At 40.1% G+C, this 57671-nt stretch carries 51 protein-coding genes, 2 rRNA genes and 1 riboswitch (2 of these 54 cut by a window edge); of the genes, 50 read left to right on the plus strand and 3 right to left on the minus strand.

Annotated elements, in window-relative coordinates:
* The 9 genes from VRHSUH09_RS03430 to VRHSUH09_RS03470 all read left to right on the plus strand — a co-directional run.
* Window positions 1-266: ribosomal RNA gene (locus tag VRHSUH09_RS03430) — 23S ribosomal RNA — on the plus strand (it extends 2669 nt beyond the left edge of the window).
* A gap of 76 nt (window positions 267-342) precedes the next feature.
* A 5S ribosomal RNA gene (rrf, locus tag VRHSUH09_RS03435) occupies window positions 343-459 on the plus strand.
* Between the two features lie 497 nt (window positions 460-956).
* Window positions 957-1817 (plus strand): polysaccharide deacetylase family protein, encoded by an 861-nt coding sequence (locus tag VRHSUH09_RS03440; protein WP_054747740.1) that lies wholly within the window; start codon window positions 957-959, stop codon window positions 1815-1817.
* 8 nt (window positions 1818-1825) lie between these two features.
* Window positions 1826-2320 (plus strand): MogA/MoaB family molybdenum cofactor biosynthesis protein, encoded by a 495-nt coding sequence (locus tag VRHSUH09_RS03445; protein WP_009352619.1) that lies wholly within the window; start codon window positions 1826-1828, stop codon window positions 2318-2320.
* A gap of 215 nt (window positions 2321-2535) precedes the next feature.
* Complete coding sequence (locus VRHSUH09_RS03450) at window positions 2536-2988, plus strand: RrF2 family transcriptional regulator (protein ID WP_105081386.1); 453 nt, start codon at window positions 2536-2538, stop codon at window positions 2986-2988.
* A gap of 63 nt (window positions 2989-3051) precedes the next feature.
* Complete coding sequence (locus VRHSUH09_RS03455; protein WP_105081387.1) at window positions 3052-4440, plus strand: cytochrome ubiquinol oxidase subunit I; 1389 nt, start codon at window positions 3052-3054, stop codon at window positions 4438-4440.
* A complete protein-coding gene (gene cydB, locus VRHSUH09_RS03460) occupies window positions 4431-5450 on the plus strand; it encodes a cytochrome d ubiquinol oxidase subunit II (protein WP_105081388.1) in 1020 nt (339 codons plus the stop codon). Before VRHSUH09_RS03455 ends, cydB begins: the two co-directional genes overlap by 10 nt.
* A gap of 224 nt (window positions 5451-5674) precedes the next feature.
* A complete protein-coding gene (cydD, locus tag VRHSUH09_RS03465) occupies window positions 5675-9289 on the plus strand; it encodes a thiol reductant ABC exporter subunit CydD (protein ID WP_105081389.1) in 3615 nt (1204 codons plus the stop codon).
* 210 nt (window positions 9290-9499) lie between these two features.
* The gene (locus VRHSUH09_RS03470) at window positions 9500-10669 is read left to right on the plus strand and encodes a hypothetical protein (protein WP_105081390.1); all 1170 of its coding nucleotides are present in this window, start codon (window positions 9500-9502) and stop codon (window positions 10667-10669) included.
* Between the two features lie 111 nt (window positions 10670-10780).
* Here the strand turns inward: VRHSUH09_RS03470 and VRHSUH09_RS03475 are convergent, their stop codons facing one another.
* Window positions 10781-11365 (minus strand): DUF805 domain-containing protein, encoded by a 585-nt coding sequence (locus tag VRHSUH09_RS03475; RefSeq protein ID WP_105081391.1) that lies wholly within the window; start codon window positions 11363-11365, stop codon window positions 10781-10783.
* 21 nt (window positions 11366-11386) lie between these two features.
* Window positions 11387-12220, minus strand: coding sequence for a pyridoxamine kinase (locus tag VRHSUH09_RS03480; RefSeq protein ID WP_009352736.1), 834 nt, complete (start codon window positions 12218-12220; stop codon window positions 11387-11389).
* A 134-nt stretch (window positions 12221-12354) separates the two neighbouring features.
* Here VRHSUH09_RS03480 and VRHSUH09_RS03485 point away from each other — a divergent pair, with 134 nt between their 5' ends.
* The 21 genes from VRHSUH09_RS03485 (at window position 12355) to ftsH (ending at window position 32355) form a co-directional block, all read left to right on the plus strand.
* Window positions 12355-13287 (plus strand): ABC transporter permease, encoded by a 933-nt coding sequence (locus tag VRHSUH09_RS03485; protein ID WP_105081392.1) that lies wholly within the window; start codon window positions 12355-12357, stop codon window positions 13285-13287.
* A complete protein-coding gene (locus tag VRHSUH09_RS03490; RefSeq protein WP_105081393.1) occupies window positions 13280-14179 on the plus strand; it encodes an ABC transporter permease in 900 nt (299 codons plus the stop codon). The genes VRHSUH09_RS03485 and VRHSUH09_RS03490 overlap by 8 nt, the downstream gene beginning before the upstream one ends.
* On the plus strand, window positions 14179-15159 hold the full coding sequence (locus tag VRHSUH09_RS03495; RefSeq protein WP_009352667.1) for an ABC transporter ATP-binding protein: 981 nt from the start codon (window positions 14179-14181) through the stop codon (window positions 15157-15159). The genes VRHSUH09_RS03490 and VRHSUH09_RS03495 overlap by 1 nt, the downstream gene beginning before the upstream one ends.
* On the plus strand, window positions 15159-16106 hold the full coding sequence (locus VRHSUH09_RS03500) for an ABC transporter ATP-binding protein (RefSeq protein WP_105081394.1): 948 nt from the start codon (window positions 15159-15161) through the stop codon (window positions 16104-16106). Before VRHSUH09_RS03495 ends, VRHSUH09_RS03500 begins: the two co-directional genes overlap by 1 nt.
* Before the next feature lie 12 nt (window positions 16107-16118).
* On the plus strand, window positions 16119-16937 hold the full coding sequence (locus VRHSUH09_RS03505) for a serine hydrolase (RefSeq protein ID WP_105081395.1): 819 nt from the start codon (window positions 16119-16121) through the stop codon (window positions 16935-16937).
* Window positions 16934-18535, plus strand: coding sequence for a peptide ABC transporter substrate-binding protein (locus VRHSUH09_RS03510; RefSeq protein WP_105081396.1), 1602 nt, complete (start codon window positions 16934-16936; stop codon window positions 18533-18535). Before VRHSUH09_RS03505 ends, VRHSUH09_RS03510 begins: the two co-directional genes overlap by 4 nt.
* A 56-nt stretch (window positions 18536-18591) precedes the next feature.
* Entirely contained in the window at window positions 18592-19530 is a 939-nt protein-coding gene (locus tag VRHSUH09_RS03515) for a S66 peptidase family protein (protein WP_105081397.1), read from the plus strand.
* Window positions 19531-19573: 43 nt separating this feature from the next.
* Window positions 19574-20713 carry an amidohydrolase gene (locus tag VRHSUH09_RS03520; protein ID WP_105081398.1) on the plus strand — a complete coding sequence of 380 codons (1140 nt, stop codon included), beginning with the start codon at window positions 19574-19576 and terminating at the stop codon, window positions 20711-20713.
* Between the two features lie 111 nt (window positions 20714-20824).
* Window positions 20825-22381 carry an ABC-F family ATP-binding cassette domain-containing protein gene (locus tag VRHSUH09_RS03525; RefSeq protein WP_105081399.1) on the plus strand — a complete coding sequence of 519 codons (1557 nt, stop codon included), beginning with the start codon at window positions 20825-20827 and terminating at the stop codon, window positions 22379-22381.
* An 8-nt stretch (window positions 22382-22389) separates the two neighbouring features.
* Window positions 22390-22959 carry a GTP cyclohydrolase I gene (gene folE, locus VRHSUH09_RS03530; RefSeq protein WP_009352693.1) on the plus strand — a complete coding sequence of 190 codons (570 nt, stop codon included), beginning with the start codon at window positions 22390-22392 and terminating at the stop codon, window positions 22957-22959.
* The gene (folP, locus tag VRHSUH09_RS03535) at window positions 22952-23785 is read left to right on the plus strand and encodes a dihydropteroate synthase (protein ID WP_105081400.1); all 834 of its coding nucleotides are present in this window, start codon (window positions 22952-22954) and stop codon (window positions 23783-23785) included. Before folE ends, folP begins: the two co-directional genes overlap by 8 nt.
* Window positions 23785-24147 carry a dihydroneopterin aldolase gene (gene folB, locus VRHSUH09_RS03540; RefSeq protein ID WP_054747750.1) on the plus strand — a complete coding sequence of 121 codons (363 nt, stop codon included), beginning with the start codon at window positions 23785-23787 and terminating at the stop codon, window positions 24145-24147. The genes folP and folB overlap by 1 nt, the downstream gene beginning before the upstream one ends.
* Window positions 24147-24617: a 2-amino-4-hydroxy-6-hydroxymethyldihydropteridine diphosphokinase gene (gene folK, locus VRHSUH09_RS03545; RefSeq protein ID WP_105081401.1), complete on the plus strand. Its 471-nt coding sequence runs from the start codon at window positions 24147-24149 to the stop codon at window positions 24615-24617. The genes folB and folK overlap by 1 nt, the downstream gene beginning before the upstream one ends.
* Window positions 24618-24762: 145 nt before the next feature.
* Window positions 24763-25569: a hypothetical protein gene (locus tag VRHSUH09_RS03550; RefSeq protein ID WP_105081402.1), complete on the plus strand. Its 807-nt coding sequence runs from the start codon at window positions 24763-24765 to the stop codon at window positions 25567-25569.
* A 321-nt stretch (window positions 25570-25890) separates the two neighbouring features.
* Window positions 25891-26838, plus strand: a complete 948-nt coding sequence (locus VRHSUH09_RS03555) for an L-lactate dehydrogenase (RefSeq protein WP_105081403.1) — start codon at window positions 25891-25893, stop codon at window positions 26836-26838.
* Window positions 26839-27007: 169 nt separating this feature from the next.
* A complete protein-coding gene (locus VRHSUH09_RS03560) occupies window positions 27008-27340 on the plus strand; it encodes an FtsB family cell division protein (protein ID WP_043006286.1) in 333 nt (110 codons plus the stop codon).
* Between the two features lie 67 nt (window positions 27341-27407).
* Window positions 27408-27809, plus strand: coding sequence for a S1 RNA-binding domain-containing protein (locus VRHSUH09_RS03565; protein ID WP_054747754.1), 402 nt, complete (start codon window positions 27408-27410; stop codon window positions 27807-27809).
* A gap of 96 nt (window positions 27810-27905) precedes the next feature.
* On the plus strand, window positions 27906-28802 hold the full coding sequence (locus tag VRHSUH09_RS03570; protein WP_105081439.1) for a Ppx/GppA phosphatase family protein: 897 nt from the start codon (window positions 27906-27908) through the stop codon (window positions 28800-28802).
* Window positions 28771-29769 carry a tRNA lysidine(34) synthetase TilS gene (tilS, locus tag VRHSUH09_RS03575; RefSeq protein ID WP_105081404.1) on the plus strand — a complete coding sequence of 333 codons (999 nt, stop codon included), beginning with the start codon at window positions 28771-28773 and terminating at the stop codon, window positions 29767-29769. The genes VRHSUH09_RS03570 and tilS overlap by 32 nt, the downstream gene beginning before the upstream one ends.
* 23 nt (window positions 29770-29792) lie before the next feature.
* Complete coding sequence (gene hpt / locus VRHSUH09_RS03580) at window positions 29793-30338, plus strand: hypoxanthine phosphoribosyltransferase (RefSeq protein WP_105081405.1); 546 nt, start codon at window positions 29793-29795, stop codon at window positions 30336-30338.
* An 88-nt stretch (window positions 30339-30426) separates the two neighbouring features.
* Window positions 30427-32355 (plus strand): ATP-dependent zinc metalloprotease FtsH, encoded by a 1929-nt coding sequence (ftsH, locus tag VRHSUH09_RS03585; RefSeq protein ID WP_105081406.1) that lies wholly within the window; start codon window positions 30427-30429, stop codon window positions 32353-32355.
* Between the two features lie 145 nt (window positions 32356-32500).
* Here the strand turns inward: ftsH and VRHSUH09_RS03590 are convergent, their stop codons facing one another.
* On the minus strand, window positions 32501-33844 hold the full coding sequence (locus tag VRHSUH09_RS03590) for a threonine/serine exporter family protein (protein WP_105081407.1): 1344 nt from the start codon (window positions 33842-33844) through the stop codon (window positions 32501-32503).
* Between the two features lie 171 nt (window positions 33845-34015).
* Between VRHSUH09_RS03590 and VRHSUH09_RS03595 the strand changes: the two genes are divergently transcribed.
* The 20 genes from VRHSUH09_RS03595 to VRHSUH09_RS03690 all read left to right on the plus strand — a co-directional run.
* The gene (locus VRHSUH09_RS03595; protein WP_105081408.1) at window positions 34016-34990 is read left to right on the plus strand and encodes a biotin--[acetyl-CoA-carboxylase] ligase; all 975 of its coding nucleotides are present in this window, start codon (window positions 34016-34018) and stop codon (window positions 34988-34990) included.
* A 9-nt stretch (window positions 34991-34999) separates the two neighbouring features.
* On the plus strand, window positions 35000-35767 hold the full coding sequence (locus tag VRHSUH09_RS03600; RefSeq protein ID WP_105081409.1) for a type III pantothenate kinase: 768 nt from the start codon (window positions 35000-35002) through the stop codon (window positions 35765-35767).
* Between the two features lie 94 nt (window positions 35768-35861).
* Window positions 35862-36848: a tRNA dihydrouridine synthase DusB gene (gene dusB, locus VRHSUH09_RS03605; protein WP_105081410.1), complete on the plus strand. Its 987-nt coding sequence runs from the start codon at window positions 35862-35864 to the stop codon at window positions 36846-36848.
* A gap of 123 nt (window positions 36849-36971) precedes the next feature.
* A complete protein-coding gene (gene greA, locus VRHSUH09_RS03610; protein ID WP_054747760.1) occupies window positions 36972-37445 on the plus strand; it encodes a transcription elongation factor GreA in 474 nt (157 codons plus the stop codon).
* Between the two features lie 29 nt (window positions 37446-37474).
* Complete coding sequence (lysS, locus tag VRHSUH09_RS03615) at window positions 37475-38998, plus strand: lysine--tRNA ligase (RefSeq protein ID WP_105081411.1); 1524 nt, start codon at window positions 37475-37477, stop codon at window positions 38996-38998.
* A gap of 115 nt (window positions 38999-39113) precedes the next feature.
* On the plus strand, window positions 39114-41288 hold the full coding sequence (gene speC / locus VRHSUH09_RS03620) for an ornithine decarboxylase (protein ID WP_105081412.1): 2175 nt from the start codon (window positions 39114-39116) through the stop codon (window positions 41286-41288).
* A 148-nt stretch (window positions 41289-41436) separates the two neighbouring features.
* Window positions 41437-41535, plus strand: a riboswitch (purine riboswitch).
* 64 nt (window positions 41536-41599) lie between these two features.
* A complete protein-coding gene (locus tag VRHSUH09_RS03625; RefSeq protein ID WP_054747764.1) occupies window positions 41600-42943 on the plus strand; it encodes an NCS2 family permease in 1344 nt (447 codons plus the stop codon).
* Window positions 42944-43048: 105 nt separating this feature from the next.
* Entirely contained in the window at window positions 43049-44329 is a 1281-nt protein-coding gene (gene guaD / locus VRHSUH09_RS03630) for a guanine deaminase (RefSeq protein WP_105081413.1), read from the plus strand.
* A gap of 169 nt (window positions 44330-44498) precedes the next feature.
* Window positions 44499-45452, plus strand: a complete 954-nt coding sequence (locus VRHSUH09_RS03635) for a cation diffusion facilitator family transporter (RefSeq protein WP_009352649.1) — start codon at window positions 44499-44501, stop codon at window positions 45450-45452.
* A gap of 125 nt (window positions 45453-45577) precedes the next feature.
* Entirely contained in the window at window positions 45578-46858 is a 1281-nt protein-coding gene (gene serS / locus VRHSUH09_RS03640; RefSeq protein WP_105081414.1) for a serine--tRNA ligase, read from the plus strand.
* A 13-nt stretch (window positions 46859-46871) separates the two neighbouring features.
* Window positions 46872-47516 carry a fructose-6-phosphate aldolase gene (gene fsa / locus VRHSUH09_RS03645; protein ID WP_054747772.1) on the plus strand — a complete coding sequence of 215 codons (645 nt, stop codon included), beginning with the start codon at window positions 46872-46874 and terminating at the stop codon, window positions 47514-47516.
* A gap of 63 nt (window positions 47517-47579) precedes the next feature.
* Window positions 47580-48542: a class II fructose-bisphosphatase gene (gene glpX, locus VRHSUH09_RS03650; protein ID WP_054747774.1), complete on the plus strand. Its 963-nt coding sequence runs from the start codon at window positions 47580-47582 to the stop codon at window positions 48540-48542.
* Window positions 48543-48757: 215 nt separating this feature from the next.
* Window positions 48758-50023, plus strand: a complete 1266-nt coding sequence (gene murA / locus VRHSUH09_RS03655; RefSeq protein ID WP_105081415.1) for a UDP-N-acetylglucosamine 1-carboxyvinyltransferase — start codon at window positions 48758-48760, stop codon at window positions 50021-50023.
* Window positions 50004-51389, plus strand: a complete 1386-nt coding sequence (gene mreB, locus VRHSUH09_RS03660; RefSeq protein ID WP_105081416.1) for a rod shape-determining protein — start codon at window positions 50004-50006, stop codon at window positions 51387-51389. The genes murA and mreB overlap by 20 nt, the downstream gene beginning before the upstream one ends.
* Window positions 51390-51602: 213 nt before the next feature.
* On the plus strand, window positions 51603-52946 hold the full coding sequence (locus tag VRHSUH09_RS03665; RefSeq protein ID WP_105081417.1) for a phosphodiester glycosidase family protein: 1344 nt from the start codon (window positions 51603-51605) through the stop codon (window positions 52944-52946).
* An 88-nt stretch (window positions 52947-53034) separates the two neighbouring features.
* Window positions 53035-53319 carry a biotin/lipoyl-containing protein gene (locus tag VRHSUH09_RS03670; RefSeq protein ID WP_009352733.1) on the plus strand — a complete coding sequence of 95 codons (285 nt, stop codon included), beginning with the start codon at window positions 53035-53037 and terminating at the stop codon, window positions 53317-53319.
* A gap of 12 nt (window positions 53320-53331) precedes the next feature.
* Window positions 53332-55338 carry a SpoIVB peptidase S55 domain-containing protein gene (locus tag VRHSUH09_RS03675; protein ID WP_105081418.1) on the plus strand — a complete coding sequence of 669 codons (2007 nt, stop codon included), beginning with the start codon at window positions 53332-53334 and terminating at the stop codon, window positions 55336-55338.
* A gap of 31 nt (window positions 55339-55369) precedes the next feature.
* Window positions 55370-56131 carry an MlaE family ABC transporter permease gene (locus tag VRHSUH09_RS03680; protein WP_071587059.1) on the plus strand — a complete coding sequence of 254 codons (762 nt, stop codon included), beginning with the start codon at window positions 55370-55372 and terminating at the stop codon, window positions 56129-56131.
* Between the two features lie 20 nt (window positions 56132-56151).
* A complete protein-coding gene (locus VRHSUH09_RS03685) occupies window positions 56152-56910 on the plus strand; it encodes an ABC transporter ATP-binding protein (RefSeq protein WP_105081419.1) in 759 nt (252 codons plus the stop codon).
* Window positions 56910-57671: the 5' portion of an MlaD family protein gene (locus VRHSUH09_RS03690; protein ID WP_105081420.1), read on the plus strand. 498 nt of this gene lie beyond the right edge of the window; only the first 762 of its 1260 coding nucleotides appear in the window; the start codon lies at window positions 56910-56912; its stop codon lies beyond the right edge, outside the window. The genes VRHSUH09_RS03685 and VRHSUH09_RS03690 overlap by 1 nt, the downstream gene beginning before the upstream one ends.

Below are 57671 nucleotides of genomic sequence, written 5' to 3' on the forward strand. Positions count from 1 at the left end.
ACTTGAAGGGGGCTGCTCCTAGTACGAGAGGACCGGAGTGGACGAACCGCTGGTGTACCAATTATCCTGCCAAGGGTACAGTTGGGTAGCTACGTTCGGGACGGATAAACGCTGAAAGCATCTAAGCGTGAAACCAGCCTTGAGATGAGGTTTCTCATAGCATAAGCTAGTAAGATCCCATGTAGACGACATGGTTGATAGGCCAGGTGTGGAAGAGCCGTGAGGTTTGGAGCTGACTGGTACTAATAGATCGAGGGCTTTACTTAAACAAAACATTAAGCTGAAATGTGCAACAAATATATATAACTTCTATGTGGTTTTCAGAGTACAAATTCTGACAGATTCAGTGGCGATGGCTATGAGGATCCACCTGTTCCCATCTCGAACACAGTAGTTAAGCTCATAAACGCCGAAAGTACTTGGCTGGAGACGGCCTGGGAGGATAGGAAGCCGCTGATTAAGCATAAAATAGAGGGTCAACCCTAAAGGGTTGGCCCTCTATTTTTGTGCTCTAACGAGCACAGCTTTCATACCTGCTAGAGCCGTCTCCAGCCAAGGTTGTACAAGTACTATCTATGGATAGTAATTTATAGGACGGCGTGGGAAACCTAGGGCAATAGGGCGTAAAGGAGCACAGCGACGCATACGTCCATTGCATCAGGTTCGACGAAGCCCTATAGTTAAGTCTGTACATTGGCATAATGTATTATATATTGCCATGGGCGAGTGTGATAGGAAGCCGCGGCTAGTGGTAGGAAGCAAACTAAATTTATACGGTAACAGGGCACATCGTGCTAATATTACCGAACCTTAAATCATGTGATTAACTCTAAATTTATGCAAATAAGATATTTCATAGACTTCTATGATAATCTTGTGAGGGATTTTGTTGATAATACTGATATACTTGTGGTATTCTCATTATGTATGAAAGTAGATGGGAGTGATTATTTTATATGTATAAATATGGCAAGTGCTGTATTAAAAAGTTTTTATATTTCGTTGTTGCATGTATTGCAATATTAGCTGTTTCCATTGGGATTATGTGGGGACTGTCTGCTCATTATAAATTATATGGTGTGCCGGTACTCAATTATCACCAGATAAATGATGAAAAGCACTCTGCTTTAACACTGCATGTAGATCAATTTAAGGAGCAGATGGAATATCTCCATAATCATGGATACAACACGATTACATTAAATCAGCTATACGATTATTTGCAAAATGGTACAGAATTACCAGATAAGCCAATTGTTATTACCTTCGATGATGGTTATGTAGATAATTATAAACATGCTTTGCCTATATTAAAGGAATACAATATGAAGGCTACATTGTTTATGATTAGCGATGCAGCGAATACGCCTGGTTTCGTTAGTACGGAGCAAATGCGAGAAATGGAGGCAGCAGGCTTTGATATTCAAGGTCATACAAATCATCACAAGATACTAACCCATATGGACCCAACGGAGTTGCCAGATGCAATCTTAGGTGGTAAAACCTCTATGGAAGGTATTCTAGGGGAGCCTATCATTTATTTAGCCTATCCAGGTGGTTTTAATGATATGCTCGTTCAGTATGTTACGAAGCAATCTGGTTATAAGATGGCTTTCACCGTTCAACCAGGTACAGTTAAGCCAGGGGATAATCTCTATGCCTTAGATCGATTAGCTATATTCCAAGGTGATACACCGTATTTATCTTTCTGGTTGCGCCTACATTGCGCACCATTTATTAAGTATTCTTGGGCATTGCGTGATACATTACGCGATAATGGATGGACAACCTTAGCATCTATTATGCCTTTATTCTAGGAGGAATTATGTCTTACGAAGTTGTAGCAAGACCATTACGTGTTGCGGTGTTAACTGTTTCTGATACTCGCACATTGGAAACTGATAAAGGGGGCAACAAGGTTCAAGAGTTTTTAGAGCAAGCGAATCATATTGTGGCAGAACGCAAAATTGTTATTGATGATTATGATTCTATTAGAAACGCTATGATTCCGTGGTGCAATGATGAATCTATCGATGTAATCATCTCTACTGGTGGCACCGGTATTGCCATGCGCGATGTGACAATTGAGGCTGTAAATAGCTTGTATGAAAAGCATATTCCTGGCTTTGGTGAAATCTTTAGATATCTTTCCTACACAGAAGATATCGGCACAAAAGCGATGGCTTCTCGTGCGGAGGCTGGAGTGAACAATAATACATTGATGTTCTCTGTCCCTGGTTCTGTAGGTGCTGTGACATTGGCTATGAGTAAACTCATCATTCCTGAAATGGCGCACCTCGTTCGGGAAATTACAAAATAATATGTTAAGACTGCTCATAATGAGCAGTCTTTTTTGTTAGGTATGAAATATTATCATTATAGACTCTAAATTTGCCATGTAAGACATAAACTAGAGGCATAAAAACTGGTTTGTTTAATTCTCAATATATAAACAATACCATTGCAGTATTGTTTTATTTCGATTATACTAGATTTAGTAATACGTTTGTCCGAGTGCACGAGAAAGGAGACCTTATGAAGTTAAATCAGGCCACGGATTATGCATTTCGCATGGTCTTACATATGGCGATGTTACCTTCGGGTACGAAGATAACAGGTGCTGTATTGGCTGAGCAAGAATTGATTCCAGAACGATTTTTGCTCAAGATTATGCGTAGTCTCATTGCAGCAGGGATTATGAAATCCTTCCGCGGTGTAGATGGTGGGTTTGCCCTCAATCGAGACCCTCAAGAGATTTCATTGCTCGATGTAATTAGAGCGGTAGAAGGGGATGCGTATTTACAACGGTGTTTATATGATGTAGGTTCTTGCTCTAAATCTTGTAAGGGGCATTGTGCTATAAATGAAGCAATGGGGACGATTCAGCATCAATTAATTGGTCAGTTGAAAGAGGTTAACTTTAAAATCCTCGCGCAACGTGAACAAACTATTGTAGCGGGGTCCTTACCTTTTTTACAAGCACAATGATTCAAGGTTTTTAGTAAAAGCTCATCAAGTGATGTAAGTTTTTTATTCTAAGGAGGAAAACACATGTTTGAAGCTGTAGATTTAGCTCGATTACAATTTGCGCTAACATCTATCTATCACTGGTTGTTTGTGCCGTTCACACTAGGCATGACAGTGATTGTCGCTATCTTAGAGTGGACATATGTGTCTACAGGTAAAGAAGTGTACAAAAAAATGGCAAAATTCTGGGGCAAATTGTTCCTAATCAACTTTGCCATGGGTGTGGTAACTGGTATCGTTCAGGAATTCCATTTCGGTATGAACTGGGCAGAATATTCTCGTTTTATGGGTGACATTTTCGGCGCTCCATTGGCCCTTGAAGCATTAATGGCATTTTTCTTGGAATCTACATTCATGGGTGTTTGGATCTTCGGTTGGGACCGCTTAAATAAAAGCGTTCACGCCCTTGTAGCTACGTTGGTAGCATTAGGTACAAACCTATCTGCGTTCTGGATTCTCGTAGCGAACTCCTTCATGCAACATCCTGTAGGCTTTGTATTGCGCAATGGCCGTGCAGAGATGGAAAACTTCCTGACAATTGTTCAAAATGGCTATGTACCTGGCCAATTCTTCCATATCGTGTTGAATGGTCTATTAACAGCAGGCGTAATCATTATGGCAATCAGTGCATGGCACTTATTGCGTAATAATGCGACAGAATTCTACCGTCGTTCTGCTAAATGGGGCATGGTTATTGCCCTTGTATTCGGTACTTTAGGCGCAATGGCAGGTCATCACCAAGGTCAATACATTACAAAAGTACAACCTATGAAAATGGCTGCTATGGAAGCTTTGTGGGAAACACAAGATCCAGCTCCATTCTCTTTAGTTGCTAACATCGATACTAAAGCTCAAAAGAACACAAGCGCTCTTGAAATTCCTGGTGGCTTGTCCTTCTTGACTCAAAACTCCTTCACTTCTGGTAAAGTAGAAGGTATCAAAGATCTTCAAGCTAAAGCTGAAGCTCAATACGGTCCTGGTAACTATATTCCAGACGTTCCAGCAATCTTCTGGACATTCCGTGTCATGGTTGCAGCTGGTTCCCTTATGTTACTTGTTGCATTCGTAGGTCTTATCCTTAATGCAAAAGACAAACTTGTTGAAAATCGCACATTCTTGAAAATTATGTTCTGGATGTTGCCATTGCCATTCATCGCTCACTCCACTGGTTGGTTTGTAGCTGAAGCGGGCCGTCAACCATGGCTTGTATATGGCTTACAATTGACTGCAGACGGTGCTTCTAAATCCGTTACAGCTCCAGAAATTATGACTACAATCATCGGCTTTACACTTGTGTATATCGTAGCAGCTATTGCGGCTATCTACCTTGCTGTAGAACACATCAAAAAAGGTCCAGATGGCAACCCATCTCACGATGTAGTTGAAAAAGAGGAGGCGAGATTATGGAATTAATTTTTAATAACCTTGAAGTGGTATGGTTTATCTTAATTACTGTACTATTCGCTGGCTTCTTCTTATTAGAAGGTTTTGACTATGGTACTGGTATTTTGTTACCATTCATCGGTAAAACTGACGTTGAACGTCGTCAAATGATCAATGCCTTAGGTCCTGTATGGGACGGTAATGAGGTATGGATGATTACTGCAGGTGGTGCATTATTCGCATCCTTCCCTCATGTATATGCTACATTGTTCAGTGGTTTCTACTTGGCGTTATTCTTGATGCTTGCAGCGCTTATCATGCGTGGTGTAGCATTCGAGTTCCGGTCTAAAAGCCCTAACTTGTTATGGCGTAAAACTTTCGACTACTGCATCTTCTTTGGTTCCTTGATTCCTGCATTATTGTGGGGTGTTACGGTTGGTAACTTGATCCAAGGTACGCCAATCGATGCAAGCATGACGTATGTAGGTACATTCTTTGATTTGTTAAGCCCATACACAGTGCTTTGTGGCATCGCTTTCATCTTGGTATTCACATACCACGGTGGTTTGTTCACTTCTATCAAAACTGCTGGTGCTATTTCTGAACGCGCTCGTGCAGCTTCCTTGGTAGTAGGTGTTCCTACAGCTATCGGTGCATTAGCATTGGTAGGTGCAACTTATGTATTTACAGATTTGTTCAACTCTGTATTAGCAATTGTTTGCTTTGCGTTGGCAATCGTGTTCTTCCTTATTTCTTGGGGCGCAACACGTACTCGTAATACAAAATGGGGCTTTGTATTCAGCTCCTTATCCGTTATCTCTGTAACGGCTGCTTACTTTGCTGGTTTGTTCCCTCGCATCATGGTTTCTTCTTTGAATCCTGAGTGGAGCTTAACTATTACAAATGCAAGTAACTCTACTTACACATTGACATTGATGACTTGTGTAGCTTTCGTATTTGTGCCAATTATCTTGGTGTACCAAAGCTGGGTATACTGGACATTCCGTCATCGTGTAACAGAAAAAGACTTACACTATTAATAGAATAGCTTTATAACTTTGGTGAGTTGTAAAATTTAGGTCTCAATGTGAGGCGTGCCGTAGCGGCACGCCTCTTTTTTGTGGTAAGATGAATAATATTGATAAATTTAGATTCATTTGGACTCAATTAGATTATAGTTTAGCTTAATCTGAGTACGACTTAGATAGAGGAAATTTAATCAATTTGAGTTTATATTTTTAGTAGTTTTACCGTAGAGGATAATATGATACAGCGTACCGCTTTTAAAGCGCTGCTAGAACATAAAGGGCAGCTTTTACTACTGGGATTAACTTGCTTAGTAGAAAGTCTGTCCATTGTTGGGCAAGCTTGGTTCTTTGGAACCTTAATTAATAATTTTATATTTTTAGAGAATACCTTAGCTGATGAGATGAATACAATCTCGTATTTGGCTATTGCCATTATTGTGCGATTGTTAGCTCATTATATACAAGAGGCTGTGGCAAATCGTTTGGGCACTGCTGTGAAAGCATCTTTTAGAGAGCATGCCTTAGAGCATATGTTTAAGCTTGGTGTACAGCATAAAGAGCGTCACGGTGATGTAATTCATTTGCTTACGGATGGTTTGGAACAGGTTGATGCTTATGTAGCTCGCTATATTCCTCAAATCTTATACGCTATTATGATTCCGCTCATCATGGGGATTGCTATCGTAGATGCATTACCGATTATTGGTATTATCTTGGTTGTTACGGTGCCATTGATTCCATTCTTTATGATTCTGATCGGTAAGCAAGCTGATCGATTGAATAAAGAGCAATGGGAGCGCATGAGCTTTTTGTCAGGGCATTTCTTAGATGTATTGCAAGGGATTACTACGCTTAAATTATTTGGTCGTGCAAAAGATCAAATTAAAGTTATTGGTCGCTTGTCTGAGGAGTTTAAAGATTCTACTTTAAAAGTTTTGCGCGTAGCATTCTTATCAGCATTGGTGCTAGAACTAGTAAGCACCATTAGTACGGCCTTAATTGCAGTATATTTAGGCTTAACCTTGCTAGATGGTGAGATTGCCTTCTTCCCAGCATTCTTTATTTTGCTATTGGCACCAGAGTTTTATACACCGTTTAGACAATTGGGTGCTGCTTTCCACACGGGAATGGCAGGTAAAACTTCAATTTTAAAATACGAAGACTTTATGAATCGTGAACCATCCTTACCTGTTGGTGGAACCACAAGATTAGATGGTTCTGTAGAACATATTGAGATTAAGGATTTAACTTTTACCTATAAGAATAGTGATAATGGAGTTCGCCAAATAACGCTTGAGGCTAAACGCAATGCACCTATTATGCTCGTTGGTGAAAGTGGGGCGGGCAAGTCCACTATTGCACATATTGTAGGCGGGTTCTTGCAAGCGCCGCTTGGTACAGTGACAGTAGATGGTCATGATATATGTGATTTAAATATCGACTGGTGGCGTCAACAAATTACCTATGTATCTCAACATCCACACATTATGAAAGGCACCTTGCGTGAGGTTCTATCCTTTGGCATGGATGTAAGTGATAAAGAAATTCTTGATGCTTGTAAAGAGGTTCAACTCTTAGATGTCATCAGTCGTCATGCTGACGGTCTTGATGCGGTCATCGTAGAAGGTGGTTTAGGTTTAAGTGGTGGTGAGCGTCAACGGGTTGCCTTAGCACGTGCATTCTTACGGAAGGGGCAGGTGCTGATTCTCGATGAAGTAACGGCCCACTTAGATGTAAAAACGGAATCTATCATTAGTACAGCTATTCAACGATTGATGAAGGATAAGCTTGTCATCATTATCGGGCATCGCTTACAAACGATGCACTGGGCTTCTAAACTATATGTTTTAAAACAAGGCATCATTATTCAACAAGGCTCTTATGAAGAGCTAGTTGCTGTGGATGGTTATTTTAAAGACCTCGTAGCATCTGGCTTGGGACAATTCTCTTCTGCCATAGAAGAAGAATTAAAAGCAGGTAAACATTCAACTGCGCAACATATAGCTGCTATGGAGGAAACTCTGAAACAGGCGTGTATTGCTGATGCTAAGAAACAGGAAGTTATTACTGATGCGGTGACTAAATCATCTACACTTGATAAACATGATGTGAAGATACAGAAAATGGGCTTACAAGGGTGGAAGCTATTATTCGCAGTTCTAAGTCCTGCTAAGTGGTCCTTAGTATTAGCCTTGATATTTACATTCCTCACGGTCTTCATGAATGTAGGTTTGTTAACTGTTTCATCTTGGTTATTAGCGTCGGCTGCGTTACAACCAGGTCTTACCTATTTAAGTCTTGCCATCGTAGGGGTTCGTTTCTTTGGTGTTAGTCGTGCAGTATGTCGTTATTTTGAACGTTACACATCGCATCGTATGGCATTCCAAGGTCTTTATGGTCTGCGCCTGTGGTTCTATGCACATTTGGAGCCATTAGCACCGGCTATTTTAAAACGCTTTGGTGCTGGTGATATGCTCGGTCGCATTATGGGGGATATAGAGGTATTACAATTTTTCTACTTGCGAACTCTGATTCCACCTGTAGCAGCCATTGCTATGACTGCATTAGTTGCTTATGGAGTATCTACGATTGATGATAGCTTGGTTATGCCAATTTTAATGGCAGCTCTTGTTTTAGGGGTAGTAGTACCGTTAGTTGTTTACGCCCATAATAAACAATCTCTACGCGCCATTGGGCCTCAACAAGGAGACTATAAAGCACTGTTAAGTGATACTATGGATAGTCTCGAAGACGTTATTAGCTATGGCAATGAAAATCTTGTATATAAACGAATTCAACAGATGATGAGACATGTTGATGGTCATAAAGGAACTATTGATCGGGGTATGAACTTAGGCAACACATTATTCCTAGGCGGCGTTCAGTTAACTGTTGTTGTGGTAGCGATTATGGCTGCTAATGCATTAACTGGGGCGTGGGCTAGCGTAATGGTGGCGGTAGCCGCTATTGGTACGCAAGCTTGGTTTGAAGCGTTACAACCGATGATTGCAGCGGTCCATCACGGTGCTGAAAGTAAAGTAGCCACAAGCCGTCTTATAGCACTTGCAAATGAGCCGTTACCGGTTGTAGAGCCATTAGAGCCTAAGCCTTTTAATCCAAATCGAGATATTACTTTTACAAATGTATCCTTTGGCTATGATCATGCGCATACTATCTACGAGAACCTTAGATTGGATATTAAACAAGGTCAGTCGATTGCCATCGTGGGAGCCAGTGGTTCCGGTAAGACTACATTATTTAATATGCTAGAGCGTTTATATGATTACAATGGCTCTATCCATGTGGGGGATGTAGAATTAAAGGATATTTCTATGGATACCTGGCGTAATACATTAGGTACGATTACTCAGGATACCTATATTTTCCATGCGTCCTTTGGTGATAATATTCGCCTTGCCAGACCGGAAGCAACAGCTGATGAGTTAGAGCAAGCCATACACCGTGCATCCTTGCAAAATGTTGTAGATAAGCTGTCCGATGGTATACATACAATCGTTGGCAGTGGTGGACATGGACTAAGTGGCGGTGAACGTCAACGTGTGGCATTAGCGAGATTATTTTTGCGAAACCCTCAAATTGTTTTATTAGATGAACCACTAGAAGGCTTAGATCAAGTAACTCGAAAAGCTTTACATCGCGATTTGATGCACTACGTAGAAGGTAAAATATGCTTATATATTACGCATCAATTAGAAGGTTTAGAGCAAATGGACCGCATATTATTTATGGATAAAGGTGAAATTGTAGAAGATGGCACCTATGAAGAGCTCATAGCGTTGCGTGGTCATTTCTACGAATATTGCTATCTATCTATGGCAAGTATTCAATAAAAATTAATATCAGTAAAAGTATCTATTATAATTATTAACTTATAATAGGTAGTATATTAAAGTACAGTAATAAAGCCCCTTGCGCTATGCGAAAGGGGCTTTATGTATACCGATATTTAATAGTAGATATAGGAGTCTTTTATCGATAAATCATGCAGTATATGGTATAATTTTTATGTCGAAAGCTAATTTCTCACCCTTGGAGGGGTTATGACTAAAATTTTCACCAAATTAAGAGCTTTGGTGGATGAAGCATTATCTGATCGTGATACGGCGGTAAATAAGGAGCCTATTATAGAAAATACTCCTTTAGAAGAAGATTTGTTTGACCATCGGTTGCTATATATAGAAGAAGACACTATCAATCGTATGTTGCGTGCCGCTCTTCGCAATCACTGGTTCTTTTATGCTGTAACATTTGAATTTGAACCAAATAACCAAATATTCCTATCCATTATTACTAAATGGGGGAATGTGATTAATGTGGAATTCACCTTAGAGGATCTATGGTTTGATGATTACTCATCATCCTTTGCGATTCGCCTTGATACAAATAATATAGATACAGGTGGGTTTATTTTAAACTCCCTTTTACATTTAGTAGGTAACTGGTGCCTCAGCCTATTTGGCGTATTCTTTAATCCTATCGCATTAGGTGAAAAGGGTTCTACTGTACGCTTTGAGAAAAAAGGCATTATTCAATTTGACCTATTACCAAATACACAAGTAAAGAAATTTATACCGTTACCAGAACGCCATATTGGTAGTAATGGTCCCGTTCTTTTGGGGAATCCTCGTACTAGTCAATCTGTATTGCAGCTTGATTACTATGCATTCCATGATCCAGTAGATACCTTTACGGTACCAGATGTACCAACTCGTACTAGTTGGCTACGTTCTATCGATATTGCGGCGGTTCTTTTATTGCCGATTGGTGTATGGATTACCTTTGTTATCTTGCATCATTACTTGCCAACTGAAACGTTGGAGTTCTCATTCTCCACGTACTTCTTAATTTCTTTAGGGATTTTCATCATTTCCTTCTTGGTTATGAATATTCCGCGGTATTTGTACATGTATTTTGACTCTCGTAAACAGTGGCAAAGTGCGTTTGTACATAATAATATTAAGATTCAAATGCGCAAGCTCCATCGTCGCATCTTCATGCAGCAGGCTACGCTGACCTCTGACTGTGATGAGTGTACTGCTAATGAAAGCCAAGAGCGAATTAAACATTTGTTGTTACAAATTCGCGACAAGCGATTCCTCGCTAATCGACTTAAGATTGCCGATGATGATAGAGCCCGTAAACAAAAGGTTAAGTTTATCATCGCCTATATTGGTTGTACATTAATTGAGTTAATGTTGATCATGAACTAAATTGAGTTAATGGTGATTATGAACTAAATGGTTTTAACAACATAAGAAAGAAAAAACGTATCTCTTTAGAGATACGTTTTTTCTATTTCATGATTAAATTTTCTTATCGTTTTACCGTTTTTTACGACGTTTACGGACTGCTTTTCTAATTTCTCGCTCTGTTTCTGTTTTAGGTTGTTGCATCGACTCATAAGTTGGTCGATTTACAGGCATAAATGGTGGGTTACCATATTGGTTCGGTTCTGGCTGACCAGGCAATACCCAGAATAGGAAACCGATGAGCCATATGAAGAGCTCAAGCAAGTAATTGAATGGAGATACAGCAGAGTAGGTATTGATGAAGATCATAATGACCGACCAGAGAATCCCTGCCCATGCATTAAAGCCGATGTCGTGAATACGACGACCAAATAAAATGCAAGATAATGGGAAGAGGGCTGCTAGTAAAATCCAAATAATAACTCTTGTAAACCAGTATGCAGGTAAAGAGACAACAAAATCCAAGAATAGATCATCGATATAGTGAACGATGTGGAATAGAATCATCAGAGCGATAAAGCATATGATGAATTGTAGTCGATTTAACCGTCCCGTCAGGTTAAAAATCGATAAGCCCATGCGACGCCCTTGGAATGCAATGAGTAAACCGATGGCACATATGAGCAATGTTCGTAATACAACATAGAGTAAATCCATAAGTTCCCCTTTATGTATAGCTTATAGTTGAGTTAATTCTGGCAAGACTAGCTCAAATGCTACACCATGTTTCATTGATTTTACAGTATCTACTGTAGCTTGAATTGCTTTAGTAGTAAAATTCATTGCCAGTTCTGCTGCATCATAAGGTGAATATCCCCTCATTACTGCACCTGATAATACAGCGGTGAAAATATCTCCGGTTCCTGTTGCTTTTACAGGGACAAGAGGTATAGAGTAGGTTTTTAAAAAGTCTGTAGGCCCATCATAGACGGCGATGACCGCATGTGTTTCAGATGGAACGCTTGTCATGATAACCATGTCAGGCCCCATGTGATGTAATTGTTTACAACGGTCACGCAATTCATCATCATTAATAGGATCTGTAGAAAATGGAATATCTAATAAGAAGCAAGCCTCTGTATAATTGGGCTTTACAATATGAGCCTTGGAAACAAGTTGGCGCATAGCGACTACCATATCAGGCGTGTAGATTGAGTAGAGGCGACCATCGTCCGCCATAGCTGGATCGACGATGACCATTTGTCCATTATTGCCAAAACGGTCGATTGCTTCCTCCACAAGGTGGATTTGTTCTGGCGATGCCAAGAAACCACTTACAATAGCGTGAAAGTCGATTTCGTTTTTATCCCAACAGTCCATGAAATCCCTCATGTGAGCCGATAAATCTACAAACTCATAATGGGGGTACTCCAAGTGATTGCTCAAAACGGCTGTAGCCAAAGGTACTGCCTGGCAGCGCATAGCACTGATGATGGGAATCATAACGGTTAGGGCACAGCGGCCGATTGAGCTCATATCTTGAATTGTTAATACTCTAGGTACTGCTGTCATAGACACCTCCAAATAATTATATATTTTATTGTACGTTATGTACGGCTTTCTGTAAATGTAATGATGCTATTCATGAAATTAACTTCATAATGTAGTATAATAAAACGGATAGACTTTTAATGGAGGATAGTGAAATGACAAGGTATGTATTTCGACGCCTAGGTGGCGCAATCATAATCTTATGGGTCATCATTACCGTAACATTTGCGTTAATGCACGCAATTCCGGGGGGACCTTTTACAACAGAAAAGAAATTGCCACCTCAGGTGAAAGCAAGTATCGAAGCAAAGTATCATCTTGATGATCCCGTGTGGAAACAGTATGGAGATTATTTAGGTGGTGTTATTACCGGCGATTTGGGGCCATCATTTAAGTATGAAGGTCGTAGTGTGAACGACATTATCAGCGATGCATTCCCAATTTCTGCTCAGCTAGGCTTGTTATCTTTAATGGTAGCTGTAGTGGGTGGTATTACAGCGGGGGCGATTAGTGCCATGCGACCGAATAGTATTGTAGACTATGCTGTGACCGTGTTATCGACATTGGGAATCTCAGTGCCTACATTTATTATCGGTGCTGTCCTTGTATATGTAGTGGGCTTTGAGCTTGGGTGGTTTCCAGTAGCTTTATGGCGCGGTCCATCGTATATGGTATTACCAGTTTTAACACTGGCTGCACAACCGATGGCATTCATTGCTCGTTTAACGCGCAGTGGATTATTAGATGTGTATCAACAAGAATATATTCGTACTGCTCGTGCGAAAGGCTTAGGGTCTTGGACTATTTTGATGCGTCATGCACTAGGGAATGCGATTTTACCAGTTATTACATATTTAGGCCCATTGGCGGCGAGCCTCTTAACAGGTAGCTTTATTGTAGAAACGATTTTTGCTATTCCTGGTCTTGGACAGTATTTCGTAACATCTATTTATAACCGTGATTACACTGTTATTTTGGGCATTACGATTTTCTATAGTGCGTTAGTAGTATTTCTTAATATTTTAGTGGACATGATTTATCCATTAATCGATCCACGCGTTACGACAGAGGAGGGGACAGATGAATAAGGAAGATTTTTTACCTATTGAACGGGCCCCTCAAGAAGAACTGATTAGTTTTATTAAGCGCCCTAGTAAATGGGAGCGGTTCAAGGTGAATCGTTTGGCTGTAGTAGGGGCAAGCATCATTCTCGTGATGATTGTATTGGCTATTTTAGGCCCCCTAATTTCACCTTATACTTATGCGGATCAATCCTTAATCGATGCCAACCAAAGTCCAAGTTTTAGTCATTGGTTTGGTACGGATACATTAGGCCGCGATATTTACACTCGCGTTATGTACGGTGCTCGCATTTCCTTGACCATTGGTTTTGTAGCTGCCTTTATCAATCTTGTAATTGGCGTTGCTTACGGCGGTATTGCAGGTTACTTAGGTGGTAAGGTTGACCGTATCATGATGGGTATCGTAGATGTTTTGTACGGTATCCCTCTCTTGTTATACGTGATTTTGTTAATGGTTGTACTAGGCCCTGGTCTTACATCTATTTTTGTAGCATTGGGCATCGCGTACTGGCTTAATATGGCCCGTATCGTACGTAGCCAAATTTTGAAAGTTAAAAACGAAGAATACATCATCGCTGCAGAAGCTATGGGTATTCCAAAGCATCGCATTTTGTTGCGTCATATTTTGCCGAACTGTGTTGGTCCGATCATCATTACCTTAACATTGGCCATTCCAGAGGCTATTTTTACAGAAGCATTCCTTAGTTTTATCGGTTTAGGTGTAAATGCACCGATGGCGAGCTGGGGTGTATTAGCTTCTGAAGGGATTAGTAGCATGCGCTCTTATCCATTCCAATTGATTTTCCCTGCTGTTGCCATTAGCGTTACCATGCTTGGTTTCGCATTCCTTGGCGATGGCTTACGCAATGTATTAGACCCTAAGGAAGGAGATAGATAATGAATAACGCAATTGTTGATGTGCGCAATGTGTCCATTACCATCGAAACCTTTCAAGGTCCATTACGAGTGATTCGCAACCAAGATATTTCGTTACAGCCTGGTGAGATTTTAGGGATTGTAGGTGAATCTGGTTGTGGTAAATCTGTTATGGTGAATTCCTTAATGGGGTTGTTGCCATATGGTAAGACTAAAATTAAAGCGGATAAATTCATGATTGATGGTCATGATTGTTTAGAATTTACTGAAGATGACTGGAATGAACTTCGTGGTACTACAGTTGCCATGGTATTCCAAGATCCTATGACCTCTTTAAACCCAATTATGACGATTGGTGAGCAAATGTATGAGGTTATTCATCGTACTAATGCCTATGGTGAAGATTACGATGAAAGAGCCATAGCCATCGATTTATTGAAGAAGATGGGCCTTTCTACGCCGGAAAGACGTCTATCTCAATATCCGCACGAGTTGAGTGGTGGTATGCGCCAACGGGTATGTATCGCCATGGCTGTAGCAGGTCGTCCAAAGATTTTGATTTGCGATGAGCCTACAACAGCACTTGATATCACTACAGAGGCACAAATTTTACGCCTTATGCAAACATTAGCCGTAGAGGCTGGTATTGGTATTATCTTTATTTCTCACAACTTACGCGTTATCGCTCAAATTTGTGACCGCGTTATGGTTATGTATGCAGGTAAATGCGTTGAGTCTGCTACGGTAGAAGGTATCTTTAATGAACCTCGTCATCCCTATACCTTGGGCTTATTACTCGCATTGCCGCAAGGTAAATGGCATGGCGAGTTGAAAGCCGTTGAAGGTCAACCACCAGATCTATTTGATTTGCCGAGAGGGTGTGCGTTTAACCCACGTTGTAAATGGGCTATGCGCATTTGTGGTAATCGGATTCCTACGGTTACAAATGTTGGTGAGAATCATCAATTTACATGTTGGTTAGCTAAGTTGGAGGGACTTTAATGAGTTACGTATGGGAGACTGACAATCTCGTTAAAGAGTTCACCCTGTCAGGCGGCTTGTTTAAGCCAAAACACACGGTACATGCTGTACAAGGCGTGAGCCTATATCAATCACCTGGGGAAACCCTTGGTATCGTAGGTGAGTCTGGATGTGGTAAATCCACATTTGGCTACACTTTGATGGGTTTACATCAAGCTACATCTGGTTCCATCTATATGAATGGTCGTCACATTGATCCTTATGTGGAGAGACAAGCTGTTCATCCTGTGATGCAAATGGTATTCCAAAACCCTTATGCATCCCTTAATCCGCGACTTACGGTGAATGCTATTTTAGAAGAGCCTTTAGAGCTAGATCCAAAGTATACACCTCGTGATCGCGTTATTCGCGTAAAAGAGGTACTCGACCAAGTTGGATTAAATATGTCCTTTGGTGAGCGTTACGCTCATGAATTATCTGGCGGGCAACGCCAACGTATCGGTATTGCACGGGCTCTAATTATGCAGCCACAATGTATCATCTGTGATGAACCAATTTCTGCACTAGATGTATCGATTCAAGTGCAGATTATGACATTGCTTGAACGTTTGCAAGCAGAGCATGGCATTTCGTACCTCTTTATTTCTCATGATTTAAACATGGTGCGCTACATTAGTCATCGCATGGTTGTTATGTACTTGGGTGCTGTTATGGAAGAAGGTCCTGCATTGGACTTGTATGAGTTTCCACAACATCCATACACCCGTGCCTTGACGGCCTTAAATGGCCCAGTTATGCCACATGCACCAATTGGGGCTCCTCTAAAAGGAGACCCACCAAATCCACTAGATCCGCCAAAAGGCTGTTTGTTTAGTGGTCGATGTCCAGAAGCGGAAGGTCGTTGCTTTACAGAGCGTCCACCGCTTCGCGATTGGGCTGATCGCCGCATTGCATGCTGGCACATATAATGGGAGAATAGTATGGAAAAACTAATTGTTGGTAAGTCCTTAGAAAATCAACTTGATACGGTTATTAAAGAATTGGCACCTACAGGGAATATATCCTATGTAGTATTGCAATTTGATGATGAAGAAGAACCGACACTTATCGCATCTAAAAATGAACATACAGTTCATTCTAGTGCAAGTTTGATTAAGGTGCTCATCATGGAATATGTCTTTCATTTAGCTCGCGCTGAGCAGTTGGACCTTAATGATACGGTGTCTTTATCTAAAACTCCACGCGTTGAAGGTGGTGGGGCACTGCAAGAGCTTGTAGGTAAACATAGCTTTACGTATCTTGAGTTATGCCGTCTCATGATGGTGCTCAGCGATAATATAGCAACGAATTTGCTCATCACTGTACTTGGTATGGAAAATATTAATGCTCGTGCTGAGAAACTCGGTGTTGATGAGATCGAATTAAATCGTATGATGATGGACTTTGATGCGTTAGCTGAGGGTCGAGATAACCATATGACTGCTATGGCCTTAGCTCGTCTTTATAAACACATTTTTGAATATCGTGATAGAGATGCGTACGGCTGTGAAATGTGGAATATTTTAGGCCGCCAACAATTCCGTGATATCTTGCCATTTTACTGGGGCGAAGGCATACGCTTTCACCATAAAACGGGTTCCCTTGATCGCGTAGAGCATGATGGGGGCGTGTTAGAAACGTTAAGAGGTCATTTTTGCTTTATTTTGTTGATGAGCGATATTGATAATGACCGCGGTAAAGAGTTAGGCGCTCAAGTTGGGCGCATCATGAAAGTATTTGTAGAGGAAGCATTGCCATGATGGATAAACGAAATTTGTTAAAACTCATGGTCCTTGCTCTTGGGGTGAGTGTGCTCTTGTTTGTATTTGGTTACCCTCGTGGGGCCCAACCAATCGATGAGCATACAATCCGTTATGTTATTGAGCAGGAACCATCCACATTGGATCCCGCAAAGTCTACTACCTCTCCGGAGGCTACGGTTCAACTTCAACTATTTGATGGTCTAGTTCGTCTTAATGATGAAAGTGAACCAGAAGCAGCACTTGCAAAAAAATGGGAAATCTCCGATGATGGTCGTGAGTATACCTTCCATTTACGACCTGATTTAAAATGGTCCAATGGAGAGCCTTTGACGGCTCATGATTTTGAATACGCTTGGAAACGCGTATTAGACCCTGAAGTCCATGCGGATAATGCATATATGTTATATGTATTAAAAAATGGCGAAGCCTTTAATAGTGGCGACGCTAAAGCAGAAGATGTTGGTGTTAAGGCCATCGATGACGATACATTGGTAGTTACCTTAGAAAATCCAACAGCGTATTTCTTAAAATTACTAGCAGCTCATAGTTTCTATCCAGTGAGCAAAAAAGCTGTAGATGCTCATGAAAATTGGGCTGCTAATGCTGAAACTATTGTATCTAATGGTCCATACCGCTTGTTGTCTTGGAAGCATAATGGGGAAATGGATTTTATTAAGAATCCTAACTATTGGGATGCAGAATCTGTGAAAACAGAGAAGATGAACTGGCCTATTAGTGAGTCTCAAAGTACGCGTCTCACCTTAGTTGAAGGTGGCGAAGCTGATATGACTGTTGAGCCTCCAGTAGCGGATCAAAAACGCTTAGAAGAGGCTGGTCTATTACATATCGGTCCTATGCTTGGTAACTATTACTACGTATTTAATGTAAAGGCTGATCCTTTCACAAATCCAGATGTACGTAAAGCATTCTCCATGGTTATCAACCGCGCGAACATTGTTAACAACATCGTTCGCGGTGGTAAAGAAGCGGCTTATGCCTTCGTACCGTATGGCATGCTGGAAAGTAATGGCCGTGAAGACTTCCGTGAAGCTGGTAGTTATTTGGTTTACGAAGACGTAGAACAAGCTAAAGAAATTTTGAAAAAAGCAGGTTACGATAAGAACCATCCATTACCTCAAATTACGATTTTGTATAATACAAGTGAGTTGCATAAATCTATTGCCGAAGCGATTCAAGATGCATGGGTAAATGCTTTTGATGCTGATGTACGCTTACAAAATCAAGAGACAAAGGTATTCTTAGCAGACCGTGAAGCTGGCAAGTACCAAGTAGCTCGTGCTTCTTGGGTTGCTGACTATAGTGATCCGCAAAACTTCTTAGAAGTATTCTCTGCAGAAGACAATGATGGTCAGTACCACAGTGATGAGTACAATGAATTGATTGCACGCATTCGTATAACGCCAAATGGTGCGGCTCGAGATGCATTGATGCATGAAGCAGAAAAGATGATTTTTGATGAATCTCTTGTAATGCCGTTGTACTTCACAACACAACCTTATGTAACGAACGGAACGATTCAAAATTATTTCTGGACTACATTAGGCCTTGTTGACTTTAAAAAAGCATACAAATAAGATACACTTAAGACGTACACTATGTGTACGTCTTTTGTTGTATTTTATGAGGATATATGAACTGGATTGAACCAAAACGTTTAGCATCGGGCATGACCATAGGTATTATGGCACCTGCCAGTGCAAGTGATGAAGATTTACATAAAATAGAAGAAATTTGTGCCTCAAAAGGCTATAAGGTATTCTGGGGTGATAGTGTACATCGTAAGGGCCTCTATGGTGGTACTCCTGAGGAGCAAGCTACAGAGTTTCAATATATGATGACTACAGCCCCTTGTGATGCGGTGCTGGCCTTGCGTGGTGGGTATGGTACGATGCGGTATTTAGAACAATTAGACTATAATGCGATTCGTAAGTATCGTAAGGCTTTTATTGGCTATAGTGATTGTACAGCACTTCATATGGCTATCAACCGATATAGCCAGCTTATTACGTATCATGGTCCTATGGGCGTAGATTTTAAGCCTGAACGAAAAGCAGATATTGATGCCTTATTTAATACCTTAGAAGGTAAATTACAAGTTATTGAACCATTACCTGAACCACCTCGAGGTGCCATTGGCACTGACCTTGGTGATGGGGTTTTACGCGGTGGCAATATGACAATGCTATCTATGATATTGGGAACACCTTATTTTTTAGAGGACGAGTCTTGGGAGGATACCTTACTATTCATTGAAGATGTAGGGGAGGCTCCTTATAAGCTAGATCGCATGTTGCAACAATTTCGTCTCAGCGGTTTATTGAGCCGCATTAAAGGTTTAGTCATCGGTACTTTTACAAATTGTGAAGGCGACGAAGATGAAGTTGATTATGATTTGGGCTATGAAGCGTTGCGGTACATGGAGGAAAATCGAAATTCTGAATTACCAGAACCTTTTGTGTGCTATGTGCCAACAGGCCATGGCTCGCCGCATCAAACCTTGCCATTAGGAGCAACGATTAGCTTTAGATATATTTCTAACACTATTATCGTTCATCCTTATACGAAATAGGCGACAAATGTTAGCTTACAGATATTAAATAATAAGGGGAGTTATGACATTACAAGAACGAGAGGCCCGTGCCTGTGCCATCATAGATAGTATGGCTGAGGAATTGTGCGATGTCTCTTTATATTTACACGATAACCCAGAATTGGGCTTAGACGAGCATAAAGCGGTTAAGGTAATTAACCAATTCTTAGAAACACATAATTTTACATCTCAAGTGGGGCTAACTGATCTTCCAGAGTTACAAACGGCGTTACGGGGTGACTATAACGGTTCTGCACAGCATAAAATAGCCTTTTTAGGTGAATATGATGCATTACCAGAACTCGGTCATGGTTGTGGACATAATCTCATTGCTATGATGAGTTTAGGGGCGGCTATTGCCTTTAGTCAAAGTGCACCGGAAGCGTGGGGAACGACCTTCTTTGGTTGTCCTGCGGAGGAAACTATTGGTGGTAAAGTATACATGGCTGAGGCTGATTTATTTAAGGGCTATGAGGCGGCACTAATCATTCATCCGGGCAGTGAAAATGAGGTGGGGGGCACATCATTAGCGACACATCCCCTAGAGGTTACCTTCCATGGGCGTTCCTGTCATATAGCATCACTTACTGATTCTGGTATCAATGCCTTAGATTGTGCTGTAGATCTTTATCAAAGAGTTAAAGAGTTAAAGAAAACCTTTCCTAAAGGTGCTATTGTAGGTGCTATCTTTACCGAAGCTGGTACGGCACCAAATGTAGTAACACCTAAGGCTACGCTTCGCATGACTGTACGGGGGCGTACGGTGGATGATTTAGAAGGTATTATTTTGCCGGCTATTAAAGCGGCTGCTCAAGAGATTGCAGCATCCTATGGCGCTCAAGTTGAAATGCATCATTATGAGCCACTCTTTAAGGATATGCGTCAAGATAAAAAGTTGTTAGATCTCTTCAAAGATGTGATGACTGAGTTTGGTGAAACACCTCGTATATTGCCTGATGATGAAGCGGATGGTAGCACTGATGTAGGTAATGTATCCTATGAGGTACCTACGGCACAGCCCACATTGCAGATTGGATTAGGCTTAGAAGCACATACTCCAGAGTTCACTTGTGCAGCTGGTTCTGATTATGGATTGGCACAAGCTATTAAGGGGGCTAAGATTATGGCTGTTGTAGCCTTGCGTTATGTCCTGTGTAAGTGATGTTCAATTTTTGACATATAGAGGTCAAAAAGGTACAATAGATATAATATTTAAGTAAGTATGAAACAAGCCGTCTTCAACAAGACGGCTTTTATTCCGATGGAGATAGATATGAGTGTTTTAACCGTTTCAAATGTAACCCATGGTTTTGGAGCGCGACAAATTTTAGATGATGCATCATTCCGTTTGTTAAAAGGCGAACACGTAGGCCTTATTGGGGCTAATGGTGAAGGTAAGTCTACGTTCCTAAATATCATTACAGGTAAAATACCGCCTGACGAAGGTAAAATTGAATGGTCCAACCAAGTAACAGTAGGTTATTTGGATCAACATGCAGTGCTCGAAAAGGGCATGACTATTCGCGATGTATTACAACGGGCTTTTGATGATTTGTTCGTTATGGAGCAAAATATTAACGATGCCTACAATCGCATGGGCGATGTGTCCGAAGATGAAATGAATAAGCTCCTCGAGCAAGTTGGGGAATGGCAAGAAATTCTTGAACAACGTGGGTTCTATGAAATTGACGCGGTTATTGAGCGTACAGCTTCTGGTTTGGGCCTTACAGATATCGGCTTAGATCGAGATGTTACAGAGCTCAGCGGTGGTCAACGTACTAAAGTTTTACTTACTAAACTATTACTAGAGAAACCAACAATTTTATTGTTGGACGAACCGACAAACTATCTTGATGTAGAGCATATTCAATGGTTGCAAAACTATTTGCAGAACTACGAAAATGCGTTCATCTTGATTTCTCATGATATGGAGTTCTTAAATTCCGTAGTCAATGTTATTTATCATATTGAGCAAGCAGTACTTACTCGATATACTGGTGACTATCATCAGTTCCAAGCTGCTTACGAAGTGAAAAAGGCACAAGCTGCCAAGGCTTATGAGCGTCAACAACAAGAGATTGAGCGTATGGAGGACTTTATTCAACGTAATAAAGCTCGTGTAGCGACGCGTGGTATGGCAAACTCTAGAGCAAAACGCTTAGAGAAGATGGAAATTTTGGAAAAACCAAAAGAGTATATCAAGCCTACCTTTGGCTTTAAAGAAGGTCGTACACCAAGCCGCTTCATTGTAGAGGCTTTTGGATTACAATTAGGTTATGATGAACCGTTAACTAGACCAGTAGACTTTCAAATTGAAAGAAATAAAAAAATCGCCATTCGCGGCGTCAATGGTTTAGGTAAAACAACGTTGTTAAAAACTATTCTAGGTTTATTAAAACCTGTGAGTGGTGAGTTGGTAAAAGGTGAGTTCTTACAAGTTGGCTATTTTGCTCAAGAAGATACACCGTCTAACTCTGAAACAGCGCTAGATTATATTTGGAATGAATATCCGGCTATGACCAATGCAGAGGTGCGTGCAGCCCTTGCTCGTTGTGGCCTTACGAATGAACATATTACATCTCAAATGCGTGTATTATCTGGTGGTGAGAATGCTAAGGTTCGCCTATGCAAACTCATGCAGAATAAGTACAATGTGTTGGTTTTAGACGAACCGACTAACCATTTAGACGTATATGCGAAGGAAGAGTTGAGCCGTGCATTACGTGATTTCAAAGGTACTATTGTACTAGTAAGTCATGAGCCTGAATTCTATCAAGGTTGGGTTACGGATATTTGGAATATTGAGGATTGGACGACAAAAATCGTTTAGGAGGACCGATGAATCAACGTGCAAAGGACGGGATAAAGCAATTCTTAGAGGCTTTATCTGTTGATACAGAGGCACCAGAGTTAGAGAAGACACCAAGTCGTGTAACAGAATTATATAGTGAATTATTCAGCGGTGTAGGATTAGATACAAAATCTGCATGGGGAGAAACCTTTAGCACAGACTATAAAGGTCTTGTGGCAGTTACAGGGATTCCGTTTTATTCCATGTGCGAGCACCATTTATTACCTTTCTTTGGTACTGTAGATATTGTGTACCAACCTAAGGATGGGTGTGTTGCAGGGCTTAGCAAGTTCCAAGATATTGTTAATATTCTTAGCCGTAGACCGCAATTACAAGAGCGGTTGGCATCTGAATTGGCAGATGCGATTATGAATGATTTATCCGCTCATGGCGTATTTGTACGCATTACATCGACTCAGTTGTGTATGCTCATCAAAGGTACCATGCAGCAAGATTCAAAGGTTATTACATTAGAAAGCCGAGGCGTATTGGCCGAAAAAGGCACATTAAGAGATGAAGCGTTGGCAATGTTAGGTGGAGGACAGGCAAATGTTTAAACGTAGAAATTATACATGGAATGATGGCAAAAGTTTATCTTTGTGCGATCGTACCCTTATTATGGGCATACTCAATGGTACACCTGACTCCTTCTCTGATGGCGGTTTATTTAACACACCAGAGTCAGCAGCAGCGCATGTAAAACAAATGATTGAAGATGGTGCGGACATTATTGATCTCGGCGTTGAATCTACACGCCCAGGTTCTACACCATTGACGGCAGACGAAGAAATTGAGCGTTTGTCTCTATTAATAGATCCTGTATTAAATGCATCTACAGTTCCCGTATCTATCGATACATATCACGCTAAAACAGCTGAATATGCCTTCTCTAAAGGGGCGCATATTTTAAATGACGTATGGGGACTACATTATGATCCTGATATGGCGGCAGTAGCAGCTAACTTCAAGGTGCCTGTTATTATCATGCACAATAGTAATGATACAAACTATGGCGATATTATTGAGGATATGAAAGCATTCTTCTTCTGCGCTATCGATAAAGCGTTAAAAGAGGGGGTTACACCTCAACAAATCTGGCTCGATCCAGGTATTGGCTTCGGTAAAACAGAAGAACAAAATATTGAAGTTATGCAGCGATTAGGTGAGTTAACAGCTCATGAATATCCAATTTTGTTGGCACCTAGCCGTAAGCGTTTTATCGGGTCTATGTTGGGCGGTTTGCCACCAGAAGAACGCGATGAAGGCACTGTAGCCGCTTGTATTACAGGTGTATTCCAAGGCGTTGATATGGTGCGTGTTCACAACGTGAAGATGCATAAGCGTGCTTTAGCAGTCGCAGATGGCCTATTACGAGGTGAATAATGGATAAAATCGTTTTGAAAAATATGGCCTTCTATGGATACCATGGGAACTTGGAATCTGAACAAGCACAAGGTCAACGATTTTTTGTAGATGTGGAAATCACAACGGATCTTACCAAGGCGGGTCAAAGTGATCAGCTAGAGGACTCTATCAATTATGTAGAGGTATATGAAATTGTAGAATCTGTTATGACTGGTGAGAAACGCAATCTATTGGAGCGCTTGGGGGCGCTTATTGCGGATTCCTTGTATCAACATTACCAAGGTATCGTAGGTTTATCTGTAACGGTGCGGAAGCCATCTGTACCAATTGCAGGAATTTTAGATTATGTTGAGGTTGTAACTACAAGGGGACAAGTTTGATGTATACCTATTACATCAGTGTAGGCTCCAATATGGGGGACAAGAAAGGCTACATTCATTCTGCCTTTCAGTCACTGCAGCAACATGAAGCTGTTTCTAAGGTGATTAGTTCTACGCTTATTGAAACTGAGCCGTGGGGTTATACGGAGCAAGATACATTTGTTAATGGCATGTGGTTTTGTGAAAGTACTTTAGATCCGCATCAAATGCTCGGTCTAATTCAATGTCTTGAAAAAGGGGCAGGCCGCAAACGTTTGATTCATTGGGGGCCTCGCACGCTAGATTTAGATATTATTTTAGCTTACGACTCACAAGGTGCTATGCTTTCTTTGAATGATGCAACACTCGTTGTGCCGCATCCACATTTTTGGGATCGCTCCTTTGTATTAGAATCACTATATGAGTTGTTGCCAACTTTTACCTATAAAGATATGACAATTAATGAGCGATTAGCTCAATTAAGTGAATAAAAGAGCGATGTATGTGTTAAGATTAGTGAATCAGTAAATACTAAGATTAATGAGCTAGTAAATACTAAGATTAATGAACTAGTAAATACGATACATATTGTACATGAGTTTACGTTTTATGATCGGGGATTTATAGGGCGTGTAAATGAATATAAAACGTATCGGTTTATGTGTACTGGCTTTGATTGTAGTGGGGCTATCCTATTGGCTTGCGGTAGGATTCAACTACGATACTAAAACAGTGCGTATAGATCCGGAAGCGCATACATTAGTCAACTCTAGTGATGCCATTATTTCAAAACGAATATTAGCGATGAAATCCATTGATTCACAAGTGTATTTCTTAGGTTACGAAGGTTTTGGGATTTATAACCTAGCTGATAATACGCTTCGTCTTATGCCAATTACCTTTAGAGGTCAGCATATAGAACCACCTAAGACTGATGATTACCAACGGGGGTTACGAGATATTAGGTCGGTAAAAACTTTATCTGATTTTACGACTCAAGAGCAGACCGAATTAAAAGGCTTATTAGAGTCTACTGATAGAGGGGCTCATTATTATGGTGACTTTTACCATTCTGGTTATGAATCATCTCTTATCGATATGAAGGACCAGTATTTTATTACGAATACGGTACGTGCCTTAAAACGTATAAACCATACATTATATGTATATGATGCGTCAGGCTTTATTATTATTGATTTAGATAATCGTCGCTTGCAGGGGTTCTTTAATAATCGCCTTAGCGGTGAAGGGCCTAAAGGTGTACCGGATAGCTTACGTGGCCATTATGGCGGGGACTTCACTATGATTTATGCACTATCTAAACTAGATCCTAAGGATTTAGAAATTTTATGGACTATGCGTAAACAATATTTAGAAAAATCACCACAAGTGATGGAGGATAAAGACTTATTCCCTCTTAACCTTGAAGATATGGCTTTATAATTGCGATTTTGTTGTGGTCAGTTTCTTTACTAGATGCAACTAAAGATAGAGAGACTGTTATATGAAATGCCCCCCAAAAGTTGGACACAATTTGGGGGGCATTTCATATAACAGTCTTTTTTCAGTACTTTTAATAGATTTTCTAAAAATGGGTATATGGGTATATAATAATTATGTATTCTTTAAATCATATGATTTTATATAATTTGAATAGAAAACATCGAATTTTGATATAAAGTATTTAGATATTGAGTATTTGATTTCAATACATTAGTGTTGGTTAAGGTTTTATCATTTACTCGCTAATAATTGGAGGCCCTTATGAAATTGCGTAAAGTAGGTATTATTGGTACTGGTCACGTAGGTTCTCATGTAGCTTTTTCTCTTGCGTTGCAAGGTGAAGTTGATGAGCTATATATGATGGATATTGATGAGAAAAAGGCGAAAGCCCAAGCTATGGATGTTAATGATGCGGTTAGCTATATTCCCCATAAAGTAATAGCTACTGCAGGTCCTATTGAGGGCTGTGGAGATTGTGATATTCTCGTATTTAGTGCAGGACCTTTGCCAAATTTGTATCAAGATCGTTTAGAAAGTCTTGGTGAAACGGTAGAGGTATTAAAGGACGTTATTCCTCGTATTAAACAATCTGGGTTTGATGGGTTTATTATTTCTATCTCAAATCCTGCAGATGTGGTGGCTACTTACTTATGTAAACATTTAAATTGGAACCCTAAGCACATTATCTCTACTGGTACAGCATTAGATTCTGCTCGACTCCAAAAAGAATTAGCTCATATTTTCAACATTAGTAATCGCTCTATTACGGCCTATTGTTTAGGTGAGCATGGTGGTAGTGCCATGGTGCCGTGGTCTCACGTATGTGTTCAAGGTAAGCCCTTAGAGCAGTTACAACAGGAAATACCTCAAAGATTCCCTACACTTGACAATCAACAAGTATTAGATGATGTAAAGATTGGTGGTTACCATGTATTAGCCGGTAAAGGTTCTACAGAATTTGGCATTGCTAGCGCTACTACTGAACTAATTCGCGCCGTATTCCACGATGAAAAGAAGGTACTGCCTTGTTCTTGTTACTTGGATGGTCAATACGGAGAAAGCGGAATTTTTGCGTCCACTCCTGCTGTTATTGGTAAAGATGGTATTGAAGATATTTTAGAACTACAACTTACTGTTGAAGAGTTAACTTTATTTAAAGCTTCCTGTGCTATTATTCGTGAACATGCTACTAAGGCAGAAACTATGTAAATATAGCTTATCGTTAGATGTATACATAACTGTGCCTTTGTATACATATATACAATTGCACTCTGTTTTTCTAGAGAAATATCTGTAATATTATTTAGTCCCAAGCTGTGTTATGTGGTATAATTTAGGAATGACAATATACAGATGATGAATATTTTTGGGGGACATTATGACTCAGGACACTATGGAAGTACAACGTCCAAAAAGGCCGCGCAAACGGGTTCGCCCTAATCGCAAAGCGCAGGATCAGCGTATTATCCTCATGTGGATCAAGCGAATTGGCATAGGGATTATGGTGCTGCTATTGTTAGGGCAGGCCTATCGCTTGGTGGCTGTATATCAAGAAAAACAACATATAGAGCAGCAATTGCAAGAATTAAAACAGCGAAATGAAGAATTAGAGCAGGAAAAGGCTAAGTTACAAGATCCGAAGACCATTGAAGGGGTGGCTCGTGAGGAATTAGGCTTAGTTAAGCCTGGTGAAGTACCATATGTAAAATAGGTAAGAATTTAATTTTTGATTCGCTTTATTGTGTAGTTTGAGGTTTCCGCATTAATTAGGAGGTTGCATGGCAATCGAAGTTGGTAACATTGTAGATGGTACCGTATCTGGTATTACAAAATTCGGCGTATTTGTTGATTTAGGAGAGAAACAAACAGGGTTAGTTCATATTTCTGAAGTAGCTCATGGGTATGTCGAAGATATTAATACCGTATTAAAGGTTGAGGATCCTGTAAAGGTAAAGGTTTTATCCATTGATGGCAATAAAATTGGTCTTTCTATTCGTCAAACACAATCTAAAGAAGTGGTAAGTGAAGAAAGACGTCCTCGTCGAGTTCAATCTAAACAAAGTGCAGAGGCTTTCGAAGCGAAGATGAAATCATTTTTGCGCGATAGCAATGAACGCCTGCACGATTTAAAACGCAATACTGAAGGTAAACGCGGAGGCCGAGGCGGTCGTCGAGATTAATAGTGAGAGATGGCTTTCTGCCATCTCTTTACTTATGTATAAAATAGTAAGGGGGCAGTAGTATTAGGTGGATACTACTGTATGCAAGGAGCGATTATGAAGTTAGCAATTATCGATATTGGATCTAATTCAGTACGCTTATTATTAGCTACTTATGAAAATAAAATTTGGCATTACGAGCCAAAACAGTTGTGGACCACTCGTCTTGGAGAGCGAAATACAGATGGTACATTACGTGCTGAATCGATGGAAGCATCATATCAAGCTTTCAGGGATATTAAAAAATTAGCCGACCAATACGGAGCGGAATACTGCTTTGGTTTTGCAACGAGCGCTGTTCGTGAAGCAGCTAATGGCCTTGAATTTATGGAGTATATTAGTGAATATTGTCCGATGGAATGGCGTATTCTCTCGGGCGATGAAGAGGCTATTTATGGCTTTAATGGCGCTTTAGGGGAACAGTTGAATGATGGCCGTCACTATACAACTATCGATATCGGTGGTGGTAGTACAGAGCTAGCATTAGGTAATAAGGACGGCGTTTATTGGAGCCGCTCTTATCCTGTAGGTGCTGTACGGCTTCAATCTATGTCTGACGAAGGTCCTCAACGTGTGTGGGAAGAAACTCAATTCTTGTGGGATCCGATGATGATTGAAGGAGAATTTGGTGAATTCATTGGTATCGGAGGTACGTTAACGACCTTGGCGGCTATCGATTTAAAGTTAGAAGATTATGATGGCACTAAGGTGCAAGGACATAAATTGAGCCGTGAGACTGTGGAAGGCATCATTATGAGATTGCGTTACATGAGCCGTGAAGAGCGATTGCAAGTCAAAGGCTTACCTGCCGGTCGTGCCGATATCATCGTAGCCGGTGCGGAGATTTTAACGTCCTTTATGGACGCTTATGAGGTGCCTCATGTATTTGTGAGTGACCAAGATGGTATGGAGGCGATGGCCCGTGAATGTGAAAGCACTCATTCGAAGAGTTAATCACACTTTAAAATTACATAAGCTATTTCCTGAACATAGCCGTATATTGATAGCTTGTTCTGGTGGTCCAGATTCGATGGCTTTATTACATTTATTACAAGACATTGCTGCGCATCGCCATACAAAATATAAGCTTGGTATTGCTATCGTAGACCACTCTATTCGCCCTGAAAGTAAAGATGAGGTTCTATGGCTTCAAAATCAGGTAGATGCATTAGGATTGTCGTTTTATACAACTACCTTTGATGTGCCTACCTTGAGTAAAGACCTAAAGCTATCTGAGGAGACCGTTGGTAGGCAAGTTCGCTATCAATGGCTAAATGAAATAGCTCATTCTGAGGGGTATGATTATATTGCGGTAGCTCATCATAAGGATGATCAAGCTGAGTCGATTCTAGCGCATCTTATTAGAGGTACAGGATTAAACGGGCTAACAGGTATGGCTGTAGTCAGCCATGACTATGATATCCCCGTGATTAGACCTTTATTAGATGTTACAAAAGAGGAATTATTAGCTTATTTAGCCGATAGAAAGCTCACGTATTGTATTGATTCTACAAATGATGATATTCGATATCAGCGAAATAGAATTCGTCATCGCATTATACCAGAGTTAGAATCGATTAACCCTAATGTAGTAGATGCTATCGCTAGATTAGGATGTTCTGTAAGTGAAGATTTAGCAGTAATTTCTAATTTGACGGTACAAGCTTTTGAGCGATTAGTGACTATTGATAAAAATGAAATGCGTTTATCTCGTAAGGCCTTACGAAAGGAACCAGTTGCTATACAACGTCGTTTGTGGCAGCGTTTGATGAGTTCTATTGACTCTGATATAACGCTTACTACAGCTCATCAAGAGCAATTACTAGATATTGTTAACACCGGAGAAGGGAAAACTTTCACTATAAAAAGTATAAAAGTAACCGCTCAATGTGATACAATAAAGGTATATTGCAAACATTAATATGAATCGTGGAGGTCATATAGATGCATCAAGATGCAAAAGATATTTTATATACAGAAGAACAATTAAAAGCACGTGTAGCGGAACTGGGTAAAGAGATTAGTAAAGATTACCAAAATGAATCCGTTGTGCTTGTAGGGGTATTAAAGGGTGCTATCGTATTCTTTACAGATTTAGCACGCGCTATTGATGACAGTGTAGATGTAAGTTTTGATTTCATCTCTTGTTCTAGTTATGGCAGTGGTACAACTAGTACAGGTGTAGTTCGAATTTTAAAAGATTTAGATCGCTCTGTAGAGGGTAAACATGTACTCGTTGTAGAGGATATCGTTGATACTGGTACAACATTACATTACTTGCTAGAAAATTTACATGCTCGTGGCGCTAAAAGCGTACGTCTTGCAGCGTTATTAAATAAACCTGACCGCCGTAAAATGGACGTAGAAGTAGACTATGTAGGCTTTATTATTCCTGACTACTTTGTTATCGGTTATGGTTTAGACTACGCGGAAAAATATCGTCACTTGCCTTATATCGGTATTTTAAAGGAAGAAATGTATCAAAATTAAAAATATGATATAATATATGAGTGCATCTCTCAATGAGATGTACTCAATTCGTTTATACAACTAAATTACTATTGAAAGGGGTAATATTTTGGGTCGATTTACTAAAAATATCGTCCTTTATTTACTTATCATTGCCGCTTTCGTTATCGCCATTGACGCTTTCTCTGGTCAAAGTGCGAATAAATCTGAACTTAGTTATACAGGATTTATTCAACAAGTACAACAGAAAAAGGTTGAGTCCGTAACGATTACCAATGATCACGGTATTAAAGGTAAACTAAAAAATGGAACAGAGTTCAATTCTTATGCGCCTAGTGATGAAACATTAATTAAAACATTACAAGATAATGGCGTAGAAATCACAGCAGCTCCACCTGAGCAACCAGCTTGGTGGATGAGCCTGTTAGGTTCTGCTATTCCTATTATCATCTTGGTCGTATTGTTCTTCTTTATCATGCAACAAACACAAGGTGGCGGTGGCCGAGTGATGAACTTCGGTAAAAGCCGTGCTAGATTGATGGGTGAAGGTAACGTAAAGGTTAGCTTTAAAGATGTAGCAGGTGCTGAAGAAGCAAAACAAGAATTAGAAGAAGTAGTAGAATTCTTGAAGGATCCAGGTAAATTTACAACAATCGGTGCTAAAATTCCGAAAGGTGTATTGCTCGCAGGACCTCCAGGTACAGGTAAAACATTGCTTGCTAAAGCCGTTGCTGGTGAAGCAGGGGTACCATTCTTTACGATTTCCGGTTCTGATTTCGTAGAAATGTTCGTAGGTGTTGGTGCATCTCGTGTGCGCGATCTTTTCACACAAGCGAAAAAGAATGCTCCATGTATTATCTTCATCGACGAAATTGATGCGGTTGGTCGTCAACGTGGCGCAGGTCTTGGTGGTGGTCACGATGAACGTGAACAAACATTGAACCAATTGCTCGTTGAAATGGATGGCTTCGGTGCCAACGAAGGTATTATTACCATCGCCGCTACAAACCGCCCAGATATTCTTGACCCAGCGCTGTTGCGTCCAGGTCGTTTTGACCGTCAAGTTATCGTAGGTCGTCCAGACTTACGCGGTCGTGAAGCAATCTTGAAAGTACATGCTCGTAACAAGCCATTGGCTGACGATGTAGACTTAAAAACAATTGCGAAGAAAACTCCAGGCTTTACTGGTGCTGACTTGAACAACTTGTTAAACGAAGCGGCTTTATTGGCGGCTCGCCTTAACAAAAAAGTTATCACTATGGCTGAAGTTGAAGAAGCAAGTGAAAAGGTTAGCATGGGTCCTGAACGCCGCAGTCATATTGTGAGCGAGAAAGACCGTAAGTTAACAGCGTACCATGAATCTGGTCATGCTATTGTGGCACATTTATTGCCTCATGCGGATCCTGTTCATAAGGTAACAATCATTCCTCGTGGCGCAGCAGGTGGTTACACTATGATGCTTCCTACAGAGGAACAAAATTACAAAACAAAATCTCAATTATTAGCGGATATTCGCGTAGCTCTTGGCGGTCGAATTGCAGAGGCCTTAATCCTAGATGAAATCAGTACAGGTGCTTCTGGTGACCTTCAAAGCGTAACGAATACAGCTCGTGCGATGGTAACGCGTTGGGGTATGAGTGATGAGCTTGGTCCTATCGTATTTGGTGAACAACAAGAACAAGTATTCTTGGGTAAAAACCTTGGACACGAGCGCAACTATAGTGAAGAGATTGCAGCAAAAATCGACTCTGAAATTCATCGCATTGTAGAAGAAGCGTACAAAGATGTAACAAAACTTCTCAGCGAAAATGAAAAATTCTTACATGACATGGCAAATGCTTTGTTAGAAGAAGAAACAATCGATTCTAAAGCTGTAGATAATCTTTATAAATATGGTACAACGAAAGCCCCTGAAGTTGAGGAGCCTAAAGAAGCTCTAGAAGCGGCAGGTATTGTAGTACCAGAGGTGGTTGAAGCTAAAGAAAACACTGCTACAGTGGATGCTCCTAGTGAAACACCTTCTAATGAAATCAAATAATGAGATATCTAAATAAAAGAGCTGGCCTCGTTGAGGACCAGCTCTTTTTATATATGTTCTTTTGATTATAATTACCTATTACTAGCTATAGTACTTAGTATTCTATCTATATTGTGAAGCTCGTAATGTAGTTGGTGAGGATTAGCTATTGGCCATCATTAATATGACGTGTTGCCAAGTACTGTTGAATTCTACGCTCTTTTCGGGCTTTTAAATATTTTTGAGCCAGTACATTTGGAATTGCTACACCAATCGCAATACTTACAATAGTAAGGACGCCTGTTACACTGTTTTGGACCATATGAAGTAAGCCGGATTCTGATAGTGCGTTGATATGAAGCATATCAAAGAGGAATCTGTAATATAAAATACCAGGCATTAAGGCTATAGCAGATGGGACGATGATAATTGTGCTAGATGTTCTCAGCCAAGTAGAAACTTTTACATAGATTACGCTCATTACAGCGGCGCCTACAAAGGTAGCACCTGGAATGGAGAAGCCAAATTCAACAGTTAATAAATTGCGGATAAATACGCATAATACACCACCAATACCAATGGATACTAGTAATCGGACAGGGGCGTTAAATAGTACTGCAAAGGATGCGGCTGCTGTAAAAGCCCCTATAATTTGCTCAATGGTTAATACATGAGGCTTAATATCTACAAAGCTAAAGGCCGGCATAGGGCTAAAGTATAATGCCATGGCCATGCCTAAGGTCATGCTACCAACGATAAGGATCGTTCTAATAGCTCTTGTAATTCCCGATAAAATATGGTTGTTGATGGTATCAATAACGGAGTTTATAAGAGGTACACCAGGTATCATAAATAAGGTACAACAAACAAGAACGTAAACTAACGAATCTTGTTCTATATGCGAGTAGAAACCATAGGCAGAAACCATGGCGGCAAAGCCGCCAATTGCAATGCCTACATATTCATTGCAACCAAAGCGTACCGATAAGGTACGACCAAAATAACCGATTAGAGAACAAATAACAGTTACAATAAAAGCTATTATATCGCCACTATATAAAAAGGCAAGGCCTGCTGATCCGAGGGCACAAGCAATACCCTTTATCCAATCAGGATATACTGGAATAGTGCAATCTAATTTTGAAATTAACTGTTCATAAGTTGTAAGTGAATAATGTCGTTCAAAGGCTCGCCAAGTTAGTTTAGATACTGCATTAATCATGGCCATATTGGGTACATGGACAGGTGTTTTTCTAAATACGGTAATAGATCGTTCTTTATGCAGTAAATTGACCATAATCGTAGTATAGGAAATATGTATATTTAAATAATCATGAGGAATACCCATAAATGTGGCGGCTTTAAGCATTTCTTCAATGATTCGATTTGTATCGGCACCACATTCCATGAGTAGTTTGCCTATGTTTAATAGGATATCTAGCTTTCTATGAATATGAATAAACGGGTTCTCAAGAACTTCATTTTTTTCTTTTAATGTAAATTGTTTCATATATCTCCCCAGATAATGATAGATTATACTATTGTTATCTTTTACATACGGTATAACTTAATACTATATGTATTATATCATTAATTACTATAAATAATCCTTGCTTTTTATAGGGGACACTTGTACAATCGAATTGTAAACCTAGGTTGACAAAGAAAGGGGCTCTAAACTATGCGTGATGAAGTGCTAGAATTCTTGAGACAAAACCAAGGTAGTTTCGTATCGGGACAAGATATGTCCGAAGCATGCCATGTTTCGCGCACAGCTATTTGGAAACATATCAAGGCGTTACGTCAAAAAGGCTACAAAATAGAATCTTATACCAAGAGGGGGTATCGATTATTGGAGGAACCTGATTTGTTAAGTCCATTGGCCATGAAGCAAATCTTAAAGACCGATGTGTTTGGCAAACGATATGTTTATATGGATGTTACAGAGTCTACAAACCTAGAGGCTCGTCGATTAGCTCAACAAGGTGCTGAAGAAGGTACTGTTGTCGTTACAGAAGAGCAAGCAGCTGGTCGTGGTCGCTTATCTCGTGGCTGGTATTCTCCATTTGGTAAAGGTCTATGGTTTAGTCTTATCTTGCGCCCTGATTTTGCGCCTGTAGAAGCACCAAAGTGTACGTTGATGGCCGCAGTGGCATTAACAAAGGCATTCCATAAAATGGGGCTCACTGATGCGGGTATTAAGTGGCCTAATGATATTTTAGTGAATGGCCGTAAATTGGTAGGTATCTTAACAGAAATGTCCGGCTCTATGGAGGAAATCTCTCATATTGTGATGGGCATTGGTGTCAATGTTAAAACAAAACAAGAAGAACTACCAGAAGAATTAAAATTAATTGCTACATCCCTCGCGATGGAAGGGATCGATATTGAGCGGACGGAAGCATTTAGAATTATATTAGAAGCCTTAGAGCATCAATATTATGATGTGCTTGATAGCGGCTTTGAGGAAACTCTCAATGAATGGCGTCAATTATCGGTGACTCTCGGTGAAGAAATCGAGGTTCGCGCTCCTGGTAATACCTATGAAGGGGTAGCAACCGATATTGATGAAGATGGTAATTTATTAGTAAGAATCCCGGATGGGACTGTTAAACGTGTTATGGCAGGGGACGTATCAATTCGTCCGCGTAAATAGGAGGCATTCATGTTATTAGTAATTGATGTGGGGAACACCAACATTGTTCTCGGTGTATACGACAAGGCAGAGCTTGTAGGTCACTGGCGTATTTCCACGGATCGGGTTCGTACCACTGATGAATATGGCATGTTGATGATGAACTTGTTCTTCCACGATCGCAAGGTTGATGTGAAAGATATTAAAGATATTATCATTTCTTCTGTTGTACCTCCAATGATGCCTACCTTAGAACGTGTATGTTTACGTTATTTCAATGTGAATCCTCTTATCGTAGGTCCTGGTACTAAAACAGGTATTGCTATTAAGTATGATAATCCGCGTGAAGTCGGTGCGGACCGCATCGTAAATGCTGTAGCGGCTCATGAAAAATACAAGGGTGACTTGATTATTATCGACTTTGGTACAGCAACTACTTATTGTGCAGTACAAGGTAATGGCGATTATATGGGCGGTGTTATTACGCCAGGTGTAACAATTTCTGCGGAGGCTCTATTCCAACGGGCTGCTAAATTGCCACGTATTGAAGTAAGAGATCCAGGGCAAGTCATTTGCCGGAATACCGTATCTTCTATGCAATCCGGTATGTTCTACGGCTACGTAGGCCAAGTAGAGGGTCTCGTAACGCGCATGAAAGCAGAAATGGGCGACCACGTAACTGTAGTGGCTACAGGTGGTTTGGCACAGCTTATCAGCAGTGCTACAGACTGCATTGACCATGTAGAGCCTATGCTTACACTAGAAGGTTTACGCCTTATTTACGAAAGAAATAAATAATGCTACTATAATATAGTTACGTATATGTAACGAAGTAGTGTACATTCGGGTACAGCTTATGCTGTACCCTTTTTGTTAGGGGATATAGAATTATATGAATCATAAACAGTGGCAAATAGGGTCCGTCAAAATTGATGGTCAAGCCATATTAGCGCCTATGGCAGGGGTAAGCGATATTGCCTATCGCTTACTTGCTAAAGAGCATGGCGCCGCCATGGTTTGCACCGAAATGGTTAGCGCCATGGGCATTAAATATAAAAATGAGCGCACTCATGAATTGTTGCGTATTGAAGAGGTAGAACGCCCTGTATCTATGCAAATCTTTGGTTCCAATCCAGAAGCAATTGCGTTAGGCGCAAAGGTAGTAGCTGATGCAGGTGCCGATATTGTAGATATTAATATGGGCTGTCCTGTGAAAAAGGTAGTAACCTCTGGTGATGGTTCTGCTCTTATGAAAAATCCAGATTTAGCAGCTCGTGTAGCAGAGGCTGCGGTTAAGGCCGTCGATGTGCCTGTAACCGTAAAAATGCGAATCGGTTGGGATAGTGATTCCATCAATGTTGTGGACTTTGCTAAGCGCATCGAATCTACAGGTGTGGCGGCTATTGCAGTACATGGCCGTACTAAGGAGCAAATGTACAGTGGGCATGCTGATTGGTCTTATATTAAGGCTGTAAAAGAGGCTGTGTCTATACCTGTTATTGGTAATGGCGATATAGTAGAGCCTGAAGATGCAAAGCAAATGCTTGATGAAACGGGTTGTGATGCGGTAATGGTAGGCCGTGGTGCACAGGGGAATCCTTGGATCTTTGGTCGTATTCACCATTATTTGGCGACTGGTGAAATATTACCGGCGCCTACAGATATTGAGCGTCTCGATATGCTATTAAAACATTTTGATTTGTTATGCCAATATAAGGGTGAAAGTATGGCCGTTAAGGAAATACGAACTCATGCAGGGTGGTATATGAAGGGACTTCCTGAATCTGCCTATTGGCGCAATCGTGTGAATACAATTCATACTGTAACAAGCTTTCACGATGAGCTAGACTCATACCGTAAAATACTGGCTGCAATGTAGTGAGATTGACAAATGAATAGTATTTTTATATAATGGTTGAGATAATTTAGAAACAAAAGACAAGGTGTCATCTTACTATGGCACTTTTTCTTATTATTTATATGTAGAAAGAGTGGGGTACCCATGGCAGACGTAAAAGAAACATTACTTACCGCCGACGGTTTAAAGAAATTAGAAGAAGAATTAGCGTACTATAAATCTGTACGTCGTATTGAAGTATCTGAACGTATTAAGACAGCTATTGAATATGGCGATATCAGTGAAAACTCTGAATATGATGATGCAAAAAATGAACAAGCTTTCATCGAAGGTCATATTGTAGAGTTAGAAAATAAAATTAACACGGCGAAAATCATTGACGAGTCCGTAAAGGGCGATGTTGTATCTGTAGGTAGTAAAGTTGTTGTACTTGATACGATGTACAATGATGAATTGGAATATGTTATCGTTGGTTCCTCTGAAGCGGATCCATTTAACAATCGTATCTCTAACGAATCTCCTGTAGGTAAAGCTATTTTGGGCAAACGCAAAGGTGATGAAGTAGAGGTTTCCACACCAGATGGTCCTGTAACATTCAAAGTGTTAGCAATCCAATAATTTACATTTACTGACGAAGAGGCGATAACATGAGTGAAGAAATTAAAAATGTACAAGAAGAGCTGAATGAGCAAATGCAAATTCGCCGCGACAAATTGGCTGAATACGAAGCAGATGGCATCTATCCATTTGGTCAACGTTTTGTTGTAAAAGATAATGCAAAAGAAATTAAAGATGACTTCTTCTTGAAATATGATGGTCAACCTGTAGTTATTGCAGGGCGCTTGATGACAATCCGTTCCCATGGTAAAACGGCATTTGCTAATGTTCGTGATAAATCTGGGGATATTCAAGTATATTTCCGTAAAGATGTATTGGGCGAAGAGGCTTATAAATACGTAAAAATGCTTGATATCGGTGATATCATCGGTGTAGAAGGTCATGTATTTAAAACTCATACAGGTGAAGTTACAATTAAAGTTAACAAATTAACTTTGTTATCTAAATCTTTACGTCCATTGCCAGAAAAATGGCATGGTTTAAAGGATACAGAACTTCGTTACCGTCAACGTTATGTTGATTTGATCGTAAATCCTGAAGTTCGTGATACATTTGTAAAACGTTCCCAAATCGTTGCTAAAATTCGCGAATACATGATGCGTGATGGTTTCATGGAAGTAGAAACACCAATGATGCATGCTATCCCTGGTGGTGCTGCAGCTCGTCCATTCATCACTCACCACAATGCGCTTGATATCGATATTTACATGCGTATTGCACCAGAATTGTACCTCAAACGCTTGATCGTTGGTGGTATGGACCGCGTATTCGAAATGAACCGTTGTTTCCGTAACGAAGGTATCGATAATCGTCATAATCCAGAATTCACTACTATCGAATCTTACCAAGCGTATGGCGATGTTGAGGATGCTATTCGCTTAACAGAAAACCTTGTGTCCTACTGTGCACAAGAGGTTCTAGGTACACAAGAAATCACATACCAAGGTACTGAAATCAATTTGACTCCACCTTGGAACCGTATCACAATGGCAGAAGGTGTAAAAAAATACACTGGTGAAGACTTTGATGCAGTAACTACTGTTGAAGAAGCTCGTGCTATTGCAGATCGTTTAAATGTAGAATACACAGAAAATGATGGTATTGGTAAAATCTTAAATGCTTGCTTCGAAGATTATGTAGAAGAAAACTTGATTCAACCAACTATCGTATATGGTCATCCAAAAGAAATTTCTCCACTTGCAAAAGCAAGTCGTGAAAATCCATTGGCTACAGAACGTTTTGAAGCGTTCATTTATGGTCGTGAATTGGCCAACGGCTTCTCCGAGTTAAATGACCCGATCGACCAAAAACAACGTTTCTTGGATCAATTGAAAGAACGCGAAGCTGGCGATGATGAAGCTCACCGTATGGATGAAGACTTCGTTACAGCTCTTGAATACGGTTTACCTCCAACAGCAGGTTTAGGTGTTGGTATCGACCGTCTCGTTATGTTCTTAACAGACTCTGCATCCATCCGCGATGTATTGTTGTTCCCATTGATGAAACCAGAAGCTCCTAAGCATATTGAAGCTGAAGAAGAAGCAGCTGAATAATCTAACATATAAAGGCTCCCTATTCTTTGAGTAGGGAGCTTTTTTACATGACCATAATGTACTACGTTAAATACTATAAGCATATAAAGTATTGACATGAAGAGAGGAGGCTATGGTGAAACATTTAAAAATTGCTTTTACCGATAGTGTAAAACCTTGGATTAGTTCTATCGAGGACCGTACATGCATACCTATTAATGAAACGGATTTTACCAACATAGGTGCCGTTGTGGTGAGCGCCTCTGAAATGGATGTACTCGATAATGAGCAAATCCGTTCGTTTGGAATACCTGCTATTGTAATGGTAGTAGATCCATCCCATACTATATCTTTTGATATGGAGCAAATTGGGGCGGTAATAGATGTTACATCTACTAGCATAAATGACTATAAAGGGACGATAGAGCAGATTGTAGCAAGCTATGAAGCTTTGATTTTGCCCCCTTTCTTTAAGGCTTTATCTGATTATGTAGGAGATAACAATGCTCAATTTGATTGCCCAGGACATCAAGGGGGACAGTTTTTTGCTAAGCATCCTACGGGACGTGCCTTTTTTGATTTCTTTGGAGATCATATTTTCCGTGCAGACCTTTGTAATGCCGATGTAAAGCTTGGTGATCTTTTAATCCACGAAGGTTATGCTCATGATGCGCAGGCTCATGCAGCTGCAGTGTATAATGCGGATAAAACATATTTTGTATTAAACGGCACATCTTCTGCCAACAAAGTAGTACTCAATGCTCTTTTAACGCCAGGCGATATTATTTTATATGATCGCAATAATCATAAATCTATTTGCCATGGCGGTCTCGTTATGTCCGGTGCCACACCGATATATTTAGAGACCGCACGGAATCCGTTTGGTTCCATTGGTGGTATTCTAGAGCATTGTTTTGATGAAAGCTATATTCGGAATTTAATCGGTGAGAAGGATCCTAATAAAGCCAAAGCAGACCGTCCAATTCGGCTAGCCGTTATTCAATTAGGTACCTATGATGGTACGATTTATAATGCGCGCCAAGTAGTAGATAAAATAGGTCACTTGTGCGACTATATTTTCTTTGACTCTGCCTGGGTTGGGTATGAACAGTTTATTCCTATGATGAAAGATTGTAGTCCTTTATTATTAGAGCTAGGTCCTAATGATCCTGGAATTTTAGTGACTCAATCTGTACATAAGCAACAAGCGGGCTTCTCTCAAGCGTCTCAAATCCATAAGAAAGATAAACATATCAAAGGACAAGACCGTTATGTAGATCATAAGCGTTTTAATAACTCCTTTATGATGCATGCTTCCACATCCCCTTTTTATCCACTCTTTGCATCTCTCGATGTAAATGCCAAAATGCATGAAGGTGAATTGGGAAAACAGTTGTGGCGTGAATGTATTGAAGTAGGAATTGATGCCCGTAAGTCGGTATTAAGCCACTGCAAATATCTGAGACCTTTGGTAGCACCTATAGTACATGGTAAGAAGTGGGAAGAAGGCAATACACAAGAGATGGCTAATGATGTGAGTTATTTTGCCTTTGAACCAAATGCAAAATGGCATTCCTTTAAAGGCTATGGTGAAGGGCAGTACTTTATCGATCCTTGTAAATTCCAGTTGATTACGCCTGGTATTAATGTTGAAACAGGGGCGTATGAAGACTTTGGTATTCATGCCAATATATTGGCCAATTACTTGCGGGAAAATAGAATTATTCCAGAAAAGTGTGACCTCAATACGATTCTATTCCTTATGACTCCTGCAGAATCTAAAGCGAAAATGGATGCATTAGTCGATCAGCTTGTGCGTTTTGAAGAGCTTATAGACCGCAATGCCCCTATGGAAGAGGTGTTGCCGTCGATTTACTATAGCTATCTAGATAAATATAAAGGTTATCATATTCGCCAACTCTGTCAAGAAATGCATGATTTTTATAAAGCTAGAAACGTGAGTACTCTACAACAACGTTTGTTCTCCAAGGAATACTTCCCAGAATATGTAATGAATCCACAAGAGGCAAACTTTGAGTTCCAACGCAATAAGGGAGAGCTTGTGCCTTTAGATGAGGCGGAAGGTCGCATTGCGCTTGAAGGAGCTTTGCCGTACCCACCAGGTGTATTATGCGTACAGCCCGGAGAACGATGGTCTCGGACTGCTTGTGATTACTTCCTTGCTTTAGAAGAAGGAATTAATCAATTACCTGGATTTGCTCCAGAGATACAAGGCGTATACCTTATTGAACAACCAGATGGCTCTAAAAAAGCATACGGTTATGTATTGAAAAAGGAATATGAAATGTAAATCATAAATAGTTATTGACAGTGCATAAAAATAACTTTATACTAGGTGCATAGATTGTATTATAAGCATAACAGATATGAGAAAAATTCATAAAATGAAAATTTCTTATTTAGCCTTATCAATAGTAAATAGCAGATAAGGATTAACTGTATAGACATATTGCTAATCTTGTATAACCTTGACGGGATGGGTCAAGGCTCTCTAGCGTAAACCGAAATTTACGACTACAAGAGCATCTTTATGATGCTCTTGTAGTCGTTTTTTTATTTATCTATTTTATTTCTTTTTCTAAAAGTTTGGAGGAATATGAGATGAGTTCAATGGAGTACGAAAGAACAAATGAAGCAAATGGTTTTCTTGATCGCTTTTTCAAGTTAACCCAACATGGCACATCAGTGAAAACTGAGTTTTTTGCAGGTATTACGATGTTTATTGCGTCAGTATATATTCTGGCAGTAATACCAAACTTATTATCTGTATCAGGCATGCCGCATGCTAGTGCAGTGGCAGCGGTTGTGTTAACAACAGCTTTTGCGACCATGCTTATCGGTTTAGTGGCTAATGTTCCTGTTATCGTAGCACCAGGACTTGGTCTCAGTGCGTTCTTCTCGTACACTATTTGTGGTGCCATGGGTCTTAGTTGGCAAACTGCATTAGGTGCCGTTTTTATTTCCGGTACAGTATTTGTTATTTTAACGGTTACTAAAGTTCTTAACAAAATTGTAGATGGTATTCCACAAGTACTGAAAACATCGATTGGTGTAGGTATTGGTTTATTCGTTGCTTTCATCGGTTTTAAAAATGCTCATATTATCGTACCTAATAATGCAACCTTTGTAACCCTAGGTAACATGCAAGATCCAGCGGTATTATTGACTTTACTAGGCTTATTTATTACTAGTATTTTGCTGGCAAAACAAGTTAAAGGCGGCTTACTAATCGGCATGGCGTTCACTACAATTGCAGCAATGGCTTTAGGTTTAACTAAGATACCTGCTACAAGTGCGGATATCTTTAACTTGGTGCCACCAGTTCCAGTTGATACATTCGGTCAACTAGATATAATGGGCGCTATTAAATATGGTATTTTCTCTATTATTTTCTCTATCACTATTGTAGATATGTTTGATAATATCGGCACATTGATTGGTGTTACGAGAAAAGCAAATTTGGTAAATGAAGATGGTAAGTTCGAAGGGTTAGATAAAGCCTTGCTATGTACTTCTATTGGCGCTGCAGCAGGTGCCGTTGTAGGTACTTCTACAGTTACTTCTTACATTGAAAGTGCGGCAGCCGTTGCCGACGGTGGTCGTACAGGTCTTACAGCCGTTGTAACAGGTCTTTTATACTTGGTAGCCTTGTTCTTTGCACCATTGTTCTTATTGGTACCACCACAAGCTACTGCACCGGTACTTATCACAATTGGCGTATTTATGATGAGTGAGGTAACACATATTGACTTCACTGACTTTACAGAAGCATTGCCAGCATTCTTAACAATTCTTCTTATGCCTTTAACATTCAGTATTGCTCAAGGTTTATCTTTTGGTTTTATCTCTTATACATTGATTAAATTGACTACAGGTCGTCGTCATGAAATTCATCCTATTATGTATATCATGACATTGGCATTTATTATTCACTTTGCCATCTAAAACGCCTATACTATGAATCATATAGCATTGTATATTGATTGAAAATTAATCTAGCATGTGGTATAGAGCGACTCATCTATAATCTTGAACATGCGAGGAGGTTATATGAATTCAACAATCATTTTAAAAGGAAATATTCTATATACACCACGTCCATCAGAATTTGTAGCTATTCAACAAGGTTATGTTATTGCCGTCGATGGTGTAGTAGTTCATTGTGGTGAAAGTATACCACCAGCGTATGGAGAACATCCGATTACAGATTATGGTGATCATCTCATCATCCCCGGTTTTGTGGATACTCATGCTCATGCACCGCAATATTGCAATCGCGGTTTAGGTATGGATAAGGAGCTCTTACCTTGGCTTGAAACGTATACCTTCCCAGAGGAAGCAAAGTTTAGTGACAAAGAATATGCTCGTTTAGTATATGGCGCCTTTGTACACGACTTATGGCGAAATGGCACGACGCGAAGCATCTTGTTTGGTACGATTCATAAAGATAGTACATTAGTATTGATGGAGCTTTTACAAAAAGCAGGTTTATCTGCCTATGTAGGCAAGGTCAATATGGACCGCAATAGTCCAGAATTTTTAATTGAAGACACACATCAATCCTTAGCTGATACTAAAGAGTGGTTAGAAGCATCAGCTCAATTTGGTCCTTTAGTAAAACCAATTATTACGCCTCGTTTTGTTCCATCTTGTACAAGCGAGTTAATGAGTGGTTTAGGTAACTTGGCACAAGCGTATAATGTGCCGGTTCAATCTCACTTGTCAGAAAATCATGGTGAAATTGACTGGGTAGCAGCCCTACTTCCTGAGGCAGCTAATTATACAGATGTGTACTATGAACATCATCTCATGGGGAAGGTGCCGACAGTGATGGCTCATTGCATTCATTTAAGTGACGTAGAAATGGACCGCATGGCAGAAACACAAACTATGGTGTCTCATTGCCCGTATTCAAATGTAAATTTATCTAGTGGTATTGCACCGATTCGTAAATTGTTTGAGCGGAAAATACCTATTGGCTTAGGTTCCGATATTTCTGGTGGACATATTGTATCTATGGCGAAGGTTCTTACCGAAGCCATTGGACTATCCAAGATGAAATGGGTGGAAGTGGATCAAATGTATGCGCCACTTACATTGAGTGAAGCCTTCTATATGGCTACAAAGGGCGGCGGTAAGTTCTTTGGCAAGGTGGGCAGCTTTGAAAAAGGTTGTGAACTTGATGCTCTTGTTATCGACGATACGACGTTGTTTGACCCTAATGAACGCTCCTTAGAAGAGCGATTGGAACGTTGGTTGTACGTAGGCGATGATCGACACATCGTAGAGCGCTATGTAGCTGGTAAAGTAGCTCCAGAGCCTACGAACTAAATAAGGATTAAAAGGATTCCAAAGATTGAAAATTTACTCCTTATAGAAAAAGAATATTGATACATTACAAGCAGCTGATTTGAAACGCATTCAAATCAGCTGCTTTTTGCGTATCAATGTACTTGGTGTATAATAAAAGGATGTAAAAATTAAGAAAGTGGGGAACTTAATGGATATATTAGGCGCAAGGCGCTCTATTGAACAAAAGTTATTAATGCAGTCTGTTGCCTTGATGGCACTTGTGGCCGTTAGTGGTACTATAATGGGGATTGTTACAGGGTCTAGTGCGGTCTTATTAGATGGTGTATTTTCCTTCGTGGACGTAGTTATTAAGATTATGATGCTTATGACTGCTAAGCTTGTAGCGAGAGAAACAAGTAAGCGATTCCAGTTTGGCTTCTGGCAATTTGAACCGCTTGTGTTAGCTGTAGAAGGTTTCTTTATTTTACTTATTGTCATTTATGCTTTATCGAGTGGTATTACAGACCTTTTATCTGGTGGTCGTCATGTAGACTTTGGACCAGCTATTTATTATGCTATATTCTTTACTATTGCAGATACTGCGTATTATTTATATGTACGTCGTATTAATAAAAGTTTACAGTCTAACTTGATTAAGTTTGATAATGTAAGTTGGTATGTAGATGCCTTGTTAGAGGCGGCTATTTTGATTAGCTTTGTGGTAGCTACCATGCTAGAAGGAACGGCATACGCTGAATGGGCAGCTTATATTGACCCTATCGTATTAATTGTATTAGCCGTACAGATGTTACCGTCTGCGATCCATATTATTGTACCATCTATGAAGCAAATCTTGGGGTGGGCACCATCTTCATTACATAATGAAGTACAAGAAATTATGGATCGTTTTATGGAGAAATATAATTTCAAAGATTATGTAACGAGTGTGCAAGTATATGGCAGTACCCGTATCATCGAGATTGATATTTTAGTTCGCAAGAATTTCCCATATCAGACAATTGCTGAGATTGATGCAATTCGCAACGAAATTGACCAAGAAATCGGCGGTAATCCAACAGAGAAGTGGGTTACTATATCTTTCACAGGCACTCGCAAATGGATGGCGAAAGATTATTTGCTAGACGAAGAAGATGATGAGTAGTAAAAAATATTGATGAAAAGACTAGTATATAACGTATAATTTAATGATAAATACACCAATATATGGTATACTTAAACGTATTGAATATATTGTACGTAGCATAGTTGGAAAATGAGGTTTATAGCATGTTAGATTTAAAATTTGTCCGAGAAAATATTGATTTAGTGCAACAAAACTTAGATAACCGTCACACAACAGGCGATTTGGAAACCTTTGTATCCGCTTATGATGAACGTCGTCAGTTGATTGGTAAGGTAGAAGAATTAAAAGCGCTTCGCAATTCCGTAACTGAAGAAATTAGCCAATTAAAACGCAATAAAGAAAATGCGGATGATAAAATCGCAGAAATGAAAAAAGTAGGCGACGAAATTGCTGAGCTTGATAACCGTATTCGCGAAGTGGAAGCTGATTTGCGTGATGCGGCGTTAATGTTGCCAAATATGTGTGATCCATCTGTTCCAGTTGGTGCTGATGAAGAGGAGAACGTAGAGCAACGCAAATGGGGCGAACCACGTCAATTTGATTTTGAAGCGCAAGCTCATTGGGATTTAGGCGAAAGTCTTGATATTCTAGACTTTAATCGCGCTGGTAAAATGAGTGGTGCCCGCTTTACTGTATATAAAGGTTTAGGTGCTCGTTTAGAACGTGCCTTGATCAATTTCATGGTTGATCTTCATGTAGACAAACACGGCTATACTGAAATGATGACTCCATACATGGTAACTCGTGAAACATTGACTGGTACTGGTCAATTACCTAAATTTGCTGAAGATATGTACCATGTAGAGGATACAGAATATTTCTTGATTCCTACGGCTGAGGTTACATTGACTAACTACCATGGTGGTGAAATCTTGAGCGAAGAGGAATTACCTAAATACTACACTGCATTTACTGCATGTTTCCGTGCTGAAGCAGGTTCTGCAGGTCGCGATACTCGTGGTCTTATTCGTCAACATCAATTCAACAAAGTTGAAATGGTAAAATTAGCTAAACCTGAAGACTCTTTCAAAGAATTAGAAACTTTGACAGATAATGCAGAAGAAGTATTACGTTTATTAGAATTACCATTCCGTGTTATCACTCTTTGTACAGGTGATATGGGCTTTGGTTCTGCTAAAACATATGACGTAGAGGTATGGATGCCAGCACAAGGCAAGTACAGAGAAATTTCTTCTTGCTCCAATATGACAGACTTCCAAGCTCGTCGTGCTAATATTAAATTCCGTCGTGGTCCTAAAGGCAAACCTGAATTTGTTCATACATTAAATGGTTCTGGTCTTGCGGTGGGCCGTACAGTGGCAGCTATTTTAGAAAATTGCCAACAAGCTGATGGTTCCGTAGTGATTCCAAAGGTTTTGGTACCTTATATGGGTGGCGTTGAAGTCATTACACCTGCGAAATAAGAGGGGGAATTCTATGAAATTCTTTATTGATACAGCAGAAGTTGATGAGATTAAAGAGGCCTATGCCTTTGGTTTTATTGATGGTGTTACGACAAATCCATCTCTTATCGTGAAAGCCAAACGGGACTTAAAGCAAGTTATTTCTGAAATTACAAATCTTGTAGAAGGTCCTGTTAGTGCAGAGGTTATTTCCACTGATGCTGAAGGCATGGTAGCAGAAGCGCATGATCTTGTAAAATTAGGCTCTAATGTAGTTATTAAAGTGCCTATGACTCCTGAAGGTCTTAAAGCCGTTGCAGTTTTAAGCAAAGAAGGCATTAAAACAAATGTAACTTTAATCTTCTCTGCTAATCAAGCGTTGTTGGCGGCTCGTGCAGGTGCTACTTATGTTAGTCCATTTGTTGGTCGCGTTGATGACATCAGCATGGATGGCCTTACATTGATTCAAGATATTGCATACATCTTTGCTATTCATGAAATTGAAACTGAAATCATTGCTGCTAGTGTGAGAACGCCGTTGCACATCATTCAATGTGCTAAAGCGGGTGCTCATATTGCAACCGTTCCATTTAAAGTGCTTATGCAAGCTATGAAACATCCATTGACTGATGCAGGCCTTGCGAAGTTCATGGAAGATTGGAAGCAAGCTAATCAATAAGTTAAGTAAAGACTCTGGGTAGGAGTCATATCAAAACATAGAGGACTTATAAGGAGGCCCATTATGGATCGTACATTATCTTTGGAATTTGCTCGTGTGGTTGAAGCAGCCGCTTTGCGCAGTGGTCGTTTGCTTGGTCGCGGTCAAAAAGACGCAGCTGATGGTCTAGCTGTAGACGCTATGCGTCAAGCTTTTGACTCTGTTCGCATTTCTGGTACTGTAGTTATCGGTGAAGGTGAAATTGACGAAGCTCCTATGCTTTACATTGGTGAACATGTAGGTGCAGGTGGCCCAGAAGTAGATATCGCAGTTGACCCTATTGAAGGTACAAACTTAATTGCAAAAGGTCAAAACGGCGCTATTGCAGTTATGGCAATCGCTGAAAAAGGTGGCTTATTACATGCACCAGATATGTACATGGAGAAACTTTGTGTTGGTCCTCGCGGTGCAGGTGCTATCGATATTACAAAATCTTTGACTGAAAACATCAAAAATGTAGCTGCTAAAATGGAACGTAGTGTAGAGGAAATTACGTTGGTTATGCTCGATCGTGAGCGTCATCAAGGTTTGATGAAAGAAGCGCGCGAAGTAGGTGCTCGTATTATGCTCATCTCCGACGGTGATGTTAACCCAGCTATGGAATGTTGTATCGAAGGTTCTGGTGTACACATGGTTGTTGGTACTGGTGGTGCACCAGAAGGTGTATTAGCTGCTGCTGCATTAAAATGTGTAGGCGGTGATATGCAAGCTCGCTTAAAACCAGAAACTGATGAAGAAATTCGTCGTTGCCATGAAATGGGTATTACCGATGTAAACCAAGTTCTTACTTTGGATGATCTAGTTCGCACTGATGATGTTATCTTTGCGGCTACAGCTATTACACGTGGTAATCTATTGAACCCAATTCAATACTTCCCAGGTGGTGCGCGTACACATACTATTGTAATGCGCTCTAAAACTGGTACTGTACGCTTCCTTGATACAGTACACATGGATGATAAATTGAAATCCTTAAAAGCAAAATAATGAGAAGCCCCTCTACATGAATGGGACCTAGAAGTTTAACAATACTTTTGGGTGAAACTATTCAAAAAAGAGGGGCTTTTTTCTCAGTATTTTCTCACATTCTCTTGATGAGATATATCGAAAAATAGTATAATAACATTTAGTATATGACGTTATAAATACAACGTCTTGTAGTTTATACAAGATGATCGATATAAAGTGTAGGAGGAATTCTGTTGGAAAAGCTAATCATTCAAGGTGGCAATCGGTTGGAAGGCCGTGTACGTGTTAGTAGTGCTAAAAATGCGGTACTCCCTATTATTGCCGGTACTTTGCTAGCATCAACACCTAGTAAATTACTTGAAATTCCAAATTTGGAAGATGTAGGTACGATTTGCCAAGTTATCGAGTCTTTGGGGGTTAAAATTACTCGTAATGAAGCAGATGATGAAATCATTTTTGATGCATCTACATTGACTGCTACTGAAGCTCCTTATGAACTTGTACGTAAAATGCGTGCATCCTTCCTTGTAATGGGGCCTCTTTTGGCGCGTAAAGGGGAGGCTAAAATCTCCATGCCTGGTGGCTGTGCTATCGGCGCGCGTCCTATCGACCTTCACTTAAAAGCTTTTGAAGCTTTAGGTGCTAAAATTGAAATTACTGAAGATTATGTATATGCTCATGCTCCTGAAGGCCTTAAAGGTACTCAAATTTACTTGGACTTCCCAAGTGTAGGGGCTACAGAAAACGTAATTATGGCCGCTTCTATGGCAGAAGGTAAAACTGTTATTGAAAATGCTGCAGAAGAGCCTGAAATCGTTGATTTAGCAACATTCTTGAACGCTATGGGCGCCAATATCCGCGGTGCTGGTACAAACGTAATCCGTATTGAAGGTGTACCTCAATTGCATGGTGCTACTCATACGGTTATTCCTGACCGTATTGAAGCTGGTACATATTTGATTGCAGCGGCTATGGCTGGCGGTGATGTATTCGTAGAAAATGCGTTACCAGAACATTTGAAGCCTGTAGTAGCTAAATTAAAAGAAGCTGGCGTTACTGTAGAGGAAGAAATCGACGGTATTCGCGTTATCAGCACTGGTAAAGGCATTAAAGCTGTTGATATTAAAACATTACCATATCCTGGCTTCCCAACAGATATGCAAGCTCAATTTATGGCGCTCACTACGATTGCAGAAGGTACAAGTACAGTAACAGAGACGGTATTTGAGAACCGCTTCATGCACGTAGCTGAACTTCGTAAGATGGGTGCTCATATCGATATCGATAATCGCCAAGCGATTGTAGAAGGTATGCCTCGCTTGCACGGTGCCGTAGTAAATGCTACTGACTTGCGTGCTGGTGCAGCTCTTGTTTGTGCTGCGTTGACTGCTGAAGGTAGAACTGAGGTAGGTCGTCTACATCATATCGACCGTGGCTATGATGATTTTGTAGGTAAATTGCAAAGGTTAGGTGCTGATATTGTTCGGGTTGACGAATAAGAGTACAGAGCCAAAACAGAATAATAAGAAAAGAAGCCGGCGCTCTAAAGGGCCGGCTTTATACAACGAGCAACAAAACCTAGGTGCTGCAAAGGTTGAAAACTCTAAGGCGAGCGCGACTCGTAAGCCCTTGCGTAGAACAAAGCGCAAGTCTACGAAACTTTCAGAAGGTGTTGCAAAACAAGCGAATCACTTAGCCTCTAATATGCGCGAGGCCATGGTTAAGGTCACAAAAATGCGCCGTGCAGAGCGCCGTAGTCGTGAAACCGTAGCCATTGCTAAAACTACGCCTGCCATGACATTAAAGCGCTTAGTTCGTCCTGAGCAAGTTGGAGATTTGATGGGACGCTTGAATCGATCTTTAAATTTCGATTTAGGTATCGATTTAGGGACTGCCAGCATTCTCATTTTTGCTAAGGGAAAGGGCTTGGTGCTTGATGAACCATCTTATATCGCTCGAGATGATAAAACGGGGGATATTCTTGCGTTAGGTGAGGCGGCCCGTTCCATGGTAGGTCGTACGCCAAAGGGGATATCTGTCATTAGACCTGTTCAAGCCGGTGTTATTGCAGACTATGATATGACAGAATTCATGTTAAAGTACTTTATTCGCTCCGTTGTACCGGCTTCTCGATTGATGAAAACACGGATTATCGTATGTGTTCCATCAGGTATTACACCTGTGGAGAAGCGCGCCATTTTAGAGGCTTTGCTTAGAACCGGTGCTAAAAAGACTGTTCTTATTGAAGAGCCACTGGCTGCTGCTATGGGGACTGGTCTCAACGATGCTAAGCAAGTAGGCGCTATGGTTGTTGATGTTGGTGGAGGTACCACGGATATTGCTGTTCTTTGCGATACAGGTGTCGTTGTAAGTGAGTCTCTCCGTATAGGTGGAGATTCTTTTAACGAATCTATTATTCGTTATATTCGTCGGAAGAAGCGTCTTGTCATTGGACCATTAACAGCAGAAAAGATTAAAATTTCTGTAGGCACCGTGGATCGCCGTGCTAAGGAACGTACTATAGAGGTACGTGGACGCGATGCGAGCTCTGGTTTACCAAAGATGGTAGCGGTGAACTCTTTAGAAATTCAGCGTGCTTTAGAGGCACAAGTCATGAATATTTTAGAGGGCATTAAATCTATTTTAGAAAAAACACCGCCTGAACTTGTGGCTGCCATTAATGATCACGGTATCATCCTAACGGGTGGTGGTGCTCTTATCGATGGTTTAGACCGAGTTATAACACGCTCTATTGGCATTGCCGCATACCTTGTGGAATCTCCGCGATATGCAGTTATTAAAGGCGTTGCAAAGGCTCTTGATGAAATGTCACAACTTCGTGATACATTAGATGAGTTACAATGATATACGATTTTGATTTAAGATAAACGTAACGAAGTTACTAACTATGGATTGATTATTATTTAATGATTTTTCTATAGCTGGTAACTTCGTTTTTTAGTTTATATTTTTGAAATTTTCATCTTTATGATGTATACTATAGTAAAAGTATATTGTATAAAATTGATATAAAATATATGACCATTGATATGGTTTATCGTTGTAGAGGAATTATATATGAAACGATATCTATACATAACTTTTGCTGTTTTAGGTTTCTTAGGCAGCACTGTTCCTTATGCTGAAGCAGGTAATTTAACAGGGGTACGCGTATCTAATCATGAAGGTACTAGCCGCATAGTTCTGGATGTATCTGAAATGCCCGTGTCTTGGACTCGCTCCTATAATGAAGCTACCCATGCTCTCACTCTTAATTTAGGGGGGACTACAAATGGTTTGACAGGGCCTATTAGTCAAAATGATACAAAGACAGGTGTTCTAAAAGGTATTGGTTTGCAGCCAGTAAATGGAAGTTTACAAGTAACTTTAACGGCAAATAAAGATGTACAACATCATGAGTTCACCTTGGAAAAACCAACACGTATCGTTGTAGATCTATTTTCTAGCTATGCCCAACAGACTACAAAAGATATAAATAAATCTGTGGCGTACAGCAAGATTAATAACACAGTGCCTGAAGGTAAAATTCAAGCTTATGCTTTAACTGTAGATAATGATTCACCTATGGTGGTAGCCCATGTTCCGGAAGGAAAAACCTTGGCGGCTGTCAGTCAGGCTCATACTTCTTTGATTGGAGCGAAGGTAAAAGGTGGTAGTTTTGAACGTCCTTATTCTGTAGCTAGTGATGGCACCATCGATTTAGAGCGTATCTCTAATCGTGGTACTTTGCGGTATACTCCGAATCGCGGTTATTTCATAGAAGAGAAAAAGCCCTTATTACAAGCTAAAACACAAAAAGAAAGCTTTATGATTACTGCTGTAAATGCACCGCGCAAAGAGAATGCTTTAACATTGTATACGAATGCTTATGGTCCCTCCACGAAGACCAATGACTATGGCTATGAAGTGACTGTAGCCAATGGTAAGGTTATTAGCGGACAAAATGGTAACTCTAAGTTAGGGGAGAACCAATATGTATTATCCGGTCACGGTGAGGCTCGCGAGGCTTTACGTAAGTTAAAGGTAGGTACACCTATTTCGATACAAAATAGACCGGAGCTTGCTCAAGTGAGCACAATAGGGGGTGCTAGTCTACAAGCAGGGACGATGGTGATGAAAAATGGTCGCTATGTAGGGGCCGATTCATCTAATAATAAAGCGCGTAGCTTTATAGGTACTACAAAGGACCATAATTTGGTAGTATTAGCTGTTGATAAAGTAGGCCTTCAATCTGTGGGGGTCACTCAAAAAGAAGGGGCAAATCTACTTTCTAAGCTTGGCGTAGTCGACGGTGCTGAGTTGTCTAATCAAGGTAGTGTTGACTTAGTTGTGAAAGATGAGTATGTACATAAGTCAACTTCTTCACCTGCGAGCTATGAGGATATTGTAATCATAAAATGAATTCGTTGCATACAATTTTGTTTGAAAAATTGCTAATAATTTAGTATACTATACATACATAACTAATTTTGTAAAAGGAGGGATCGTTATGAAAAGAGTAGTGTTGGCCTTAGCTGCGCTAGGCATTTTAAGTGTTAGCTCTGTAATGGCGGCCCCTGTATCATACCAAAGTGTATTAACAGGTAAAGTTGCCTCTACAGTTTCTGTTGGCGCTTCTGTAACAGAAGGTCAAACATTGGTGACTGTCGAAACATTAGCTGGCCCTATGGCTGCTGCTAAATCTACTGTAACTGGTACTGTATCGGCGGTTAATGTTACAGTGGGTTCAGACGTTTCTCGTGATCAAATCGTTGTCACCGTAGAAAGTAAATAAAGGAGAGAAGGAATGAAGTTTTCTCATTCTTGGCGTCGGTATAGAAAAGCGATACTGGCGCTTTTCTTCTGTACTTCACTTACAGCTGCACAGGCTGTCGATTTCATGCCTGTCAATGATGTAACTACAGGTATGGAAGGTATTGCAAAAACTGTAATCGTAGGGGATACTATCTCCACCTTTGATGTAAAGGTGCTTGGTGTCATGAAGGATAAGGGACCATCTGGTCATCTTATTTTGGCAAAATTCTCCGGTCCTATTATGGAACAAACCGGTGGTATTGCTCATGGTATGAGTGGTAGCCCTGTATATATAAATGGCAAGCTCGTTGGCGCTGTTGCCTATGGCTGGGGGTTTGCAGACGGCACAATTGGGATGATTACTCCTATCGAGGATATGGTAAAACTATGGAATATTCCATATGAGAAGAATTTATCTAAACCTTGGGATGACACTCAGTTGATTCCTCTTGGAACGCCACTGATGGCTTATGGCTTTGATGCGGCATCCATGGATTACTTCAAATCCAAGCTGCCACAATATAAATATGAAACTTATGATACTGCTAGTGCTAGTGGTGATGAAATAGCAAAACCATTAGAGGCAGGTGGATCTGTAGCAGCATTATTAGTTGATGGAGATCTTAAATTAGGAGCTATCGGTACTGTTACCTATGTAGATGGTGAAAAAATCGTAGCCTTTGGTCACCCGTTCTTGAAGCATGGATCTTCAAACTACTTCATGCATAATGCGAGTATTTTTACCGTAGTTAAAAGTTATAATGCAGCATTTAAACTTGGCTCTATGGGACAAGAAGTAGGTTCTGTTACGGAGGATAGAGGGGCCGGCATCGCTGGTGTATCTGGCGTAATTGCTCATGGCATTCCATTGCGATTCCATCTTAAGGATCGCGATATGGGCCGTGATAAAACTAGCTCTGTTAAGGTCGTAGAAGATAGTGAAATGACACCAACCTTAGCAGCTACATCTTTGTATAATATGTTAAATAAAACATTAGATCGTAGTGGCTCTGGTACAGCGACAATTTCCTATACTATTACGCCTAAAGGAAAAGAGCACAAGCCGTTAACGCGAACAAATATGTTCTATAGCGCTGATTCTATTTCTGAGAAAGCCGTTGATGAGTTCTATAATGTCATCGATGTTCTAATGAATAATCGATTCATAAACTATGAAATTGCGGACATTACAGTTGAGACGGAAGTAACTCAAGATAAGAAAACAGCGAAGCTCATTGATGCGTCTGCATCATCTACTGTTGTTTCTCCTGGGGATACAATTGTTGTAGATGTTACTTTAGAACCGTTCCGCGGCGAAAAGGTTGTTAAACAAATCTTCTTTAAGGTTCCTGAAGATCAAGCAATTGGCAAATATACCTTAGAAGTACGTGGTGGTGGGGAAATTCCATTGCCATATGTTTTAGAAAAACAAAAATATAATTTAACAGATGAAATTTTGCGTCGTTTGAAAATTCATAAAGACTTTAATGAGCTTTACGATGAAATTCAAAAAACAGATACAAACAATCAAATCGTCGTAGAATTTTTGGAAGATGGTATTAGTCTAGTTGATGAAGATGGTTCTAAGTCTGTTAAAAAAGCTAAAATTAAAGATGTTGAATCAAAACCTATGCCAGGGGATGTACAAAAGAAAACAGGGCAAGAAGACTTGAGCTCTGGTAAAGATGATGATAAAAAAATCGAAAAGACTGCAGTTGATACTGAGTACATCGTACAAGGCGATGGTCAATTTACGATTCATGTTATGAAGCCAGCTGATCGTGATAAAGAATTAGCTAAACGCGTAAAAGAAGTTAAAAATCAGATCAAGATGGAACATAAATTAGAGTTGGAAGACCAAGCAAAGAAAGACAAAGCTGATAAAAAAGAAGCTAAAAAATCCGATAAAAAGGATGTAAAAGATTCCGCTAAAAAGGAGTCCAAAGATGCTGATAAAAAAGGCGAGTCTAAGGTTGATGGTACTAATTCAGCTGAATAAGTTAAGACTGTAAGGGGAATGGGTGAATCTGTTGAATTGGCTTGAATCGATAGGTAGAACCGTAATAAACGGCCTATCGCAGATGGGTAGTGCTACATTATTAGTGTGGCACACTATAAAACAACTAAAAATGATTAATCTGTGGCATGTATTTCAGCAGATGGCTCACCTAGGGGTGGACTCATTGCCGATTATAAGTTTGACGTTGCTCTTCGCAGGTGCGGTTATGACTTTGCAGATCACAGATGTATTAATTACATATGGCGCACAAAGCACAGTTGGTGGTCTTATGGCGGTAGCTATGGGACGTGAATTAGGTCCTATTTTAGTAGGTGTCGTGCTAGCTGGCCGCGTAGGTGCTGCCATTACTGCAGAAATTGGTACTATGAAGGTAACAGAGCAAATTGATGCTCTTCGAGTTATGGCTGTTGATCCAGTCGGTTACCTCGTAGTTCCTCGTGTTGTGGCTTGTATGGTAATGGTTCCAATCTTGGCCTTTTACGGTGTGGTAATTGGTATTGCCGGTGGTTACTTTGTAGCTACTGCTATTAAAGGGTTGGCTCCAAGTACATATTTAGATTCCATTCAAATGTTCTCTACTATTTCTGATTTTACATTAGGTTTAATTAAATCTAGTGTATTCGGCGCGGTCATTGCGTTGGTAGGTGCATATAAGGGGATGGAAACTAAAATGGGCGCAGAAGCAGTAGGCTTCTCCACAACTAGTTCTGTAGTAACTAGTATCATTTTAGTATTTGTATTAAATTACTTTTTATCTACTTTGTTATATTAGTAGAAGTTTTAGAGGGATTTATGATAGAACTACGCAATGTTGTAGTTGCCTATGAGTCGCGTGTGATTTTAGACTCCGTTAATCTCACTATTAATGATGGGGAAACATTAGTTATATTAGGTGGTAGTGGTAGTGGTAAAAGTACATTACTTCGCTTGCTGATTGGCTTACAACGTCCTACATCGGGGCAGATTATCGTAGATGGCACAGATATTACAACATTATCTGAAGATGAATTTAATACAGTACGAAGAAAAATGGGCATGGTGTTCCAATACTCTGCTCTTTTTGACTCTATGTCGGTGGGGGAAAATGTAGCCTTTGGTCTACGTCAACATACGAAGTTAGGGGAAGACGAGATTAAACGCATTGTGGCAGAGCGACTCGACTGGGTTGGTCTTAAAGGATATGAATCCTATATGCCAAATGAATTATCTGGTGGTATGAAGAAGCGTGTTAGCTTGGCTCGTGCTATTGCACTAGATCCGAGTTTAATTCTTTATGATGAGCCATCGTCTGGTTTGGACCCAATTACATCAGGTACAATTAGTATGCTGATAAAAGGGATGCAAAATCGGCTTGGTTGTACATCTATCGTAGTAACACATGATATGCAATCTGCATTTTATGTAGCCGATCGCATAGCTTTACTTGATAAGGGGCGTTTTGTAGAGATTTCTGATACAATAGACTTTAAGAATTCTACAAATAAAAAGGTACAACAGTTTATTAATGGCGAAGCAGAACCGATTAACGTATCTGCGATGGGAGATATATAATGAAGTGGACGACGGAGGCCAAGGTAGGGGCTTTCACAATAATAGGTATAGCTTTATTTATTGCGGGCATACTATTTGTAGGACGCATTGATATATGGGCTAAACCACAAATGACAATTACTGGTGATTTTGCTCAAGTAAATGGTTTGAAAAATGGCAACCAAGTTAAATTCTCTGGCGTAGCCATCGGGTCAGTTTCTGATATTGAAATTACACCGCGTGGCGTTGTAGTTAAGATGAAACTTGATGAAAAAACGCAGATTCCAAGTGATTCTACTTTCACATTAGGCTCTGATGGTTTCTTGGGTGATAAATTTATTCAAATTTCACCGGGCCATTCTAAAGTATATTTACAAGATGGTGACTCTGTTAAGGGGGAAGGCGTTGATGCTATGGAAAAAGCCATGCAAAGTGCTCAGAAATTAATGGATGGCACCGAAAAAATGTTACAGTCTATCAATAGTATCATTGGTGATCCTGCAACTCAAAATGCGCTCAAGCATTCCTTGCAATCTACAGCGGTGATGGCTGATAATGCAGTAGCCATTACTGAAAATATGGCGAACGTAACTGCCCAGTTAAATCAAGCTGCTCAGCAATTTAACGCTGATGGTAATGCAGGCAATGATATGCGTGCTATTTTAACTAATTTAAAACAAACTACGGATCGTGTAGATAATATGGCTCGTTCCATGGAATCTACTGTAACAGATCCTAAAGCGCAAGCAAATATTCAGGAGACGTTACATAATACGGCGCAA

It is taken from the genome of Veillonella rogosae JCM 15642 (assembly GCF_002959775.1).
Taxonomy (GTDB): Bacteria; Bacillota; Negativicutes; order Veillonellales; family Veillonellaceae; genus Veillonella; species Veillonella rogosae.

What these genes read in the sequence shown, in the direction of transcription:
- VRHSUH09_RS03440 (WP_054747740.1), top strand. Translation starts at nt 957, where the DNA reads ATGTATAAATATGGCAAGTGCTGTATTAAAAAGTTTTTATATTTCGTT.
- VRHSUH09_RS03445 (WP_009352619.1), top strand. Translation starts at nt 1,826, where the DNA reads ATGTCTTACGAAGTTGTAGCAAGACCATTACGTGTTGCGGTGTTAACT.
- VRHSUH09_RS03450 (WP_105081386.1), top strand. Translation starts at nt 2,536, where the DNA reads ATGAAGTTAAATCAGGCCACGGATTATGCATTTCGCATGGTCTTACAT.
- VRHSUH09_RS03455 (WP_105081387.1), top strand. Translation starts at nt 3,052, where the DNA reads ATGTTTGAAGCTGTAGATTTAGCTCGATTACAATTTGCGCTAACATCT.
- cydB (WP_105081388.1), top strand. Translation starts at nt 4,431, where the DNA reads ATGGAATTAATTTTTAATAACCTTGAAGTGGTATGGTTTATCTTAATT.
- cydD (WP_105081389.1), top strand. Translation starts at nt 5,675, where the DNA reads ATGATACAGCGTACCGCTTTTAAAGCGCTGCTAGAACATAAAGGGCAG.
- VRHSUH09_RS03470 (WP_105081390.1), top strand. Translation starts at nt 9,500, where the DNA reads ATGACTAAAATTTTCACCAAATTAAGAGCTTTGGTGGATGAAGCATTA.
- VRHSUH09_RS03475 (WP_105081391.1), bottom strand. Translation starts at nt 11,365, where the DNA reads ATGGATTTACTCTATGTTGTATTACGAACATTGCTCATATGTGCCATC.
- VRHSUH09_RS03480 (WP_009352736.1), bottom strand. Translation starts at nt 12,220, where the DNA reads ATGACAGCAGTACCTAGAGTATTAACAATTCAAGATATGAGCTCAATC.
- VRHSUH09_RS03485 (WP_105081392.1), top strand. Translation starts at nt 12,355, where the DNA reads ATGACAAGGTATGTATTTCGACGCCTAGGTGGCGCAATCATAATCTTA.
- VRHSUH09_RS03490 (WP_105081393.1), top strand. Translation starts at nt 13,280, where the DNA reads ATGAATAAGGAAGATTTTTTACCTATTGAACGGGCCCCTCAAGAAGAA.
- VRHSUH09_RS03495 (WP_009352667.1), top strand. Translation starts at nt 14,179, where the DNA reads ATGAATAACGCAATTGTTGATGTGCGCAATGTGTCCATTACCATCGAA.
- VRHSUH09_RS03500 (WP_105081394.1), top strand. Translation starts at nt 15,159, where the DNA reads ATGAGTTACGTATGGGAGACTGACAATCTCGTTAAAGAGTTCACCCTG.
- VRHSUH09_RS03505 (WP_105081395.1), top strand. Translation starts at nt 16,119, where the DNA reads ATGGAAAAACTAATTGTTGGTAAGTCCTTAGAAAATCAACTTGATACG.
- VRHSUH09_RS03510 (WP_105081396.1), top strand. Translation starts at nt 16,934, where the DNA reads ATGATGGATAAACGAAATTTGTTAAAACTCATGGTCCTTGCTCTTGGG.
- VRHSUH09_RS03515 (WP_105081397.1), top strand. Translation starts at nt 18,592, where the DNA reads ATGAACTGGATTGAACCAAAACGTTTAGCATCGGGCATGACCATAGGT.
- VRHSUH09_RS03520 (WP_105081398.1), top strand. Translation starts at nt 19,574, where the DNA reads ATGACATTACAAGAACGAGAGGCCCGTGCCTGTGCCATCATAGATAGT.
- VRHSUH09_RS03525 (WP_105081399.1), top strand. Translation starts at nt 20,825, where the DNA reads ATGAGTGTTTTAACCGTTTCAAATGTAACCCATGGTTTTGGAGCGCGA.
- folE (WP_009352693.1), top strand. Translation starts at nt 22,390, where the DNA reads ATGAATCAACGTGCAAAGGACGGGATAAAGCAATTCTTAGAGGCTTTA.
- folP (WP_105081400.1), top strand. Translation starts at nt 22,952, where the DNA reads ATGTTTAAACGTAGAAATTATACATGGAATGATGGCAAAAGTTTATCT.
- folB (WP_054747750.1), top strand. Translation starts at nt 23,785, where the DNA reads ATGGATAAAATCGTTTTGAAAAATATGGCCTTCTATGGATACCATGGG.
- folK (WP_105081401.1), top strand. Translation starts at nt 24,147, where the DNA reads ATGTATACCTATTACATCAGTGTAGGCTCCAATATGGGGGACAAGAAA.
- VRHSUH09_RS03550 (WP_105081402.1), top strand. Translation starts at nt 24,763, where the DNA reads ATGAATATAAAACGTATCGGTTTATGTGTACTGGCTTTGATTGTAGTG.
- VRHSUH09_RS03555 (WP_105081403.1), top strand. Translation starts at nt 25,891, where the DNA reads ATGAAATTGCGTAAAGTAGGTATTATTGGTACTGGTCACGTAGGTTCT.
- VRHSUH09_RS03560 (WP_043006286.1), top strand. Translation starts at nt 27,008, where the DNA reads ATGACTCAGGACACTATGGAAGTACAACGTCCAAAAAGGCCGCGCAAA.
- VRHSUH09_RS03565 (WP_054747754.1), top strand. Translation starts at nt 27,408, where the DNA reads ATGGCAATCGAAGTTGGTAACATTGTAGATGGTACCGTATCTGGTATT.
- VRHSUH09_RS03570 (WP_105081439.1), top strand. Translation starts at nt 27,906, where the DNA reads ATGAAGTTAGCAATTATCGATATTGGATCTAATTCAGTACGCTTATTA.
- hpt (WP_105081405.1), top strand. Translation starts at nt 29,793, where the DNA reads ATGCATCAAGATGCAAAAGATATTTTATATACAGAAGAACAATTAAAA.
- VRHSUH09_RS03590 (WP_105081407.1), bottom strand. Translation starts at nt 33,844, where the DNA reads ATGAAACAATTTACATTAAAAGAAAAAAATGAAGTTCTTGAGAACCCG.
- VRHSUH09_RS03595 (WP_105081408.1), top strand. Translation starts at nt 34,016, where the DNA reads ATGCGTGATGAAGTGCTAGAATTCTTGAGACAAAACCAAGGTAGTTTC.
- VRHSUH09_RS03600 (WP_105081409.1), top strand. Translation starts at nt 35,000, where the DNA reads ATGTTATTAGTAATTGATGTGGGGAACACCAACATTGTTCTCGGTGTA.
- dusB (WP_105081410.1), top strand. Translation starts at nt 35,862, where the DNA reads ATGAATCATAAACAGTGGCAAATAGGGTCCGTCAAAATTGATGGTCAA.
- greA (WP_054747760.1), top strand. Translation starts at nt 36,972, where the DNA reads ATGGCAGACGTAAAAGAAACATTACTTACCGCCGACGGTTTAAAGAAA.
- lysS (WP_105081411.1), top strand. Translation starts at nt 37,475, where the DNA reads ATGAGTGAAGAAATTAAAAATGTACAAGAAGAGCTGAATGAGCAAATG.
- VRHSUH09_RS03625 (WP_054747764.1), top strand. Translation starts at nt 41,600, where the DNA reads ATGAGTTCAATGGAGTACGAAAGAACAAATGAAGCAAATGGTTTTCTT.
- guaD (WP_105081413.1), top strand. Translation starts at nt 43,049, where the DNA reads ATGAATTCAACAATCATTTTAAAAGGAAATATTCTATATACACCACGT.
- VRHSUH09_RS03635 (WP_009352649.1), top strand. Translation starts at nt 44,499, where the DNA reads ATGGATATATTAGGCGCAAGGCGCTCTATTGAACAAAAGTTATTAATG.
- serS (WP_105081414.1), top strand. Translation starts at nt 45,578, where the DNA reads ATGTTAGATTTAAAATTTGTCCGAGAAAATATTGATTTAGTGCAACAA.
- fsa (WP_054747772.1), top strand. Translation starts at nt 46,872, where the DNA reads ATGAAATTCTTTATTGATACAGCAGAAGTTGATGAGATTAAAGAGGCC.
- glpX (WP_054747774.1), top strand. Translation starts at nt 47,580, where the DNA reads ATGGATCGTACATTATCTTTGGAATTTGCTCGTGTGGTTGAAGCAGCC.
- VRHSUH09_RS03665 (WP_105081417.1), top strand. Translation starts at nt 51,603, where the DNA reads ATGAAACGATATCTATACATAACTTTTGCTGTTTTAGGTTTCTTAGGC.
- VRHSUH09_RS03670 (WP_009352733.1), top strand. Translation starts at nt 53,035, where the DNA reads ATGAAAAGAGTAGTGTTGGCCTTAGCTGCGCTAGGCATTTTAAGTGTT.
- VRHSUH09_RS03675 (WP_105081418.1), top strand. Translation starts at nt 53,332, where the DNA reads ATGAAGTTTTCTCATTCTTGGCGTCGGTATAGAAAAGCGATACTGGCG.
- VRHSUH09_RS03685 (WP_105081419.1), top strand. Translation starts at nt 56,152, where the DNA reads ATGATAGAACTACGCAATGTTGTAGTTGCCTATGAGTCGCGTGTGATT.